Source organism: Candidatus Dormiibacterota bacterium (assembly GCA_036495095.1).
Classification (GTDB): Bacteria; Chloroflexota; Dormibacteria; order Aeolococcales; family Aeolococcaceae; genus CF-96.
This window is the reverse complement of sequence record DASXNK010000169.1, coordinates 1-48,485: the sequence shown is the minus strand read 5'-3', so window position 1 is coordinate 48,485 and position 48,485 is coordinate 1. Positions and strand designations below refer to the sequence as shown.

Annotated in this window: 49 protein-coding genes, 1 tRNA gene and 1 riboswitch; of the genes, 24 read left to right on the top strand and 26 right to left on the bottom strand. The window is 75.9% G+C overall.

What is annotated here, in order from left to right:
• Nucleotides 1-54 precede the first annotated feature (54 nt).
• From hypF to hypE, 7 genes are all read left to right on the top strand, one after another.
• Nucleotides 55-2,421, top strand: coding sequence for a carbamoyltransferase HypF (gene hypF, locus VGL20_17340; protein HEY2705450.1), 2,367 nt, complete (start codon nucleotides 55-57; stop codon nucleotides 2,419-2,421).
• Nucleotides 2,418-3,074, top strand: a complete 657-nt coding sequence (locus tag VGL20_17335) for an SIS domain-containing protein (GenBank protein HEY2705449.1) — start codon at nucleotides 2,418-2,420, stop codon at nucleotides 3,072-3,074. The genes hypF and VGL20_17335 overlap by 4 nt, the downstream gene beginning before the upstream one ends.
• Nucleotides 3,071-3,301: a HypC/HybG/HupF family hydrogenase formation chaperone gene (locus VGL20_17330; protein ID HEY2705448.1), complete on the top strand. Its 231-nt coding sequence runs from the start codon at nucleotides 3,071-3,073 to the stop codon at nucleotides 3,299-3,301. The genes VGL20_17335 and VGL20_17330 overlap by 4 nt, the downstream gene beginning before the upstream one ends.
• Nucleotides 3,298-3,972, top strand: a complete 675-nt coding sequence (locus VGL20_17325) for an SIS domain-containing protein (GenBank protein HEY2705447.1) — start codon at nucleotides 3,298-3,300, stop codon at nucleotides 3,970-3,972. The genes VGL20_17330 and VGL20_17325 overlap by 4 nt, the downstream gene beginning before the upstream one ends.
• Complete coding sequence (gene hypC / locus VGL20_17320; protein HEY2705446.1) at nucleotides 3,963-4,304, top strand: HypC/HybG/HupF family hydrogenase formation chaperone; 342 nt, start codon at nucleotides 3,963-3,965, stop codon at nucleotides 4,302-4,304. The genes VGL20_17325 and hypC overlap by 10 nt, the downstream gene beginning before the upstream one ends.
• Entirely contained in the window at nucleotides 4,291-5,442 is a 1,152-nt protein-coding gene (hypD, locus tag VGL20_17315; GenBank protein HEY2705445.1) for a hydrogenase formation protein HypD, read from the top strand. The genes hypC and hypD overlap by 14 nt, the downstream gene beginning before the upstream one ends.
• A gap of 107 nt (nucleotides 5,443-5,549) precedes the next feature.
• Nucleotides 5,550-6,593 carry a hydrogenase expression/formation protein HypE gene (gene hypE, locus VGL20_17310; protein ID HEY2705444.1) on the top strand — a complete coding sequence of 348 codons (1,044 nt, stop codon included), beginning with the start codon at nucleotides 5,550-5,552 and terminating at the stop codon, nucleotides 6,591-6,593.
• A 51-nt stretch (nucleotides 6,594-6,644) separates the two neighbouring features.
• Here the strand turns inward: hypE and VGL20_17305 are convergent, their stop codons facing one another.
• A complete protein-coding gene (locus VGL20_17305) occupies nucleotides 6,645-7,412 on the bottom strand; it encodes an SDR family NAD(P)-dependent oxidoreductase (protein ID HEY2705443.1) in 768 nt (255 codons plus the stop codon).
• Between the two features lie 134 nt (nucleotides 7,413-7,546).
• On the opposite strand from VGL20_17305, the gene VGL20_17300 reads away from it, so the two are divergent.
• Nucleotides 7,547-7,620, top strand: a tRNA-Val gene (locus tag VGL20_17300).
• Between the two features lie 141 nt (nucleotides 7,621-7,761).
• Nucleotides 7,762-8,505 (top strand): hypothetical protein, encoded by a 744-nt coding sequence (locus VGL20_17295; protein ID HEY2705442.1) that lies wholly within the window; start codon nucleotides 7,762-7,764, stop codon nucleotides 8,503-8,505.
• Here VGL20_17295 and VGL20_17290 read toward each other — a convergent pair.
• From VGL20_17290 to cobJ, 7 genes are read right to left on the bottom strand one after another with little or no spacing between them, the layout of a single operon-like run.
• On the bottom strand, nucleotides 8,486-9,031 hold the full coding sequence (locus VGL20_17290; protein HEY2705441.1) for a bifunctional adenosylcobinamide kinase/adenosylcobinamide-phosphate guanylyltransferase: 546 nt from the start codon (nucleotides 9,029-9,031) through the stop codon (nucleotides 8,486-8,488). The two genes, VGL20_17295 and VGL20_17290, sit on opposite strands and share 20 nt — an antisense overlap.
• Entirely contained in the window at nucleotides 9,028-10,563 is a 1,536-nt protein-coding gene (locus VGL20_17285; GenBank protein HEY2705440.1) for a cobyric acid synthase, read from the bottom strand. Before VGL20_17285 ends, VGL20_17290 begins: the two co-directional genes overlap by 4 nt.
• On the bottom strand, nucleotides 10,560-11,615 hold the full coding sequence (locus VGL20_17280) for an aminotransferase class I/II-fold pyridoxal phosphate-dependent enzyme (GenBank protein HEY2705439.1): 1,056 nt from the start codon (nucleotides 11,613-11,615) through the stop codon (nucleotides 10,560-10,562). Before VGL20_17280 ends, VGL20_17285 begins: the two co-directional genes overlap by 4 nt.
• Nucleotides 11,612-12,565, bottom strand: coding sequence for an adenosylcobinamide-phosphate synthase CbiB (gene cbiB / locus VGL20_17275; protein HEY2705438.1), 954 nt, complete (start codon nucleotides 12,563-12,565; stop codon nucleotides 11,612-11,614). Before cbiB ends, VGL20_17280 begins: the two co-directional genes overlap by 4 nt.
• The gene (cobS, locus tag VGL20_17270) at nucleotides 12,544-13,341 is read right to left on the bottom strand and encodes an adenosylcobinamide-GDP ribazoletransferase (protein ID HEY2705437.1); all 798 of its coding nucleotides are present in this window, start codon (nucleotides 13,339-13,341) and stop codon (nucleotides 12,544-12,546) included. The genes cbiB and cobS overlap by 22 nt, the downstream gene beginning before the upstream one ends.
• Entirely contained in the window at nucleotides 13,338-14,435 is a 1,098-nt protein-coding gene (gene cobT / locus VGL20_17265; GenBank protein ID HEY2705436.1) for a nicotinate-nucleotide--dimethylbenzimidazole phosphoribosyltransferase, read from the bottom strand. Before cobT ends, cobS begins: the two co-directional genes overlap by 4 nt.
• Complete coding sequence (cobJ, locus tag VGL20_17260) at nucleotides 14,432-15,202, bottom strand: precorrin-3B C(17)-methyltransferase (GenBank protein ID HEY2705435.1); 771 nt, start codon at nucleotides 15,200-15,202, stop codon at nucleotides 14,432-14,434. Before cobJ ends, cobT begins: the two co-directional genes overlap by 4 nt.
• Nucleotides 15,203-15,458: 256 nt before the next feature.
• Here cobJ and VGL20_17255 point away from each other — a divergent pair, with 256 nt between their 5' ends.
• Nucleotides 15,459-16,358 (top strand): sulfite exporter TauE/SafE family protein, encoded by a 900-nt coding sequence (locus tag VGL20_17255; GenBank protein ID HEY2705434.1) that lies wholly within the window; start codon nucleotides 15,459-15,461, stop codon nucleotides 16,356-16,358.
• Between the two features lie 27 nt (nucleotides 16,359-16,385).
• A complete protein-coding gene (locus VGL20_17250; protein ID HEY2705433.1) occupies nucleotides 16,386-17,438 on the top strand; it encodes an N-acetylmuramoyl-L-alanine amidase in 1,053 nt (350 codons plus the stop codon).
• Nucleotides 17,439-17,484: 46 nt separating this feature from the next.
• Here the strand turns inward: VGL20_17250 and VGL20_17245 are convergent, their stop codons facing one another.
• The 13 genes from VGL20_17245 to cobO all read right to left on the bottom strand — a co-directional run bounded on the left by VGL20_17245 (nucleotide 17,485) and on the right by cobO (nucleotide 33,588).
• Nucleotides 17,485-17,883: a DUF202 domain-containing protein gene (locus tag VGL20_17245; GenBank protein ID HEY2705432.1), complete on the bottom strand. Its 399-nt coding sequence runs from the start codon at nucleotides 17,881-17,883 to the stop codon at nucleotides 17,485-17,487.
• 32 nt (nucleotides 17,884-17,915) lie between these two features.
• The gene (locus VGL20_17240; GenBank protein HEY2705431.1) at nucleotides 17,916-18,344 is read right to left on the bottom strand and encodes a DUF202 domain-containing protein; all 429 of its coding nucleotides are present in this window, start codon (nucleotides 18,342-18,344) and stop codon (nucleotides 17,916-17,918) included.
• The gene (locus tag VGL20_17235; GenBank protein ID HEY2705430.1) at nucleotides 18,341-20,020 is read right to left on the bottom strand and encodes an ABC transporter substrate-binding protein; all 1,680 of its coding nucleotides are present in this window, start codon (nucleotides 20,018-20,020) and stop codon (nucleotides 18,341-18,343) included. The genes VGL20_17240 and VGL20_17235 overlap by 4 nt, the downstream gene beginning before the upstream one ends.
• Before the next feature lie 30 nt (nucleotides 20,021-20,050).
• Nucleotides 20,051-20,311 (bottom strand): hypothetical protein, encoded by a 261-nt coding sequence (locus VGL20_17230; GenBank protein ID HEY2705429.1) that lies wholly within the window; start codon nucleotides 20,309-20,311, stop codon nucleotides 20,051-20,053.
• Between the two features lie 150 nt (nucleotides 20,312-20,461).
• Complete coding sequence (locus VGL20_17225; GenBank protein HEY2705428.1) at nucleotides 20,462-21,220, bottom strand: class I SAM-dependent methyltransferase; 759 nt, start codon at nucleotides 21,218-21,220, stop codon at nucleotides 20,462-20,464.
• A gap of 11 nt (nucleotides 21,221-21,231) precedes the next feature.
• Complete coding sequence (gene cobM / locus VGL20_17220; protein ID HEY2705427.1) at nucleotides 21,232-23,088, bottom strand: precorrin-4 C(11)-methyltransferase; 1,857 nt, start codon at nucleotides 23,086-23,088, stop codon at nucleotides 21,232-21,234.
• Nucleotides 23,085-23,843 carry a precorrin-2 C(20)-methyltransferase gene (locus VGL20_17215; GenBank protein ID HEY2705426.1) on the bottom strand — a complete coding sequence of 253 codons (759 nt, stop codon included), beginning with the start codon at nucleotides 23,841-23,843 and terminating at the stop codon, nucleotides 23,085-23,087. The genes cobM and VGL20_17215 overlap by 4 nt, the downstream gene beginning before the upstream one ends.
• Nucleotides 23,840-25,108 (bottom strand): precorrin-6y C5,15-methyltransferase (decarboxylating) subunit CbiE, encoded by a 1,269-nt coding sequence (gene cbiE / locus VGL20_17210; GenBank protein HEY2705425.1) that lies wholly within the window; start codon nucleotides 25,106-25,108, stop codon nucleotides 23,840-23,842. Before cbiE ends, VGL20_17215 begins: the two co-directional genes overlap by 4 nt.
• Nucleotides 25,105-26,343 carry a cobalt-precorrin-5B (C(1))-methyltransferase gene (locus tag VGL20_17205; protein ID HEY2705424.1) on the bottom strand — a complete coding sequence of 413 codons (1,239 nt, stop codon included), beginning with the start codon at nucleotides 26,341-26,343 and terminating at the stop codon, nucleotides 25,105-25,107. The genes cbiE and VGL20_17205 overlap by 4 nt, the downstream gene beginning before the upstream one ends.
• Nucleotides 26,340-27,044, bottom strand: coding sequence for a precorrin-8X methylmutase (locus tag VGL20_17200; GenBank protein HEY2705423.1), 705 nt, complete (start codon nucleotides 27,042-27,044; stop codon nucleotides 26,340-26,342). The genes VGL20_17205 and VGL20_17200 overlap by 4 nt, the downstream gene beginning before the upstream one ends.
• A complete protein-coding gene (locus VGL20_17195; protein HEY2705422.1) occupies nucleotides 27,041-29,251 on the bottom strand; it encodes a cobyrinate a,c-diamide synthase in 2,211 nt (736 codons plus the stop codon). Before VGL20_17195 ends, VGL20_17200 begins: the two co-directional genes overlap by 4 nt.
• Entirely contained in the window at nucleotides 29,248-33,027 is a 3,780-nt protein-coding gene (gene cobN, locus VGL20_17190) for a cobaltochelatase subunit CobN (protein ID HEY2705421.1), read from the bottom strand. Before cobN ends, VGL20_17195 begins: the two co-directional genes overlap by 4 nt.
• A complete protein-coding gene (cobO, locus tag VGL20_17185) occupies nucleotides 33,028-33,588 on the bottom strand; it encodes a cob(I)yrinic acid a,c-diamide adenosyltransferase (protein ID HEY2705420.1) in 561 nt (186 codons plus the stop codon). It lies immediately after the preceding gene.
• Nucleotides 33,589-33,633: 45 nt separating this feature from the next.
• Nucleotides 33,634-33,722: riboswitch (cobalamin riboswitch) on the bottom strand.
• Nucleotides 33,723-33,834: 112 nt separating this feature from the next.
• Between cobO and VGL20_17180 the strand changes: the two genes are divergently transcribed.
• Nucleotides 33,835-34,917 (top strand): peptidase S8, encoded by a 1,083-nt coding sequence (locus VGL20_17180; GenBank protein HEY2705419.1) that lies wholly within the window; start codon nucleotides 33,835-33,837, stop codon nucleotides 34,915-34,917.
• 31 nt (nucleotides 34,918-34,948) lie between these two features.
• Here VGL20_17180 and gcvH read toward each other — a convergent pair whose 3' ends face one another.
• Both gcvH and gcvT read right to left on the bottom strand, forming a co-directional pair.
• On the bottom strand, nucleotides 34,949-35,335 hold the full coding sequence (gene gcvH, locus VGL20_17175) for a glycine cleavage system protein GcvH (protein ID HEY2705418.1): 387 nt from the start codon (nucleotides 35,333-35,335) through the stop codon (nucleotides 34,949-34,951).
• Between the two features lie 22 nt (nucleotides 35,336-35,357).
• Nucleotides 35,358-36,449, bottom strand: coding sequence for a glycine cleavage system aminomethyltransferase GcvT (gene gcvT / locus VGL20_17170; GenBank protein ID HEY2705417.1), 1,092 nt, complete (start codon nucleotides 36,447-36,449; stop codon nucleotides 35,358-35,360).
• Nucleotides 36,450-36,581: 132 nt separating this feature from the next.
• Here gcvT and VGL20_17165 point away from each other — a divergent pair, with 132 nt between their 5' ends.
• The 8 genes from VGL20_17165 to VGL20_17130 all read left to right on the top strand — a co-directional run bounded on the left by VGL20_17165 (nucleotide 36,582) and on the right by VGL20_17130 (nucleotide 43,595).
• Nucleotides 36,582-38,516 carry a peptide ABC transporter substrate-binding protein gene (locus VGL20_17165; protein HEY2705416.1) on the top strand — a complete coding sequence of 645 codons (1,935 nt, stop codon included), beginning with the start codon at nucleotides 36,582-36,584 and terminating at the stop codon, nucleotides 38,514-38,516.
• Complete coding sequence (locus VGL20_17160) at nucleotides 38,513-39,259, top strand: CPBP family intramembrane glutamic endopeptidase (protein ID HEY2705415.1); 747 nt, start codon at nucleotides 38,513-38,515, stop codon at nucleotides 39,257-39,259. The genes VGL20_17165 and VGL20_17160 overlap by 4 nt, the downstream gene beginning before the upstream one ends.
• Nucleotides 39,260-39,314: 55 nt before the next feature.
• On the top strand, nucleotides 39,315-39,845 hold the full coding sequence (locus tag VGL20_17155) for a YceI family protein (protein ID HEY2705414.1): 531 nt from the start codon (nucleotides 39,315-39,317) through the stop codon (nucleotides 39,843-39,845).
• Between the two features lie 62 nt (nucleotides 39,846-39,907).
• Entirely contained in the window at nucleotides 39,908-40,462 is a 555-nt protein-coding gene (locus VGL20_17150; protein ID HEY2705413.1) for an NUDIX domain-containing protein, read from the top strand.
• Nucleotides 40,459-41,025 carry a hypothetical protein gene (locus tag VGL20_17145; GenBank protein HEY2705412.1) on the top strand — a complete coding sequence of 189 codons (567 nt, stop codon included), beginning with the start codon at nucleotides 40,459-40,461 and terminating at the stop codon, nucleotides 41,023-41,025. The genes VGL20_17150 and VGL20_17145 overlap by 4 nt, the downstream gene beginning before the upstream one ends.
• Before the next feature lie 107 nt (nucleotides 41,026-41,132).
• Nucleotides 41,133-42,359, top strand: a complete 1,227-nt coding sequence (locus tag VGL20_17140; GenBank protein ID HEY2705411.1) for a HAMP domain-containing sensor histidine kinase — start codon at nucleotides 41,133-41,135, stop codon at nucleotides 42,357-42,359.
• A 27-nt stretch (nucleotides 42,360-42,386) separates the two neighbouring features.
• On the top strand, nucleotides 42,387-43,067 hold the full coding sequence (locus tag VGL20_17135) for a hypothetical protein (GenBank protein HEY2705410.1): 681 nt from the start codon (nucleotides 42,387-42,389) through the stop codon (nucleotides 43,065-43,067).
• Nucleotides 43,068-43,205: 138 nt separating this feature from the next.
• Nucleotides 43,206-43,595 carry a response regulator gene (locus VGL20_17130; protein ID HEY2705409.1) on the top strand — a complete coding sequence of 130 codons (390 nt, stop codon included), beginning with the start codon at nucleotides 43,206-43,208 and terminating at the stop codon, nucleotides 43,593-43,595.
• A gap of 12 nt (nucleotides 43,596-43,607) precedes the next feature.
• On the opposite strand, the gene VGL20_17125 is transcribed toward VGL20_17130, so the two are convergent.
• Nucleotides 43,608-44,042 (bottom strand): nuclear transport factor 2 family protein, encoded by a 435-nt coding sequence (locus VGL20_17125; protein HEY2705408.1) that lies wholly within the window; start codon nucleotides 44,040-44,042, stop codon nucleotides 43,608-43,610.
• 77 nt (nucleotides 44,043-44,119) lie between these two features.
• On the opposite strand from VGL20_17125, the gene VGL20_17120 reads away from it, so the two are divergent.
• Both VGL20_17120 and moaC read left to right on the top strand, forming a co-directional pair.
• Nucleotides 44,120-44,878, top strand: a complete 759-nt coding sequence (locus tag VGL20_17120) for a methyltransferase domain-containing protein (protein HEY2705407.1) — start codon at nucleotides 44,120-44,122, stop codon at nucleotides 44,876-44,878.
• Nucleotides 44,875-45,390, top strand: coding sequence for a cyclic pyranopterin monophosphate synthase MoaC (gene moaC / locus VGL20_17115; GenBank protein HEY2705406.1), 516 nt, complete (start codon nucleotides 44,875-44,877; stop codon nucleotides 45,388-45,390). The genes VGL20_17120 and moaC overlap by 4 nt, the downstream gene beginning before the upstream one ends.
• Here moaC and VGL20_17110 read toward each other — a convergent pair.
• Both VGL20_17110 and VGL20_17105 read right to left on the bottom strand, forming a co-directional pair.
• On the bottom strand, nucleotides 45,387-45,899 hold the full coding sequence (locus tag VGL20_17110) for a MogA/MoaB family molybdenum cofactor biosynthesis protein (GenBank protein HEY2705405.1): 513 nt from the start codon (nucleotides 45,897-45,899) through the stop codon (nucleotides 45,387-45,389). The two genes, moaC and VGL20_17110, sit on opposite strands and share 4 nt — an antisense overlap.
• A 24-nt stretch (nucleotides 45,900-45,923) precedes the next feature.
• On the bottom strand, nucleotides 45,924-46,232 hold the full coding sequence (locus VGL20_17105) for a hypothetical protein (GenBank protein HEY2705404.1): 309 nt from the start codon (nucleotides 46,230-46,232) through the stop codon (nucleotides 45,924-45,926).
• A 261-nt stretch (nucleotides 46,233-46,493) separates the two neighbouring features.
• Here VGL20_17105 and VGL20_17100 point away from each other — a divergent pair, with 261 nt between their 5' ends.
• Together VGL20_17100 and VGL20_17095 are read left to right on the top strand one after the other, a co-directional pair.
• A complete protein-coding gene (locus VGL20_17100; GenBank protein HEY2705403.1) occupies nucleotides 46,494-47,603 on the top strand; it encodes a phosphatase PAP2 family protein in 1,110 nt (369 codons plus the stop codon).
• Nucleotides 47,600-48,427 carry a hypothetical protein gene (locus tag VGL20_17095; GenBank protein HEY2705402.1) on the top strand — a complete coding sequence of 276 codons (828 nt, stop codon included), beginning with the start codon at nucleotides 47,600-47,602 and terminating at the stop codon, nucleotides 48,425-48,427. The genes VGL20_17100 and VGL20_17095 overlap by 4 nt, the downstream gene beginning before the upstream one ends.
• Nucleotides 48,428-48,485: the final 58 nt, after the last annotated feature.

Genomic DNA, 48,485 nt, shown 5'->3' with positions numbered 1-48,485 from the left:
CACGTCACCACCGGTGGCGTGTCCGCCCCCTCCTCCTGGGCCGAGGGGCGATCGATGCAGGCGGTGACGGCGCGGATCACGTCCCCGGTGTGCGGCGCTTCGGCGTGCGTGCGGCGACGCCTGCGCGTCCGCGGAGTGGTGCAGGGGGTCGGGTTCCGGCCCTTCGTGTGGGAGCTCGCCCACCGCCACCGGCTCGCCGGGACGGTGTGCAACACCTCGGGCGCCGTGCTCATCGAGGTCGAGGGCCCGCCCGCCGCCGTCGACGCCTTCGTCGACGAGCTGCGCACCCGGCCGCCCCGGCTGGCGCGCATCACCGCGGTCGAGAGCGCCGACCTCGACCTGCTCGGCGAGGACGGCTTCCGCATCGTCGAGAGCCGCGCCGTCGAGGGCGAGTACCAGCCGGTGTCCCCGGACGCCGCGACCTGCTCCGACTGCCTCGCCGAGATCCTCGACCCGGCCCAGCGGCGTCACCGCTACCCGTTCACCAACTGCACCGCGTGCGGGCCCCGCTTCACCATCATCGAGAGCCTGCCCTACGACCGGCCGCGCACCACGATGCGCCACTTCCCGATGTGCGCCGAGTGCCGCGCCGAGTACGACGACCCCGCCGACCGCCGCTTCCACGCCCAGCCGATCGCCTGCCCCCGCTGCGGTCCCCGGCTGTGGTTGACGGACGCCGCCGGGGTCGCCGTCGACGCTGATGCGCTGCGCCTCGCCGCGGCGGCGCTGGCCGGTGGCGAGGTGATCGCGCTCAAGGGCCTGGGCGGCTTCCAGCTCGCCTGCGACGCCACCGACGAGGGTGCGGTGGCGCGGCTGCGCGAGCGCAAGCACCGTCCCGCCAAGCCCTTCGCGGTGATGGTCGCCGACCTCGCGGTGGCCCGCGAGCTCTGCGAGGTGAGCGACACCGAGGCCGCCATCCTGGAGGGCACGGCGCGGCCGGTGCTGCTGCTGCGGCGCCGTCCCGGGGCCGGCGCGGTCGCCGGCGGGGTCGCCCCGGGGGTGTCCGAGCTGGGGCTGATGCTCCCCTACACCCCGCTCCACCACCTGCTGCTCGGCGACACCGGGCGTCCGCTGGTGATGACCAGTGGCAACCTCAGCGAGGAGCCGATCGCGAAGGACAACGACGAGGCGCTGGGCCGGCTCGCCGGTATCGCCGACCTCTTCCTCCTCCACGACCGCGACATCCACGCCCGCTACGACGACTCGGTCGCCCGCGTGGTCGCCGGCGAGGAGCGGCTGGTGCGCCGCGCCCGCGGCCACTGTCCCCTGCCGGCGCCGCTCGAGGAGCGCGAGATCGAGGTGCTCGCCCTCGGCGCTCACCTCAAGAACACGTTCTGCGTGCTCCGCGGCGGCGACGCCTTCGTCGGCCCCCACATCGGCGACCTCGACCACCCGCTGACCCTGCGCCACCACGAGGAGTCGCTGACCACCTGCCTGCGGCTCTTCGGGGCGCATCCCCAGGTGGTCGCGTGCGACCTGCATCCCGACTACGCCTCGACCACGCTGGCGGAGAGCCGGGCCGCGGAATGGGGCGTGGGCGAGCCGGTGAGGGTGCAGCACCACCACGCCCACATCGCCAGCGTGATGGCCGAGCACGGGCTCCGCGGACGGCTGCTGGGGGTCGCCTTCGACGGCGTCGGGCACGGCACCGACGGCGGCATCTGGGGCGGCGAGTTCCTGCTGTGTGACGAGGCTCACTTCGAGCGCGCCGGGCACCTGCTTGCAGTCCGGCAGCCCGGCGGCGACCTGTGCGCGCGCGAGGGCTGGCGGATGGCCGCCGCCTATCTCTGCGCCGCCGGGCTGGCGGGCGAGACACCGCCGGAGTGGTTCGGCGGCGAGGGCGCCCCGGACGCGCGGCGCTGGCGGCTGGTGGTGCGCGTCGCCGCCAGCCCCACCGCGGCGCCGCTGAGCACCAGCGCGGGGCGGCTCTTCGACGCCGTCGCCAGCCTGCTCGGGGTCGCCCACCACTCCAGCTTCGAGGCCGAGGCTGCGATGCGCCTCGAGTCCCTCGCGAGCGGCATCGACCCGAGGGACGCCGGGCGCTACCCTGTGGGGATGCAGGGCGAACCATTGCGCATCGACACCCTCGAGCTGATCCGGCGGCTGGTCGCCGACCGGCTCGCCGGTGTGCCGGTGGAGCTGCTCGCCGCCCGCTTCCACGAGACCCTGGCCGCGGCGGTGACCGCCGCCTGCCGCCGGCTCTCCACCGAGACCGGCCTGCGCCGGGTGGCGCTGAGCGGCGGCGTCTTCCAGAACGCGCTGCTGCTGGAGCGGGTCGACGCCCTCCTCCGCGACGCCGGGCTCGAGGTCTACAGCAACCGGTTCGTTCCGGCCAACGATGGGGGCATCAGCCTGGGCCAGGCGCTGGTGGCGGCGGCGCGGTCGCGCCGGGCGCCGGCGGCGGCGGTGGTGGCGGGATGATCGCCCAGCAGCGCCACGATGGGGAGCGCCCCGGCGGCCACGACGCCGCCCGGGCGATGGTGCGCGAGCGCTTCGCCCACAGCATGCGCGCCTCCGAGAGCTTCTTCGCGAGCCACGCCCCGGCGGTGGCCGCCTGCGCCTCGGCGATGGCCGACCGCTTCTTCGACGGCGGCACCCTGCTGATCTTCGGGAGCGGGCTGCGCGCCACCGACGCCCAGCACAACTCGGTCGAGTACGTCCACCCCGCCCTCCCCGGCTGCCGGGCCCTCCCCGCGCTCTCGCTCACCACCGACTCCGCCACCGTCACCGGCATCCTGCTCGGCGGCGACCGTGACTCGGTGTTCTCCCACCAGCTGGAGGTGCTCGGGGGCGCCGGAGACATCGCCCTCGCCTTCGCCGACCTGCCCGCCTCGCCGGCGGTGACCCGCGGGCTCGACGCGGCCCGTGCGAAGGGCATGCTCACCATCGCCCTGCTCGACGGCCCCGACGACGGCACCGTGGCCGCCGACCACGTCTTCGAGGTCGAGGAGCCCCACCCGCTGGTGGCCCAGGAGCTCCACCTGGCGACGTACCACATCCTCTGGGAGCTGGTGCACATCATCCTCAACCACCGGGGCATCGGCACCGCCCCGACCGCGGGAGGACGGTCGTGACCGAGCCCTGCCACGACGAGATCTGCATCACCTGCGCCGACGCCCTCTTCCCGGTGCTGGTGGACTGGGTGAGCGAGGACGGCACCACCGCGCGCGGCCTGGAGGCCGGCCGGCCGGCGGAGGTGTCGATCGAGCTCGTCGACGGCGTCGAGGTCGGCGACACCGTGCTGGTCCACGGCGGCGTGGCCCTGCAGATCGGCGAGAAGGCGGGAGCGCGGACGACATGAGCGACACCGGCCGCGACGCCTTCTCGCAGCTGCTCTACCCGATGCTGAGCCCCCAGCCGTCGGCGTCCGCCGCGGTCCTCGAGGAGCTGGCGGTGGCGCCGCGCGAGAAGTCGGCGGAGAGCAACCGGCTGCGCACGCGCATGCTCGCCGAGTCCGAGGACGAGATCGTCGTCTGCGCGGCGGCGATGGCGGCGCGGTTCGCCGCCGGGGGCAGGCTGCTGTGCTGCGGCAACGGGGGCAGCGCGACCGCCGCCGCCGACATGGTCGCGGAGTTCCTGCTCCCGCCGGTCGGGCACCGCCCGATCCCCGCCCTCTCGCTCACCAACGACGTCGCCGTGGTCACCGCGGTGGCCAACGACGTCAGCTTCGACGACGTCTTCCTCCGCCAGGTCATCGCCCTGGGCCGGCCCGGCGACGTGGTGGTGGGGGTGTCGACGAGCGGCAACTCCGAGAACATTCTGCGTGGGTCGCAGGAGGCGCACCGCCGCGGCATGCTCACCGTGGGCATCGCCGGCTACGACGGCGGCAGGATGGCTCGCGACGCCACGCTCGACCATTGCTTCGTGGTGCGAAGCAGCAGTGTCCACCGCATCCAGGAGGTGCAGACCACGCTGTACCACGTTCTCTGGGAGCTGGTGCAGCGATACATGGAGGAACCGGCATGTGCCTAGCCATTCCCGCGCGCCTCGTCGAGTATCTCGACGAGGACCGCATGTTCGGAAAGGTCGAGCTGGGCGGCGTGCAGCGGCGGGTCAACACACTCCTGCTGGTGGGTCCTGATGCCTGCGAGCCGGGTGACTACGTGCTCGTGCACGTCGGCTTCGCGCTCAGCAGGGTGAGCGAGGAGGAGGCGAAGGACCAGCTGAGGATCCTCGGCGAGATGGGCTCCGCCTACCAGGAGGAGCTGCAGGCGATCGGAGAATCGATGTCACTCGACCTGTCGGCACCGGACGGAACTGTTCTCACCGTGACACCGGAGGTCGCCGTCCATGAAGTTCGCTGACGAGTTCCGCGACGCCGACCTGGCGCGCGCGCTGGGCGCGAAGATCGCCGAGGAGTCCGGTGACAGGCACTGGAAGATCATGGAGGTGTGCGGCGGTCACACCCACACGATCTTCAAGTACGGCATCGAGGACCTGCTGCCGAGCAACGTCGAGCTGGTCCACGGGCCCGGCTGCCCGGTCTGCGTGATCCCGATGGGACGCCTCGACGACGGCATCGCCCTGGCCCGCAACCCCGAGGTGATCTTCACCTGCTTCGGCGACCTGATGCGCGTCCCCGGCGGCAACGGCAGCCTGCTCGACGCCAAGGCCGAGGGCGCCGACGTGCGCATGGTGTATTCGCCGCTCGACGCGCTGAAGATCGCCAGGGACAACCCCGATCGCAAGGTCGTGTTCTACGCGATCGGCTTCGAGACCACCGCGCCGTCGACCGCGCTCACCCTGCTGCACGCCAAGGCCGAGGGGGTGAAGAACTTCTCGGTCTTCTGCAACCACGTCACCATCATCCCGCCGATGAAGGCGATCCTCGATTCGCCGGACCTTCGGCTCGACGGCTTCCTCGGCCCCGGGCACGTCTCCTCGGTGGTCGGCATCCGCCCCTACGAGTTCGTCACCCAGACCTACAACAAGCCGGTCGTGGTGGTGGGCTTCGAGCCGCTCGACATCCTCCAGGGCGTGCACATGGTGATGCGCCAGATCCTCGAGGGTCGCTGCGAGGTCGAGAACCAGTACAAGCGCGTCGTCCACGACGACGGCAATGCGAAGTCGCTCGAGGTGCTCGGCAGGGTCTTCTCCATCCGCCCCCACTTCGAGTGGCGCGGTCTCGGGTTCATCAGCCAGAGCGCCCTGCAGCTTCGCGACGAGTTCGCCGAGTTCGACGCCGAGAAGATCTTCACCGTGCCGGGGGTGCGGGTGGCCGATCCCAAGGCGTGCCAGTGCGGCGAGGTCCTCAAGGGGGTGCTCAAGCCCTGGGAGTGCAAGGTGTTCGGCACCGCCTGCACCCCCGAGACCCCGATCGGCACCTGCATGGTGTCGAGCGAGGGCGCCTGCGCGGCCTACTACAACTTCGGTCGCTACTCGCGCTCCCGCGAGCGTGAGCGTGTGCTCGCCGGTGCCGCGGCCAACGGGGACCGCGGCTGATGGGCGAGGAGGAGGCGGCGCCACGTTCGGGGACGGGCGCCGCCATCCGCGCGGCGACGGCGCGCATCGCCGATCCGGAGCAACGCGTCCTGGCCCGGATCGCCGAGATGCGCAAGCGCAAGCCGTCGCTGCGCGAGTCCACGATCACCATGAGCCACGGCGCCGGCGGCAAGTCGAGTCACACGCTGGTGACCGCGCTGTTCGCCGACGTGCTCAGCAACCCGCTCCTCGACCAGCTCGGTGACAACGCCCAGCTGACCATCCCCGGGCTCGACGGCGCCCGGCTGGCGATGAGCACCGACTCCTTCGTGGTCAGCCCGCTGTTCTTCCCCGGGGGCGACATCGGCGAGCTGGCGGTGAACGGCACCGTCAACGACCTCGCCGTGGGCGGCGCTCAGCCGCTCTGCCTCTCGGCGGCGTTCATCCTCGAGGAGGGGCTCGACATCGGCCTGCTGCGCCGGGTGGTGGAGTCGATGCGGGCCGCCGCCGACCGCGCCGGGGTCTCGATCGTGACCGGCGACACCAAGGTGGTGCCCCGGGGCAAGGCCGACCAGCTCTTCATCACCACCACCGGGGTGGGGCTGGTCCGCGAGCCCCAGCGCCTCGGGTTCGGGCGGATCCGGCCCGGCGACGTGGTGCTGCTCAACGGCGCGATCGGCGACCACGGCAGCACCGTGATGCTGGCCCGCGGCGACGTCGACCTCGAGGCCGAGTCGCTGCACAGCGACACCCAGCCGCTCTGGAGGCTGGTCTCCACCCTTCTCGACGCCGGGGTCGACGTCCACTTCATGCGCGATGCCACCCGTGGCGGCGTCGCCACCGTGCTCAACGAGATCGCCCAGCAGGCGGGGCTCGCGGTGGCCATCGACGAGGACGACCTCCCCGTCCACGACCAGGTGCGGGGGGTCGCCGAGATCCTCGGCATCGAGCCGCTCTACATCGCCAACGAGGGGGTGCTGGTCGCCATCGTCGCCGCGGCCGACGCCGAGCGCGCGCTCGAGCTGATGCGGTCGCTCCCCGAGGGCGCGGAGGCGGCGCGGATCGGCGAGGTCCGCGAGGAGCCGGAGGGGATGGTGTTCATCCGCACCGGCTTCGGCGGCACCCGGGTCGTCGACATGCTCATCGGAGACCCGCTCCCGCGCATCTGCTGAGGCCGTCGCCGGAGGGTGCTTCTGCGCCTCGAGACCCGCGCCTGCTGAGCCTCAGCGCGGGGGCATCCGCATCGCGCCGTCGAGGCGGATGACCTCGCCGTTGAGCATCGCGTTGCCGACGATGCATTCCACCAGCGCGCCGTACTCCTCGGGCCGCCCCAGCCGGGAGGGGAAGGGCACCGCGGCGCCGAGGGCGTCGCGGACGTTCTGGGGGGCGCCGGCGAGCAGCGGGGTGTCGAAGGTGCCGGGAGCGATGGTGACGACGCGCACGCCGTCGCGGGAGAGGTCGCGGGCCAGGGGCAGGGTCATGCCCACGATGCCCCCCTTGCTCGCCGAGTAGGCCACCTGCCCGATCTGGCCGTCGTACGCGGCGATCGAGGAGGTCATCACCACGACGCCGCGCTCGCCGTCGTCGTTCGGCGGGTTGGCGACCATCCGCGCCGCCGCCAGCCGGACCGCGTTGAAGGTGCCGACCAGGTTGATCTCGAGGATGCGGGTGAAGTGCTGGAGCGGCATCGGGGTGCCGTCGCGGCCGACCACCTTGGCGGGCGGGCCGACCCCCGCGCAGCAGACCAGCACGCGGAGCTCGCCGAGCCCGGCGGCGGTGGCGACGGCGCCGGCCACCGCCTCGGCGTCGGTGACGTCGGCGGGGACGAAGCGGGCGCCGTGGGGCAGGGTCGCGGCGAGGTCGGCGCCGGCGCTGCCGGGCAGATCGAGGATGACCACGGTCGCCCCCGCACCGGCGAGCCGCTGGGCGGTGGCGGCGCCGAGCCCGGAGGCCCCCCCGGTGATCAGCGCGACGGAGCCGGTGACGTCCACAGCAGCGATCCTCCCCCGGGGTGAGCGGGTCACCCCTCCCCCGGCCGGTCGGGCCGCCGGCCGGTGTCACAGCGTACGCAAACGCCCTTCCGCCCCGCACTCGACGGTACAATCGCGCCTCGCCGGGGCGGCAGGGTCAGCTAGCTCAGTTGGTTAGAGCGCGCGGTTCACATCCGCGAGGTCGAGGGTTCGAGTCCCCCGCTGACCACTCTGTACCGTCGGTTGCACATCCTGGACCGTCACCCCCGGTGCGGAGACGCGGTCGACCGAGGCCGGCCAGCCGCGGTCGCGGAGATGTGCGGCGGCGCGGCGGGCCTGCTCGGCGGAGCCGCAGAGCAGCCCGAGCAGGGTGCCGCTGTGGGCGGCGCAGACGCCGGCGGCGCCGGTCCCGGCGGCCACGGCGAGGGCGGCGTCGAGGGCGGGATGGGGCAGCCTCCACTGGTTGCGGCGCGCCGAGGCGGTGGCCAGGGCGCCGACGGCGTCGAGGTCGCCCGCGGCCACCGCGGCGGCGAGCGCCTCCAGGGTGCCCGGGGGCAGCGGCGGGCCCGCTCCCGCCCGCTCGTGGAGAGCGACGGTGTCGACCGTCCCGCCGCCGTCGACCACGGCGACCCAGGCGGTCGGGGCGGGGCCGAGGTGCCGGAGCCGGCCGCCGTGGACGTGGTCGACCGCCCACAGGCCGGCGAGCGGGCTGGTGTCGCTGGGCTCCACCGCGGTGGCGAGGGTCATCAGGCGGGCGGGGTCGAGCCCGCACCCGGCGGCGGCGGCGGTGGCGCAGAGCACTCCGGCGACGTCGACCGTGCTCGAGCCCAGGCCCCGGCCGGCGGGCACCTCGGCACCGAGCCGCACCCGCGCCCCACCCCTCCACCCGCAGGCGTCGAGGGCCAGGCGCAGCGCCGCCCGGGCGCGGGGGCGATCGGGCTCGACCCGGAGCCCCGGCTCCTCGACCAGGACCACCTCGACGGTGCCGGCCCGCTCGACCGGGAGCGACACCAGCACCGGCCCCCGGCGGTCCACCCCCTGGAGCAGCTCGCCGCAGGTTGCGGGCACCCGCGCGACCGCCGACGCCAGGTCGCTCACCCGGGCCCGCCCCTGAGCCAGAGCGGCAGCCCGGCGACCACCAGCACCACCTCGTCGGCGATCGCGGCGAGCGCCTGGTTGGCGGCTCCGGCGCGGTCGCGGAAGGTGTTCCCCGCCTCGGTCTCGGGGTGGACGCCCAGCCCCACCTCGCTGCAGACCAGGCAGACGAGGTCGGCGGTGGTGGCGCGGCAGGCCGACGCGGAGCGGGTGGCGAAGGTGCGAGCGGCGGCGTCGCTCGCCGGCCGTGCCAGGGCGAGGGCGAGCTCGAAGCCGTCGAGGAGCAGGCCGCTGCGGCGGGCGCGTTCGCACACGGCGTTGACGATGTTCCCGCGGTTGTCGACCGAGGTGGTGGTCCAGGCGGCCGGCCGCCGCTTCCGGTGGGCGGCGATGCGGCCGTCGCCGGCGTCGTCGGTGAGCAGGGTGGCGACGTAGAGCACCTCGTCCCCGCAGGCCTCGGCGACCCGGGCCTCGGCATAGGCGCTCTTGCCGCTGCGGGCGCCACCGAGCACGAGCAGCAGCGGGGTGCGGGTCCGCTGCCTCATCTCGGCACTCCTCCTCCGATCACACCGTGGATGATCGCGTCGAGGCGGCCCATGTCGAGGGCCGCGCCGACGGCGTCGGCGAGGCGGTCGAGCTCGGCCTCGGGACCGGGGCCCGGCGGACCCGGCCGCCAGCGGCGTCCCCGCCGCCGGGCGACCGCGCTGAGCAGCGCCCGGCGCAGCCCCGGCTCGTCGAGGAGGCCGTGGAGGTGGGTGCCCACCACCCAGCCGTCGGGGCTGGTGGAGCCGTCCTCCCAGACGGCGCCGCCGGCCTCCGGCCAGAGCCGCAACGGCGCCCGCCGCGCCGGGGTGCGGCCGGTGTGGATCTCGTAGCCGCGCACCGGCAGCCCGGCGGCACCCGCCAGCAGACCGGGCAGCGGTCGCACCTCGCCGGCGACCCGGCGCACCACCTTGTCCGCGGACATCCGCGTCGCCGTGGGCAGCAGCCCGAAGCCGGCCGAGCTGCCGGGGGCGGCGTCGGCGCCGTCGGGGTCGTCGACGCCGCGGCCGAGCAGCTGCATCCCCCCGCAGATGCCGAGCACCGCGGTGCCGCGCCGCCGCGCCGCCCGCAGCGCGGTGTCGAGGCCGCGGGCGCGGGCCACCTCGAGGTCGGCGCGACTGGTCTTGGTGCCGGGCAGCACCACCAGGTCGGGGTCGCCGAGCCGGTCGCCGCGGTCGACCAGGCGGACGCCCACCCCGGGCTCGCGGAGCAGCGGGTCGCAGTCGTCGAAGTTGCTGATCCGGGGCAGGCCGACGAGGGCGACGTCGATCGCCGCCGCGGCGCCGCCGGACCCGTTCATCGCCGCCAGCCCCAGCGAGTCCTCCTGGGCCAGGCGCAGCCCCTCGACGTGCGGGATCACCCCGAGCAGGGGCAGCCGGGAGCGGCGCTCGAGGAAGGCGGCGCCGTTCTCGAAGAGATCCGGATCGCCGCGGAAGTTGTTCACCAGCAGGCCCGCCACCCGGCGGCGCTCGGCGGGGCGGAGCAGCGCGAGGGTGCCGAGGAGGGCCGCGAACACCCCGCCGCGGTCGATGTCGCCGGCGAGGAGCACCGGCGCCTCGGCGTGGGCGGCGACCCGCATGTTCACGATGTCGCGGTCGCGGAGGTTGACCTCGGCCGGGCTGCCCGCGCCCTCGATGACGACGACGTCGCACTCGGCGCGGAGGCGGTCGAGGGCCGCCGTGACCACCGGCCAGAGGCGCGGCTTGAGGGCGTGGTAGGCGGCGGCGTCCATCCGCCCCACCACCTCGCCGTCGACCACCAGCTGGGCGCTGCGGTCGCCCTCGGGCTTGAGCAGGATCGGATTCATCGCCCGGGTGACGTCGACCCCGCAGGCCAGGGCCTGGAGCGCCTGGGCGCGTCCCACCTCGCCGCCGTCGGCGGTGACCGCGGCGTTGAGGGCCATGTTCTGGGCCTTGAAGGGGCGCACCTCGAGGCCCTGGCGGCGGAGCAGCCGGCAGATCGCGGCCACCAGCAGGCTCTTGCCCACCCCCGAGGCGGTGCCCTGGATCATCAGCGTCCGGGCCCCCGGGCTCACCGCCGCACCGCCGCGCCGACGGCGGCGAGCACCCGCTCGAGCGCGGCGGGCGGAGGCACCGCCAGCCGCACCCAGCCGGGCAGCCGGAGGTCGGCGCAGTCGCGGGCCACCACCCCGGAGGCGGCGAGGACGGCGCAGAACCCGGCGGCGTCGCCGACCTCGGCGCAGACGTAGTTGGCGGCGGCGTCGGCCACGTGCAGCCCGCGGTCGCGCAGCGCGGCGGTGAGCGCGGCGCGGCCGCGGCGGACCGCCGCCAGGGTGGCGTCGCGGTGGCCCCGGTCGGCGAGCCCGGCGACGGCCGCGGCGATCGCCGGCGCCGACACGCACCACGGAGGGGCCAGCGCCCGCAGCGCCCGGGCCACCGCCGGCGGGGCGTCGGCGACCCCCACCCGGAGCCCGGCCAGGGCCAGCTCCTTGGTGAGCGAGCGCACCGTCACCGCCTCGCCGCCCGCGGTCGAGCTCGGGTCGTCGCAGAGGCCGATGAAGGCCTCGTCGACCAGCCAGGTCGCCCCCGGGGTGGCCGCCGCCAGCTCGGCGATCGCGGTCGCGGGGCTGAGCACCCCGGTGGGGTTCTGCGGCCGGGCGAGGATCCCCAGCACCGCGCCGGCGCGCCGGGCGGCGGCGGCGACGGCGCCGGTGTCGAGGGCGAAGCCGTCGCCGGGGTCGGCCTCCCAGGCCACCGTCCGGGCTCCGCAGGCGGCGGCGGCGCGCCGGTACTCGCCGAAGCAGGGGCCGACCACCAGCACGGTGTCCCCGGGACGGAGGTGGGCGAGGGCGGCGCGCAGCAGCAGGTCCGCGGCTCCCGGCCCGGCCACCACCCGCTCGGGGTCGACGCCGAGCAGCTCCGCCGCCGCCACCACCAGCGGGCCGGCGTCGGGGCTGGGGTAGCGGGTGGGGTCGGCGTCGCGGGCGGCCGCGAGCGCCGCCGGCGACGGCCCCAGCGGGGCGAGCGAGGCGCTGAGGTCGAGCAGACCCGCGGCCGCGGCGCCGCCATGGGGCACCCCCGCCACCGTGTCCAGCCAGGGGTGCGGTCTCCCCCCGGGGCGGGTCACCGCCGCCGCCCCGGACGCGGCGGCAGCGCGCAGACCGCCACCGCCCCCAGGGTGGCGGCGCGGACCACGGCCACCGCTCGCTCCACGTCGGCGGGGCGGCAGGGCCGGCCGCCGGGGTTGAGGCGGTGGTGACCCCGCTTCTCCAGGCGCACCCCCAGCGCCCCCGCCATCGCCGCCATCGGGTGGCCCGAGTTGGGGCTGGCGGTGGCGGCGCGGTCGCTCCACCAGCAGCCCAGCGCCGCCGCCGGCGATCCCTGAGCGGCGGGGGCGCCGGCGGCGATGAGCAGGGCGCTGAGCCGTGCCGGGACCAGGCCGAGCACGTCGTCGAGCCGGGCGGCGGCGCGACCGCCGAGGCGGTGGCGGTCGCGGTGGCCGACGGCGGCGTCGGCGGTGTTGGCGAAGCGGTGGAGGGCGGCGGCGGCGAGGCCGCCGAGGCGGGCGTAGAGCAGCGGCGCGACCACCGCGTCGGAGAGGTTCTCGGCGAGCGACTCGACCGCGGCGGAGGCGAGCAGGGGGATGTCCAGACCCTCGAGGTCGCGGCCCACCAGCCAGGGCAGGTGGTGCCGGGCGCCGGCCTCGTCGCCCGCCTCGAGCGCCGCCGCCACCCGGCGGGCGGCGTCGACGAGCGCGCCCAGGGCGAGCTGGGACGAGAGCGCCACCGCCTCCAGGGCGCCGCCGAGCAGGGCGCCGGCACGGGCGCTGGCGGCGCCGGCGAGCCCCCCCGCCGCCGCCGCGAGCACCCCTCCGCCGGCGGCCACCGCGACCCCCCGGAGCAGGGTGCCGGCGCCCGCCGCGGGCCCGTCCTCGGGCACCAGCAGGCTCACCCCGCGGCCCATCCACACCACCGGGTGGAGCGCCTCCGGAGGCTCGCCGAGGGCCGCGTCGACGGCCAGGGCGAGCCCCAGCACCCCCACCCCGCAGGGGCGGATCAGGGCCGCGCGCACAGGCACAGCAGCGCCACCGCCAGGCCCAGCTCGGCGACCGCGCCGTAGGCGTCGCCGGTCATCCCGCCCACCCGGTGCCGGACCAGCGCGGCCATCGCGGGGGCGACCAGCAGGGTCGTCGCCGCAGCGATCAGGCCGCGTCCCCCGAGCAGCAGGAACGCGGCCGCCGCGGTCACCGCCACCGCCACCACCGCCCCGACGGCGCGCCGGGGAACCGCGTAGGCGTATCCCAGCCCCTCGCTCCGAGCGGGGATCGAGATCGCCAGGGCCACCGCCGTGGCCGTCCTCGAGGCGGCCACCGCCACCACCAGGACCTGCAGCCGGGGGCCGCCGAGGGCACCGAGGGCGGCGTACTCGACGAGCACCACCAGCACCACCGCCGCCAGCCCGAAGCCGCCGGTGCGGCTGTCCCGCATGATCGCCAGCCGCTCCTCCGGGGTGTGCCCGCCGAAGAGCCCGTCGGCGCAGTCGGCGAGGCCGTCGAGGTGGATGCCGCCGCTGAGCACGGCGAGGGCGGCGAGGAGCAGCGCGGCGCGCGGCGCCGGGGGGAGCACGGGGGCGAGCGCGGCCTCCAGCCCCGCCAGCGCCCCGCCGAGCAGCAGCCCGGCCCCGGCGAAGCCGGCCAGGGTGGCGGCGGAGGGGGGCCGGTGGGCGAGCCGGGGCAGCGGCGCCACGGTGAGCAGGCCGAGCGCGGCCAGGGCGCCGGCGGCGACCGATCCCAGCCGGCCGGCGGCCGAGCGGCGGGGCACGATGCCGGGGCCGGCCGGCAGCTCGGCGGTCACGGCGCGGGCGCGGCCTCGGCGCCGGCCTCGGCGCCGGCGACGGCGGGCCCGCTCACCCCCGCCGAGGAGAAGGTGGCCATCTCCGCGCTCAGCGCCGCCGCCACCCGGACGAGATGGAGGGCGAGGGTGGCGCCGCTGCCCTCGCCGAGGCGGAGGTCGAGGTCGAGCAGGGGACGGAGGCCGAGGTGCTCGAGGGCGACGCCGTGGCCGCGCTCGGCGGAGCGGTGGCCGGCGACGCAGTAGGCGAGGGCGCCGGGGGCGATCAGGGCGGCGGCGAGGGCGGCGGCGGTGGCGGGGTGGCCGTCGAGGACGCAGAGCATCCGGCGCGAGGCGGCGCCGATCACCGCCCCGGCGATCGCGGCGAGCTCCAGCCCGCCCACCTCGGCGAGCACCCCGAGGCCGTCGGCAGGGTCGGCGCCGGCCCGCAGCACCGCCGCCGCCACCGCCTCGCGCTTGCGTGCCAGCCCGGCGTCGTCGACCCCGGTGCCCCGGCCCACCACCTCGGCGGCGGGCCGGCCGGTGATGGCGGCGACCACCGCGCTCGCCGCGGTGGTGTTGCCGATGCCCATGTCCCCCACCGCCAGCGCCTCGACCCCCTCGGCGGCGAGCCCCCACACCGCCTCGACCCCCGCCTCCAGCGCGGCGCGGGCCTCGTCCCGGCTCATCGCCGGGCTGTCGACGATGTCCCCGCTGCCCCGGCGCACCTTGCGGGCGAGCAGCCGGGGGTGGTCGGGGAGGTCGGCGGCGACGCCGGCGTCGAGCACCAGCACCCGGGCGCCGGCGGCGCGGGCGATGACGTTGATCGCCGCCCCGCCGGAGAGGAAGTTGCCCACCATCTGCGCGGTCACCTCCGCCGGGTAGGCGCTGACCCCGCGCCCGGTGACCCCGTGGTCGGCGGCGCAGATCAGCACCGCGCACTCCCCCAGGCGGACCGCGTCGCGGCCGCGGACGGCGGCGAGCAGGACGGCGAGCTCCTCGAGCCGGCCGAGGCTTCCGGGCGGCTTGGTGAGGTCGTCCTGGTGGCGGCGGGCGGCCTCCGCGGCGGCGGCGTCGGGGGCGGTGATGTCCCTCAGCGCGTCGTCGAGGGCGCTCACGACCGCTCCGCCTCGCGGCGGCGGCGGGGGCGCAGGGTGACGAGGTGCCGGCCCAGCCGGCGGGTGGAGGAGCAGCCGATCAGCACCAGGGTGTCCATGGAGGCCTCCTCGGCGACCAGGCTGCCGAGCTCGCCGATCTCCACCCGCTCGCCGGGACGGCAGGCGTCGTGGACCATGGCGGCCGGGGTGGCCGGGTCGCGATGGGCGCGGAGCACGTCGAGGGCGCGGCCGAGGGCGTGGGGCCGGGCCCGGCTGCGGGGGTTGTAGAGGGCGACGGCGAGGTCGCCGGCGCCGACCGCGCTCAGCCGCCGCTCGATCAGCTCCCAGGGGACGAGCAGGTCGGAGAGGCTGATGCAGGCGAAGTCGACCGCCAGCGGCGCCCCCAGCCGGGCGGCGGCGGCGAGGGCGGCGGTCACCCCGGGCACGATCTCCAGCTCGGGGGCGGTGCGCCCGTCCCAACCGAGCTCGTAGAGCGCCTCGAGGCAGAGCCCGGCCATCCCGTAGACGCCGGCGTCGCCGCTGCTCACCACCGCCACCGAGGCCCCGGCCTGGGCGCGCCGGGCGGCGTCGGCGGCGCGCTCGGCCTCGGCGCCGATCGGCCAGGGCTCGACCGGGACCCCGGGGAGCAGGGCGCTCACCCGGTCGCAGTACGGGGCGTAGGCGATGACCACGTCGGCGGCGGCGAGCGCCGGGCGGGCGCGCTCGCACAGGTAGCCGGCATCGCCGGGACCCAGCCCGACGATGGCGAGACGGCCGCTGGCGCTCATCCCAACTCTTCCCCTGGCGCGGAGGTGCCGCGAGCTGGTCCTGCACCGCTGGTTTTCCGGCTCCCGCCCCCGGGGTCGGGGGCGGCCACGGTAGCGCGACTGCGCCGGACTTCGACCGGCTTGACACGAACGGCGAGGGTCACGGGATCGTAGCGCGTCCGGGGGAGGGAAAAGATCACCCGGACCGGGGGATAGGCGTGCCCGCCCGCGGTCGGCCACAGTGGGGGGCGAGGATCTCGAGTCCCAGAGGGGGAACATGCACCTGTCCACGGTCCTGGTCGTCGAGCTCGTGGTCATCGGCCTGATCACCGGGGGGCTCGCCGGGATGCTCGGAGCGGGGGGTGGGTTCGTGACCGTGCCGCTGCTGGTGGCGATCGGCATGAACATCCACGTCGCGGTGTCGCTCAGCCTCGCCTACGTGGTCGTGGTGGCGGGGTCGGGGGTGCTTCGCCACCTTCGCCAGGGCACCATCGACCTGCCCCTCGGGCTCATCCTGATGGGACCGGGCATCGTCGCCGCCCAGCTGGGCAGCCAGCTCAGCCACCGGCTCCCCAGCCAGGCCCTGGAGCTGATGGTGGCACTGCTGCTGGTGTCGGTGCTGGTCTTCTTCAGCACCGTCCACGCCCCCTCCCACGAGACCGCGCCCGCCGCCGGCCTCCCCGCCGCCCCGGCGCCGGAGCCGCCCCCGTGGGCGCTGCGGCCGCTCCGGTTGGAGCGCGTCCGCAGCGTCCGCGGGCGGATCTACCGCTACACCGTCCGCATTCCCCGCGCGGCGCTGATCGGCGCCTCGGTGGGGCTGGTCTCCGGGCTCTTCGGAGTCGGCGGCGGGTTCATCCTGGTGCCCCTGCTGGTCGGGGTCGTCCACGCCCCGATGCAGGTGGCGGTGGGCAGCGACCTGGTGGCGATCATGGGCAACGGCGTCTCCGGCGCCATCGGTCACGTGATCGCCGGCGACATCCACGTCGGAACGATCCTGCGGCTGGGCCTCCCGCTGATCTGCGGGGGCGTGGTCGGCTCGCAGCTCGGCGCCCGGGCGGTGACCCTCCTCTCCCAGGGCCGGCTGCGGCTGCTCTTCAACGCCCTGCTGGTCTCGGCGACCCTCTACATGGGCAGCGCCGGGCTCGGATTCATCACCGCGGTGTCATCGAAGGGTTAGCGAGGACGCATATACTCGCTGGTGGCGATGAGCCACCGGGCCAAACGTTTTCTCCACGTCCTCGCCTGCGCCCCGGTCGCCGTCCTGATGACGGCCTCCCTCGCGCCGTCGACGCACGCCCGCGCCGCCACCGGCCCGGCGCCCTCGACCCGGCCCGCGGCCTACGTGGTGGCGCTCGACCCCGGCCACGGCGGCGTCCCCGACAACGACCATCCCGACCAGCTCTTCGACCCCGGCTCGGTGGCCCAGAACGGGTTGCTGGAGAAGGACTACGCCCTCGACACCGCCCGCCGCGTCCGCGCCCTCCTGGAGCGTGACCGGGTGCAGGTGGTGATGACCCGCGACCGCGACCGGTACCTCGACATCAGCCCGCGGATGGAGACGGCGATCGCCGCCCACGCCCAGCTGTTCGTCAGCATCCACGGCAACTCCTGGACGGATCCCACGGCCGCCGGCTCGGTGGTGCTCTATCCCAACGAGGACAGCCACCCCTTCGCCGACCGGATGATCGCCAGCCTGGAGAAACGGCTCAAGCCCTACGCGGTGCCCAACGACGGGGTCATCCTCCGCGACAACCTCTGGGTGCACGCGGTGATGCCGGCGGTGACGATCGAGCCGATGTACCTCAGCAACCCGCGCGAGGCCGACCTGCTGCAGCGTCCCGAGGTGCGCGACGCGATCGCCGCCGCGGTGCGCGACGCGGTCGAAGCCCAGGACCCCGCGGTGCTGACCCGCAGGCATCAGCTCGACGCCTGGGACGCGGCCCATCCGCAGGGGGCGCAGACCGCCGCCAGCCCCGGTCGCTCCCCGCTGGCGGCGGCGCTGGGGATCCCCCACGGCCGGCTGCTGGTGCTCGCCGGCCTGCTCGGGGTGCTCTGGCTGCTGCGCCACCGGCTGCGCCCGGCGACGCTCACGGCGGCTCGCGCGGTGATGGTCCCGCTGGCCCGGCTGCATCCGGTGCGGCGGATCGAGGAGACGCTCTTCCGGAGGCGCCGGCGACAGGCACGGCGGCGCCGCCTGCTCGAGCGCAGCCGCAAGGTGCCCCACCGCCGCTCGGTCTACGACGAGCTCTGGTTCTAGATCCAGATGCGGCCGGCCGCGCCACCGCCGAGATCGTCGATCTCGGTCAGGAACGAGCGACGTCGGCGACCAGGTAGACCGCCAGGGCCAGGCCGATGCCGCACATCAGCAGGGTGAGCAGCAGGTACGGCCACAGCGGCGCCTCGAAGCGGGCCGCCTCGATCTGCCGCCGGCCCTGGAGGAAGCGCACCACGCCGGCGGCGGCGGTGAGCAGGCCGGCGAGCACGAAGACCAGGCCGATCGCCGCGGAGAAGGCGGCGCTGAGCCGGGCGGAGCGGCCGTTCGACATCCGCAGCTCGCGGAGGAAGACGTCGAACCGCGAGACCCCGAAGCCGAGGGCGATGAGGGTGACCGCGGTCCGCGCCCAGGCGAGCAGGGTGCGCTCGTTGGCGAGGTGCTCGCGCGGTCGGGTCTCGTCGGATCGGAGCGGCTCCTGGTCGGCCATACCCGGCGGATTGTGGCCCCTGCCGGGGCCGGTCAGCGGGTGCGGAGCACGAGCAGCGTCATCAGCACGCCGGTCACCCCGGCGATCCCGATCAGGGTCGCATCCAGGAGCACCCGGGAGCGCAGCGCCGGCCCCTCGATGACCCGCCGCTGGAGCAGGAAGCGGGCGAAGGCGAGGTTGGCGAGGACCCCGCCGGCGACCACCAGCGCCAGCGCCGCGCCGCGGTTGTCGCCGGCGCCGGCGTCGGAGTGCCCGTGGGTGAGGGAGAGCAGCACGTCCAGCTTGTCGATGGACAGCCCGGCGGCGACCAGGGTCAGCGCCAGCCGCATCCAGGCGAGGAAGGTGCGAGAGTTGGCGAGGTGGTCGCGGGTGCGCACCCCCTCACCCCCTCCCCGGCCGGCGTCCGGGGGCACCGGGCCGGTGCCGAGGATGGCCGCCAGCCGCCGCCGGCCGGGGCTCATCGCAGCGCCACCGGGGGGCCGTCGCGGAGCAGCCGCGCGCCGCCGCCGGGCCGGAAGAAGGCGAGCTGCTCGGGGCCACCGCCGCCGGCGTCCCAGCCGAGCCGGAACAGCCCGAGGTCGTAGCCGGTGAAGGCGGTCTGCAGGGCGTGCTCGAGCCCCGCCGGCGAGGGGTCGGCCGCGGCCACGGAGGCGGCGCGGTCGACCAGCAGCCCGCTGTACCAGCCGCGGGTGCCCTCGATGCCGGGGGTGCGCAGCGGGAGCCGCCGGTGGAGCGCCTCGAGATACGCACGGGACGCCGGGTCGGCGGGGTCGAGCTCACCGGCGATCGACAGGGCGGTGCCGCGCAGGAGCGGCGCCGCCTCCGCGACGAAGGCGGCCGAGAGCAGGTCGGAGGACGCGACCACTCCCCGCGAGGGCAGCCAGCCGCCGCGGCTCACCGCCTCGACCACGGGGAGGGCACGGCGTGGCGAGGCGACGATCACGAGCGCGTCGGGGTGGCGCGCGCGCAGCTCGGCGGCGAGCCCGGCGGGGTCGGCGCCGGCGAGCGCGAGGCTGCGATGGGCGAGCCCGGCGGCGCCGAGGCCCCGCTCCACCGCGGCCGCCTCGACCGCCTGCTCGGGCCGCGGGCCGACCAGGACCAGCGCCCCGCCCGCCCCCCGGTCGCGGACCCGGCCGGCCAGGGCGGCACCCTCCGCCTCCTGGTCGACGCCGGTGCGCCAGAGGTAGGCCGAGGGGCCCTCGGAGCGGAGCGCTCCCACCAGCGGCAGGTGCAGGCGGGTCGCGACGGCGGCGACGGCGCCCAGGGTGCCGGCCCCGCCGCAGGGGGTGGCGAGGACGTGGACGCCCCGGGCCGCGAGCCGCTCGGCGGCCGCCCCGGCGCCGGCGGGGGCGATGTCGTCGAGCACCAGCCGCGGCGGGACCGCGCCGCCGGCGCTCGCCAGGGCCAGCTCGACGCCGAGGGCGCGGTTCTGGCAGGCACCGCCGTCGGGGCCGGAGAGATCGGCGACGACCCCGACGAGGAGCTCGCCGGGGCGGGGCGGCTCGATGCCGGTGGTCACCGGCCGGGCGGCGACCGGGCCCGGCGAGTCCACCACCGCCGTCAGCGTCCAGGACCCCGCGGCCAGGGTGACGGTGGCGGCGTGCCAGGGGCCGCCGGCGGGCTCGAGACGCAGCGACGCCGGCGCCGTGCCGCATCCTCCGCAGTCGAGGCTCAGGGTCACCCCGGTGACCCCGGCCGCGGGCCGGACGACCCCGTCCGCGTCGACGTCCTGCACCCCCACCACCACCCGGTTGGGGCCGGGGAGGCCGGGGGCGATCGCGATCGGCACCTGGTGCCCGCCGGCGGCGCTGACCAGCAGGGGCGGCCCGGCCGGCGCCGCGGCGACCGAGGGAGGGCCGGGCGGGGTGGCGACCCCGCCGAGGACGGCCGCCGAGACCAGCGCCACCAGGCCGACCGCCGCCTCCAGCGGCAGCAGCACCCGGGCGGTGCGCCACCAGTGGTTCGCGTCCGCCGGCGCGGGCCCGGGGATGTCGCCCTCCCGCCACTGCTCGCGGGCCCCGAGCGCGAGGGTGCCGAGGGCGAGGACGGTGAGGGCGGCGAGGAGCCCGGCACGCACCGGCAGCGGAAGCGCCTCGATCCCGCCGCCGCTGACGGCGGGATCAGCCAGGCTGAGCATCGGGCTCAGCGTACCCCCGCGGCCCGGGAGTCAGCCGGCCCAGGGATGCCTGCCCTCGGGCACCGGGCAGACCCCGTCGAGGCCGTCCAGCGAGCGGTGCTGCCGCCGTCCCTCGAGGCGGAGGGCCATCCGCTCGACGGTGTGGGCGTCGAGCGCGGCGAGCCTGGCCGGGTGGATGCGGAACCACGCCGCGACGGCGTCCCGCAGGGCCCGGGTGGTGAGGTCCCGGCGCTCCCTGGACGGCGCCGCGCTCGCCGCCCGCTCACGTTCCAACGGGATGGTGGTGGCCATGACAGATCGTTACTCCCTACTCCCGCCCCACGGGTGCCTGCGGCAGAGACCTCAATCCGGTCAATTGCGTCGCCGACGCACGACAGGAGAGAGGGCTCGGGCCGTCCCCCTATCCTGCACACCGCTCCCCACCCTGTAAAGAAACGGTGTTCAGTAGCGCTCGAGGACGAGGAAGTGGGAGAGGCCGAGGACGTCGACGGGGGTGCCCTCGGCTCCCTGGAGGGCGCGGCGCAGCACCCTCCCGGCGCCGCCGAGCCGGGCGACGATGTTGTCGTACCCGCCGAAGATGCGCCCGTGGTGGACCACCTGCACCGGCTGCCCGGCGAAGAGCCGGAGCAGCCCCCGGCGGGTGTACGCGCGCACGTGGGGGGCGAGGCGGTTGCGGAGCGGGTCGGGCAGGTAGTTGACCAGGGGCTTGTTGCCGAAGCGGTAGGTCCCCCGCCAGTAGACGCCGTGCTGCTCGACCGGGTACCAGCGGTTGGGGCAGAAGAGCACTACCCGGCCGCCGCGGCTCAGCACCCGCACCATCTCCGCCGCCGAGACCCGGTCGTCGGCCACGTGCTCGATGACCTCGTTGGTGAGCACCACGTCGAAGCTGGCGTCGGGGAAGGGCAGGTGCTCGTTGGCGCCGTTGACCACCAGCGGCGGGTCGAGCCTGGCCGCCGCCTCGACGGCCCGCTCGCGGTCGTACTCGAGCCCGACCACGACCCGGGCGAGGGGGCTCAGCCGCTCGACGTAGCGGCCCACGCCGCAGCCGATCTCGAGCACCCGGGCGCTCGCCAGCTCCGGCACCGCGTCGCGGATCATCGCCAGCCGGCGCTCCTGGCCGGCCCGCCAGACGTAGGACGGCTCGCCGCAGCGAGCCGCCTTCTCCATCGAGCGGCTCTCGGTCGGCGGCGCCTGGGACATCGGCGCGGAGTCTAGCCGGGCACGAGTGCCGCGATGGCGACGGTGACCCGGCCGCGCACCCGCTTGGCGAGTCGGAGGGCCCCGCCGGGGGCGCCGAGCAGCGCCGCCGCCTCGCTCACCGACGGGGTGCCCACCGCCAGGGCGACCACCGCCGAGGGGGTGGGCACCGCCACCGCGGCCAGCACCTCGGCGGGGTGACCGCGCAGCGGCCAGCCGCGCTCGGCGCAGAGCCGGCGGAGCGCGGGCTCGTCGCACTTGCGGTCGAGGGTGCCGACGCCGGCGACCGCCAGCGGGCTGAGCCCGGCCTCGGCGAGGGCGGCGTCGACCGCCCCGGCGAGCTCGTCGTCGCCGACCCCGGCCTCGCAGCCGACCCCGAGCACGGCGGTGGGCGGGCGCAGCACCAGCCACCCCGGCCCGGCCTCGACGGGACGGTCGCTGATCACGATCGCGGCCCGGGGTGCGGCGGCGCGGAGGGCGTCGAGGTCGGGATGGCGGCGCAGCGCGGCGGGCCAGTCGCCGGCCGCCTCCCAGGGCTCGCCGCACTCCTGGACGAGGCCGACCGGGTCGCCGTCGAGCAGGGCCGCGGTCACCGCGGCGAGCCCGCGCCGGTCCTCGGCGCGCCAGCCCCGGGCGGCGGCGACCGCGTCGGGCGCGGGCCAGGGCCGGCCGTCGCTCGCGGTCGTCACCACCGCCTCGGCCCCGAGGGCGGCGGCCACCTGCCGGGCGAGCCGGTTGCCACCCCGGGCGTGGGCGCCCGCCAGCGGCACCGCCCAGCGGCCGAGGTCGTCGACCGCCACCACCGCGGGGTCGCGCACCTTGTCGGCGAGGTGGGGCGCGATCAGCCGGACCGCCGCCCCGGTGGCCATCACCAGCACCACCGCCGCGTGGGTGGCCACCAGCCGGGCGACGACGCCGCGGGCGCCTCCGCTCTCCGCCCGGGCCCCGGGCACCGCCCCGGCCAGCCGCGCCGGCAGGTGGAGGCGGGCGCCGCCGACCGCTGCCGCCACCCGTGCCCCGACCGCGGCGCCGGCCGCGGTGAGCGCGTACACGGCGACCTCGCCGCCGCCCCCGGCGCCGTTCCCGGGCGAGCCCGAGGGGCGGAAGACGTGGGCGTGGTCGGGGCTGTAGAGGGAGGAGCGCAGCCGCGCCGAGGCGGGCCGGAAGGCCGGCCCCACCAGCACCAGCGCCTGGCGGCGGATGCCGAGCTCGCGCAGCCGGGCGGCGAGGTCGCCCACCGTACCCCAGCTCACCCGCTCGTCCGGCCAGGAGACCCGCTCCGCGATCACCGCGGGAGTCGAGTCCTCCACCCCGCCCTGCCGCAGCGCCGACGTCACCTCGGCGGCGTAGGCGGCGCTGAGCAGGATGCAGAGCGAGACCCCGGGCCGGGCGAGGGCGCGGAGGTCCTGGCCGGGGGGCATCGGGGTGCGGCCGCCGACCCGGCAGATCACCACCGCCTGGGCGACCCCGGGCACGGTGAGCTCGCAGCCGAGGGCCGCCGCTGCCGCCATCGGCGAGGGCACCCCGGGGATCACCTCCCAGGGCACCCCGGCCTGGTCGAGGCGGGCCAGCTGCTCGGCGATGGCGCCGTAGATGCCGGGGTCGCCGCTGTGCACCCGGGCCACCACCTCGCCCCGCCGCGCCGCCGCCACCAGCAGCTCGACGATCGGCTCGAGGGTCATCCCGCTGGTGCCCCGCACCACCGCCTCGGGGCGCACCGCCTCCAGCAGCCGCGGGTCGACGAGCGAGTCGGCGTAGACCACGGTGCCCGCCGCCTCGAGGACGCGACGGGCGCGCAGGGTGAGCAGGTCGGGGTCGCCGGGACCGGCGCCGACCACGTAGACGGTCCCGCCTCGGAGCGCGCGGCTCATCCGGCCCGCCCGGCGACGGGCCGGCGGAGGATCACCAGCGCCATGTAGTCGGCGCCGGCGCCGTCGAGGCTGTCGGCGTGGGTCTCGCCCTCCAGCCCCACCCGGCGCGCGTACCGCACCGACCAGCCCCGGGCGGGACCCTCGAGCAGCGTCCGCAGCCGGCCGATGGCGGCCCCCGCCTTGAGCAGCACCACGGTGTCGGACGCCGCCAGCGCCGCCTCGAGCTCGCCCTCGCGGAGCCGCGAGGCGGGGAGCACGGCGATGCGCTCGCCGCCCACCGCCAGGGGCCGCCCCTCGACCGCGGCGGCGGCGCACATCGCCGGCACCCCCGGGACCACCGCGAGCGCGGTGGCGGGGCGCGCCTCCAGCACCGCCGCGGCGGCGTGGGCGAAGGTGCTGTAGAGGGAGGGGTCGCCGTCGGTCACCATCCCCACGCTCCGGCCCTCGTCGAGGGCGGCGACCAGCGGCGCCACCCGCGCCCGCCAGCCGCGCTCCACCGCCTCCGGGTCCGCCGGCATGTCACTGATCAGCTCGAGCAGGCGGCCGGGCCCCGGGTGGCCGTCGAGCGCCCGGGCGGCCACCCCCCGGCCCCGGCTGCTGCGGGGCACGGCCACCACGTCGAGGCGCTGGAGCAGCGCCGCCGCCCGCAGGGTGAGCAGCCCGGGGTCGCCGGGCCCGGCGCCGATCCCGTAGAGGGTGCCGGGACGGGGGTGGTCGCCGAGCAGGCCGGCGGCGAGGCTGTCGAGCGAGCTCACCCCACGGTTTCCGCGGCTTCGCGGTGGCCGGGTGCGGCATCCGCGGGGTGGGAGGGGCGGGTCGCGCTCACCACGAAGACGGGGTCCTCGGCGCGCAGCCGCAGCCCCCGGCCGGCGGCGACGCCGCGGGCCACCGACAGCTGGCTGACCTCGGGCGACCAGTCGCCGAGGGCGGCGCGCGCGACCAGCACGGCGTCGAGGGTCGCGAAGGAGCCCACCACCCGGCCGCCGGGGCGGATCCGGGCGCGGACGGTGCCGAGGATCTCGCCGAGGCGGCCGCCGTGGCCGCCCACCACCACCCGGTCGGGCACGGGAAGGCCGCTCAGCGCCTCGGGGGCGGCACCCTCGACCACCTCGACCCGGCCGGGGGCGAGGTCGGCGGCGTTGGCGCGGAGGTGGACCAGCTGGTCGGGGTCGCGCTCGACGGCCCAGACCCGGGCCCCGGGGGCGAGGCCGGCCGCCTCGATCCCGATCGACCCGGAGCCGGCGCCGACGTCCCAGATCACCGCCGCGCCCGCCGGCCGGAGCCGGGCGAGCACCACCGCCCGCACCTCCGCGCGGGTGATCATCCCGCCGCTGTGGGCGAAGCGGCCCTCGGGGCGGCCGAACTCGACGGCGGGCGCCGCCGCCGTGGCGGGCCCGGCTCGGTCGAGCAGGAGCACGCTGTTGCCGTCCCAGCTGCCCGCGGCCACCGCCGACAGGGTGGTGTCGACCACCCGCTCCACCGGCCCGCCGAGGCGTTCGCCGACCACCGCCCGGCAGTCCTCCATCCCCGCCTCGAGCAGGGTGGCGGCGAGCCGCTGGGGGGAGTTGACGCCGTCGCAGTGGATCGCGGCGGGGCCGCCGGCGAGGGCGCCGGCGAGGGCGGTCGCGGGGTCGCGCCCGTGGGCGCTGAGCAGGCGGCAGCCGTGCCAGGGCAGCCGGGCGCGGGCGAACACCTCCTGCACCGCCGACACCGCGGGGATGATCGTCACCTCGGCCGCGCCGAGCTCGCGCACCAGGGTGGCGCCGATGCCGAAGAGCAGCGGGTCGCCGGTGGCGAGCACCACCGCCAGCTCCTCCGGCCGGCGCTGCCGCAGCCGGCCGACGCAGGCGCCGACGTCGCCGATCTCGACCCGCTCCTCGCCGTGGGCGGGGACCTCGTCGAGGTGCCGGCGCCCGCCGCAGAGCAGGGTGGCGGCGGCCACCAGCTCACGGCCGCGCTCGTCGAGGGCGACGATGCCGGCGACCGGCACCCCGACCACCACCACCGGCTGGGTGCTCATGACATCGTCCCTTTCTCTGGGCGCTCACCCGCCCGGTGGGGGGACTCGGATGGCAGCCCTCCCCCTGGCTGCTCGAGCCCGGCCTCGCCGGAGCCGAGCAGCTCCCCGCTGTCGGGGTCGAAGCACCAGGCCTCCACCGCCACCGCCCCGCCGGTGCGCTCGTGGCAGCGCCGCGCCGCGGTGGCGCAGAGCTCGTCGAAGAAGCCGCGCACCCCCGCCTCCAGCACCATCTCCTGGGCGTGGCGGGCGGTGTTGGCGCCGCGCACCCGAGCCGCCAGGGGCTCGCCGGCGCCGGCGCGCACCGCCAGGTCGGCGAGCAGCACCGGGTCGACGCCGCCGCCGGCGACATGGAGCTGGAACTGCCCCTGGGCGAGCTTGGCGAGCTTTCCGACCATCCCCGCCAGGGTGACGCGTCGGACCCCGAGCTCGCAGGCCCGGTCGAGGGCGTGGCCGGCGAACTCCCCCATCTCGACGAAGGCGATGTCGGGCAGCCCGGGGAGCCGGCCCTTCGCGTAGCGCTCGCTGCGCCCGCCGGTGCTGAGCACCAGGTGGTCGGCGCCGTTGGCCACCGCCACCCCCACCGCCTGGACCACGCTGGCCCGCCAGGAGGCGGTCGACCAGGCGTGGACCACCCCGGTGGTGCCGAGGATGGAGATGCCGCCGAGCACCCCGAGGCGCGGGTTCATGGTCTTCCGCGCCATCACCTCGCCGCCGGGGACCGCGATCGTCACCTCGAGCCCGCGCCCCCGGGCGGCGGCCGCGGCCACCGCCTCCGCCGCGGCCTCGCCGATCATCCGCCGGGGCACCGCGTTGATCGCCGGGCCACCCACCTCGAGACCGAGCCCGGGCAGGGTGACGGTGCCCACCCCCTCGCCGCCGCGCAGCGCCAGCCCGGGCTCGGCCGTCCAGGCCACGGTGGCGGTGACCCGGGCGCCGTGGGTGACGTCGGGGTCGTCGCCGGCGTCCTTCACCACCACCGCCGAGGCCCAGCCCTCGCCGGCGCGGGGGTCCTCGACCGCGAAGCTCTGCTCGAAGCCGGCGGGCAGGGCGATCCCCACCTCCGCCGCAGGCGCGCCGCCGACCAGGTGGAGGCAGGCGGCCCGGGTGGCGGCGGCGGCGCAGGCCCCGGTGGTGAAGCCGCTGCGCAGCCCGCGGCGGCGGCGGGGCGCGGGCGAGTAGCCCTCCTCGTCGGCGGCCGCGCTCCCCGGGCCGCCGGTCTCGCGCAGACCGGTCATGGCGCGGAGTGTCCCGCCCCGGACCGGGCGGCGGCCAGCGCGCAGAGGGCGTTGAGGGCGGCGGCGGCGGTCGCCGAGCCCCCACGGGTGCCCCGCACCACGATCGACGGCGCCGGCGCCCCGGCGAGGAGCAGCTCCTTGGCCTCGGCGGCGGCGACCAGCCCGCAGCAGCTCGCCACCACCGCGGCCGGCGGCGGGGCGCCGTCGGCGAGGGCGTCGAGCAGCGCCAGCAGGGCGGTGGGGGCGTTGCCGATCACCACCACCGCGCCGCCGATCTCGGCGGCGAGGGCGAGCAGGCCGCGGGCGCTGCGGCTGCTCCCCGCCGCCGCCGCCCGGGTCGCCGCTCCGACCAGGTCGGGGAGGGGGCGGCCGGCGGCCTCGACCGCGACCAGCGGCTCGATCCCCAGCCGCGCCAGCCACGCTCGGGCGCCGGCGGCGACCATGGCGACGTCGCAGATCACCGCCGCCCGGCAGCCCAGCGCCGCCGTCGCCGCCTCGACCGCCGCCACCGGCACCACCAGCTCGGCGAGCAGCCCGGGGTCGCCGGCGGCGTAGGCCATCCGCAGCGCCACCTGCTCGGCGGGAGGGGGCGGCAGCGCCACCGTGGCGGCGGCGCGCAGCCGGGCCATGCTCAGCGCCTCGATCTCGGCCGCGGGCAGCCCCAGCGCGGCCAGCGCCCGGCCCTCGCCGGGGACGGTCACCGAGCCCGCGCCCCGGCCAGCCCCGCGCCGCGGCGGTGCCGCTCCCCCGCGGCCACCAGCCGGGCGGCGGCGGCGGGGACGCCGCACAGGTGGAGGTGGATGTACGAGGCGAGCAGCGTCGGGGTGGCATGGCCCTCGGCTCCGCCGCCGCCGGCCACCGACCAGGCGGCGCTCGCCGGCTCCACCCCCGGGTCCGCGGCCGACCAGTGGAACTCGTGTCCGGTGACGGTGTCGCCGTCGCGGAAGAGGGGCGACGGCCGCAGCGCGGTGGCGGTGCGGTAGCCGAGCGCGCGCCCAGCCCCCATCCGGGTGCCGTAGGGGAGCACCCCGCACATCGGATGGCGCTCGCCGTCCTCGGTGGTGATCGCGGTGCCGAGGTACATGGCGCCGCCACACTCCGCGACCGCGGGCAGCCCGGCGCGCAGCGCCGCCGCCACCGACGCGCGCATCGGCACGTTGGCGGCGAGGGTGGTGGCGAACCGCTCCGGGAAGCCACCCGGCAGCCAGAGGGCGTCGCACTCGGGGAGGGCGGTGTCGCCGAGGGGCGAGAAGGGCACCAGCTCGGCGCCCCGGGCGGCGAGCAGCTCGAGGGCGTCGGCGTAGTGGAAGGTGAAGGCGCCGTCACGGGCCACCGCCACCCGGGCGCGGGCCGGCGCCACCGGCGGCGCGAAGGGGTCGTGGTCGGGATCGCCGACCGGGCCGCGGCCGGCGCCGGCGAGCCGGAGCAGGGTGTCGAGGTCGAGCGCGTGCTCGACGGTGGCGCCGAGCCGCTCCGCCCAGCGGGGCGGGTGGGGGCGCTCCTGGGGGGGCACCAGCCCGAGATAGCGCTCCGGCAGGGTCAGCTCGTCGTCGCGGGGGATGCAGCCGAGCACGGGGATGCCGGTGGCGGACTCGACCGCCTCGGTCGCGGTCCGGGCGTGGCGCTCCGAGCCCACCCGGTTCAGCACCACCGCCTCGATGCGCACCCGGGGGTCGAAGCGGGCGAACCCGAGCGCCACCGCGCCCACCGAGCGGGCCGCCCGGGCGGCGTCGACCACCAGCACCACCACCCCGTCGACGAGCCGGGCCACCTCGGCGGTGCTGCCGGCGTCGCCGCCGTCGAGACGGCCGTCGAAGAGGCCGAGCACCCCCTCGACCACGGCCACGTCCGCCCCCGCGGCGGCCCGGGCGGCGAGGGCGGGGAGGCTGCGGGGGTCGCAGAGCACCGAGTCGAGGTTGCGCGAGACCCGCCCGGCGACGGCGTTGTGGTGGAGCGGGTCGATGTAGTCGGGGCCGACCTTGAACGGCTGGACGCGCAGCCCGCGGGCGCGGAACGCCGCCATCAGCCCCAGGGCCAGGGTGCTCTTGCCGGTGCCGCTGGCGCATCCCGCGACCACGATCGGCCGGGGCAGACGGGCTCCCCCCGGGCGCAGCGGGGTCGCGGTCACCGCCGCGGCCGTGCCCGCCGCCCGCCCGCCCCGGGCCCGGGCGCGCAGGTAGGCGACCACCGCGGGGTGGAGGCCGAGGTGCTCCGCCACGGCCACCCGCATGCCCAGCCGCGCCGCGGTGGCGACGGCCTCGCGGCGGATGCGCCGGGCGATCAGCCCCTGGTTGAGCAGGTACGGCGCCACCACCGCGCTGGTCACGCCCCCCCGGTGCAGCGCCTCGAGGGCGGCGGCGACGCCGGGCGGGGCGAGCGAGGCGAAGGCGTGCGCCACCGGGCGGCCGTCGGCGGCGTGGAGGCGGGCGGCCACCAGCCGGTCGAGCCGGCGGTTGGCGTGCGCCGAGCCGGTGCCGCGTCCCACCACCAGCACCGCCTCGGCGCGGCCGCCGAGCTCGGTGTCGGCGGCGCGCACCCGCTCGCCGAGGGCGGCGAGCAGCGCCGGCGCGGGGCGGAGCAGCGGGGCGCAGCGCCAGCGCACCCGGGGGTGGAGCAGCCGGGCGCCCCGGATCACCACCGCCATGTCCTCGCCGGCATGGCCGGCGGGGAAGAGCAGGAGCGGCACCAGCCGCACCTCTGCGCCGCCGAGCCGGAGCGCGTCCGCGGCGGCGGCGGCGAGGCTGGCGAAGACCGGCTCGAGCTCCGCCGCCGGGTACTCGATGACCCCGCAGCGGACCGGTGCGCCGGCGCTCGCGGCCACCGCCCGGGTGAGCGCCCGCAGCTCGTCGCGACCGGCCTCGTCGCGGGTGCCGTGGGCGACCAGCACCACCGGCGCCGGCGGGCTCACGTCGGCACCGCCGCGGCCGGGGTCATCCCCGCCTCGAGCTGGGCGTCGACCTCGGTGGCCACCGCCCGCAGCCGGCGCAGGCGCTCGTCGTCGGCGTCGTCCCAGAGCCCGCGCGCCGCCGCCTCCAGGAGCTTCTCGGCCATCGCCTTCAGCGCCCAGGGGTTGCTCCGGCGCACGAACTCCTGCGAGACCTCGCCGAGCACGTACTCGTCGGCGACCTGCGCGTACATCCAGCCCTCGACGATGCCTGCGGTGGCGTCGTAGCCGTAGAGGTAGTCGACGGTGGCAGCCATCTCGAAGGCGCCCTTGTAGCCGTGCCGGCGCATCGCCGCCAGCCACTTCGGGTTGACCACCCGGGCGCGGAACACCCTCCGCGCCTCCTCGGCGAGGTCGCGCACCCGGGCGCGGGCGGGGTCGGCGCTGTCGCCGAAGTAGGCGCGCGGCGCGGTGCCGGTGAGCGCGCGCACGCAGGCGATCATGCCGCCGTGGTACTGGAGGTAGTCGTCGCTGTCGAAGATGTCGTGCTCGCGGTTGTCCTGGTTCTTGATCGCCACCGCGATGCTGCTGAAGCAGCTGCGGAACTGCTCCTCGGCGGAGACCCCGTAGCGTCCGCGGGTGTAGGCGTGGGCGCCCCAGGCGGTGTACACCGCGGCGATGTCGGCGTCGCTCTGCCAGTTCCCGGAGTCGAGCAGGGGCAGCACCCCCGCCCCGTAGGCGCCGGGACGGCTGCCGAAGATGCGGTAGCGGGCGCGCTCGGCGGCGGTGGCGGGGTCGAGGCCGGCGGCGACGAGCCGCCCGGTCTGGTCGCGGACCCGGGCGGCGATCGGGTTGACGGAGCCGTCCTCGTCGAGCGCGCTGACCATCTCCACCGCCTCGTCGAAGAGGTGGACGAGGTTGGGGAAGGCGTCGCGGAAGAACCCGCTCACCCGCAGCACCACGTCGACCCGCGGCCGTCCCAGCTCGTCGGGGGAGATCGGCTCCAGCCCGCAGACCCGGCGGTTCTCGCGGGTCCAGCGCGGCCGCACCCCGAGCAGCCTGAGGGCCTGGGCGATGTCGTCGCCGCCGGTGCGCATCGCCGAGGTGCCCCAGACCACGATGCCCACGCTGCGCGGCGCCGCGCCGGTCTCGGCGAGGTGCCGCTCGACCACCGCCTCGGCGAGCCGGCTGCCCACCCGCCACGAGGTCTCGGTGGGCAGCGACTTGGGGTCGACCGAGTAGAAGTTGCGGCCGGTGGGGAGCACGTGGGTCATTCCCCGGGTGGGGGCGCCGCTCGGCCCCGCCGGCACGTAGCCGCCGCGCAGCCCGTGGAGCAGGTTGTCGATCTCGTCGGTGGTGCGCCGCAGCGCCGGCCACAGCACCGTCGCGAGCTGCTCCAGCGCCGCCTGGGCGCCGCCGGACGGCACCGTGGCGGCGAGCAGGGCGGGGATCACCGCGGCGTCGAAGTCGGCGGTGGCGAGCTCGGCGATCAGGGCTCGCGCGAGCCCGCGCACCGCCTCCACCACGTCGCCCGCAACCCGCGCTGTTCCTGTCACGTACGGCAGCAACGCGGGAGTGACGGGTGTGCTCACCGCCGCACCGCGGTCGGCGAGCAGGGCGTCGAGGTCGAGGCCGCAGGCGGCGGCGAGCGAGTCCTCCAGCCCGGGCACGCCGCCGTCGGTCACGCTCGAGCAGGCGAGCAGCATGTCGAGCAGCGCCTCGCCATCCGGGGGCGCGCCGAGCACGTGCAGGCCGTTGCGGATCTGCGCGTCCTTGATCTCGCAGAGGTAGCCGTCCATGCGCAGCAGGAAGGCGTCGAAGTCGTCGGGGGCGGCGGCCTGGGCGAGGTCGGCGTCGAGGTGGGCGCGGCGCACCTCCTCCCAGATCCGCTCCTGGATGAGGGGGAGGCGGTCGGGGTCGAGCGCCTGGGCCTGGTAGTACTCGTCCATCAGCTGCTCGACGGCGACGATCGGACCGTAGGCGTCGGCGGTGCTCACCGGCGGGATGAGGTGGTCGACCACCACCGCGTGGGCGCGCCGCTTCGCCTGGGTGCCCTCGCCGGGATCGTTGACCACGAACGGGTAGAAGAGCGGCAGGTCGGCGATGCAGAGGTCGGGGAAGCAGGCGGCGGAGAGTCCCAGCGCCTTGCCCGGCAGCCACTCCATGGTGCCGTGCTTGCCGAGGTGCACCACCGCGGCGGCGCCGAAGCCGTCGCCGAGCCAGCGGTGGAAGCCGAGGTAGTGGTGCGAGGGCGCCAGGTCGGGGCTGTGGTAGATCGCCGCCGGGTCCTCGCCGAAGCCGCGCGGCGGCTGGATGCAGACCAGCACGTTGCCGAAGCGCAGGCCGGCGAAGGCGAGCCCGCCGTCGTGGGCGTAGAGGCGGCCGGGGGGCTCGCCCCAGCTGCGCCGCATCTCCTCGCGGGCCGCCGCCGGCACGGTGTCGAACCAGCTCAGGTAGGCCTCGGCGGAGAGGTGCCCGGGCGCCGCCGCCAGCTGGTCGGCGGTGAGGTACTCGCGGTCGTAGCCGCCGCCGGCGAGCAGCCGGTGCATCAGCGCGTCGCCGTCGTCGGGGAGCTCCCCGTCGCCGAGGTCGTAGCCGTCGTCGCGCAGCGCGCGGAGCAGGCGCACCGCCGAGGCGGGGGTGTCGAGGCCCACCGCGTTGCCCACCCGCGCGTTCCTGGTGGGGTAGCTGCTCAGCACCACGGCGAGGCGCACCTCGGCGCGGGGCAGGCGGCGCAGCCCCGCCAGCCGGGCGGTGAGCCTGGCGCAGCGGCGCACCCGCTCCAGGTCGGGGACGTAGCGGGTCACCCCGCCGACGCTCTCCTTGAAGGAGACCGGCACCGACACGATGCGGCCGTCGAACTCGGGCAGGGCGACGTTCATGACCACGTCGACGGGGCTGAGGCCGGCGTCGCTGCGCTCCCAGCGCTCCCGCGAGCCGGTGGCGGCGATCGCCTGCACCACCGGCACGCCGAGCCTCCGCAGCGCCGTGACCGACCACTCCGCGGCCACCTGGGGGCCGGTCACGGCAAGCTCGCCCATGGCGAAGGAGAGGGTGCTGATCAGCGCGTCGCAGAGCCGGCGGCCGCCGGCGTCGCGGAGGTGGGCGAACGCGGCCGGCTCCCCGGCGTCCGTGCGCAGCGAGTAGCAGAACACCGGCAGCGCCCGGCACCCGGCCTCCTCGATGGCGTCGGACAGGGCGTCGACCACGGCGAGGTTGCCGGTCATCCAGTGGGCCCGGTAGAAGATCAGCCCGACCACCGGGCGGTCGTCGGCGGGGTCGAGGTGGGCACGCCACCAGGCCTCGGCGGCGGCGGGGTCCTCGGGCGCGCGGGGATGGTGGCGGCCGTCCCAGGGCACCGGCCGGGGCGGCTCGCAGCCCACCTCGGTGCCGCAGGTGGCGTCGCTGAGCAGCCGCACCAGCTGGGCGACGTTGGCCTCACCGCCGTGGACCAGGTAGGCGAACCCGCTGCCCGCCACCTCGGCGTCCAGGGTGGTCAGGGCGCTGAGCTCGGCGTCGGGGGTGAGGTCGCCGGGCCAGGCCACCAGGGCGACGCCGTGGGCGGCGCAGGCGGTGGCGATGGCGTCGACCGCCTCGGGGATGGCGCGGCGGCCACCGAGCAGCCGGAGGGCGACGCAGCCGGCGCCGGGCAGCAGCGGCTCCAGCCGGGTGCGCACCTCCTCGGCGGTCCAGCCGGCGCAGCTCAGCCCCACCGCCCCCGCGCACCCCTCGGGCAGCCGCCGCCGCGCCGCCGCCAGGGCGATGAGCTCGGTGTCGGCGGTGGTGACGAGGACGATCACCTAGAACTCGATGCCGCGCTGCGCGGGGATGCCGGCGCCGCGGTAGTGGTGCTTCACCTCGCGCATCTCGGTGACGCAGTCGGCCAGGTCGACCACCTCGGGCGGGGCGTTGCGCCCGGTCAGCACCAGGTGCACGTCCCGGGGTTTCTCGCGCATCAGCCGCAGCACCTCCTCGAGGGGGACGAGGCCGGCGGTGATCGAGCCGAGGATCTCGTCGAGGACCACCACCCGGTAGGCGCCGCCGCGCACCGCCTCGTCGGCGATCGCCCACGCGTTGCGGCCCGCCTCGGCGTGCTCCTCGTCGCTGACCTGGGGGTCGCGGAGGCTGTCGATGGTGAAGCCGCGACCCTCGGCGGCGATCTCCACGCCCGGCACCCACTCGGTGAAGGCGGTGCGCTCGCCGGTCCTCCAGCTGCCCTTGATGAACTGCACGATGCGCACCGGCATGCGGTTGCCGGCGGCGCGCAGCGCCAGCCCCATGGCGGCGGTGGACTTGCCCTTCCCGTTGCCGGTGAAGACCAGGATGATGCCGCGGCGGTTCTTCTTGAGCTCGGGGTCCAACTCTTCCTCGAAGCGCGGAGGTCCGCGAGTTGGCCCTGCACCGGCGGTTTTCTGGCTTCCGCACTTGTCTCGAGACCCGGGGTCTCGGGGGCGGCCACAGTAGCGCGACTGCGCCGGACTCCGACCGGCTTGCCCGCGCGGCGAGGGGCGCACCCGATCCTACCGGAGCACGTCCCCGGTGCGCCTCCGTCGGCGCGTTCGAATTGACTGGCCGATTCGATCGCCGTGATCCGCTACCCTCCCGGCATGAGGGTGAGGAGGGGACCGGAGGTCGCCGTCATGCTGGCGGTCACCGCGCTGCTCGCCGTGCCCGGCGGCGCCGGCGCGCCCCCGGCGCCGCTCGCGGCGGTGGCCCGGCCGATGATCGTGATCGTGCCCGGCCACCCCGGCGTGCCGGGGACGCCAGGGATCCGCGGCTACGGTCCCGCCGAGCTGCGCTCCGCATATGGCCTCGACGGCACCGCGGGCCAGGGACGGCTGGTCGCCCTCGTCGACGCCTTCGACGACCCCAGCGCCGAGTCCGACCTGGCCGTCTACCGGTCGCAGTTCGGGCTGCCCCCGTGCACCACCGCCAACGGCTGCTTCCGCAAGCTCGACGCCCGCGGCGGCAGCCGCTCCCCGCGGCCCGACATCGCCTGGTCGCGCGAGATCTCGCTCGACCTCGACATGCTCTCGGCGGCCTGCCCGGACTGCCGGATCGCCCTGGTCGAGGCCGACGGCGCCGGCATCCCGGAGCTCGGTGCGGCCGTGAACACCGCCGCCTCGCTCCCCCAGGTCGCCGCCATCGGCAACAGCTACGGGGTCGCCGAGAGCGCGATGGAGACCCAGTGGGACGGCTTCTACCACCACCCCGGCATCGCGGTGACCGCGGCCTCGGGCGACGGCGGGTACGGCACCGGCTACCCGGCGGCCTCGCCCCACGTCACCGCGGTCGGGGGCACCACCCTGCGACGCGACGCCAGCTCCCGGGGCTGGTCGGAGGCGCCGTGGACCGGCGCCAGCAGCGGCTGCAGCCGCTTCGAGCCGAAGCCCTCCTGGCAGCACGACCCGGGCTGCGCCCGGCGCACCATCGCCGACGTCTCGGCGGTCGCCGATCCCGCCACCGGCGTCGCCATGTACGACAGCTACCAGGGTCCCGGCTGGGTGCTGGCGGGCGGCACCAGCGCCGCCACCGCCTTCATCGCCGGCGTGTACGCCCTCGCGGGCAACACCGTGGCCGTGGTCGGGGGCTCCTATCCGTACGCCCACACCGACCGGCTGAACCCGGTCGCCGGCGGCTACACCCCGCCCGCGGGCCTGGGCACGCCGGCGGGCACGGGGGCGTTCTGACCTCCGTCGCACGCTGCGCCCAGGGTCGAGGCTAGTGCGCCTCGGCCTCGGTCAGCCTCGCGTACTCGGCACCGTCGAGCAGCTTCGCACCGTCCTCGTCGACGTCCTCCAGGCGCATCAGCCAGCCCCCGCCGTAGGGGTCCTGGTTGACCCGCTCGGGGGCGTCGCCGAGGGCGTCGTTGACCTCGGCGACGCGACCTCCCACCGGCGAGTAGAGGTCGCTCGCGGCCTTCACCGACTCGACCACGCCGAACCGGTCGCCGGGCTTCAGGGTGGTGCCCAGCTCGGGCAGCTCGAGGAAGATGACGTCGCCGAGCTGGGCCTGGGCGAAGTCGGTGACGCCCACGCGGGCGCCGCCGTCGACAGTCTCCACCCACTCGTGGGTCGCGGTGAACCGGAAGGCGCTCAGGTCGGGCACGGCGATCGGCTCCTCGTTCGCTTCAGCGTTTGTAGAAGGCAGGGGGGACCACGGCGGCGCTCGCCACCGTCCCGCGGATGTCGACGTCGAGACGCTCGCGGCCGGCGGCGTCGGGCTCGACCAGCGCGGTGGCGATGCCGGAGCCGAGGGTGAAGGAGTAGCTGCCGCTGCTGACCTCGCCCACCTGCCGGCCGGCGTCGAGGACGGGCTGGCCGTGGCGGGCGATGCTCCGGCCCTCGAGGCGCAGCCCCACGGTGCGCCGCGGCGGACCCTGCTCGGCGATGCGCCGGAGCGCGTCGGAGCCGCAGAAGTCGCCCTTGGCGAGCTTGACCGTCCAGCCCAGCCCGGCGCTGAAGGGGTCGACGGTCTCGTCCATGTCCTGGCCGTAGAGGCGCAGCCCGGCCTCGAGCCGCAGGGTGTCGCGGGCGCCGAGGCCCGCGGGCAGCAGGCCGAGGTCGCGGCCGGCGTCGAGGAGCGCGTCCCAGAGCTCGCCGGCGTGGGTGGCGTCGATGTAGATCTCGACCCCGTCCTCGCCGGTGTACCCGGTGCGCGACACCACCGAGGTGTCGCTGTCGATGCCGGCGACCCGGCTGCCGGTGGAGTGGAAGGGCCGCAGCGAGGCCACCTCCGCCTCGCAGAGCGGAGCTACGATGTCGAGGGCGCGCGGACCCTGCACCGCGATCAGCGCGAGCTCGTCGCTGAGGTCGGCGAGCTCGGTGTCGGGGCCGAGGTGGTCGCGCATCCAGGCCACGTCCTTGTGGCGGGTGCCGGCGTTGACCACCACCATGAATCCCCGGTCGCGGAGCTCGCGGTAGACGATGACGTCGTCGACGATGCCCCCCTCCTCGGTGCACATCACCCCGTAGAGGGCGGCGCCCGGCGCCAGCCGCGACACGTCGTTGGCGACCAGGCGCTGCACCGACGCCTCGGCCCCGGGGCCGGTGATCAGCACCTCGCCCATGTGGGAGATGTCGAAGACGCCGGCGCGCCCGCGGACGGCGAGGTGCTCGTCGCGGATCCCGCCGTACTGCAGCGGCATCTCGTAGCCACCGAACTCGACCATGCGCGCTCCCAGGGCGACATGGCGGTCGAAGAGGGCGGTGCGCTGCGCCATGGCCGCTGGTTATAGCAGCACCTGCCGGTGGCTACACTCGGCGCCAGGGGAAGGGCTGCCGGCGACGAGGCGGCCGATGGCTGGGGGGAGGCCCGCCGATCATCCAGCGCCTCCGCGCTGAGAGGAGGAGACATGGGGTCCGCGCTCAGGCTGCTGCTGGCGGCGCTGTTGCTGCTGGCGGCCTGTGGCGGAGGCGCACCCTCGGCGACCTCGCCCACCGGCGACGCCAGGGACCCCGCCAACCAGGGCGGCACGATGACCGTCGGCGTGGTCCAGGAGCCCACCTCCTTCCTCGCCGCCGGGATCGTCGACAGCATGCTCTTCTCGGTCGCCGTCGACGCCCCGATCGCCGAGGGCCTGCTCTGGTACCGGCCGCTGGAGGAGACCGCGAACGCGCGCAGCCTCGCCGACTTCTGGCGCCCGATGCTCGCCACCGAGGTGCCCACCACCGCCAACGGCGACGTGCGCACCTCGGGTTGCCCGGCGGTCGGCGCCGGCGGCGCCCGGATGGTCCCGGCGATGTGCGTCACCTGGAAGCTCCGCAACGACGTGCTCTGGCACGACGGCAGCCGCTTCGGCGCCCACGACGTCTGCGCCACCATCCAGTTCTTCTGGCTCCGCTACCGGGACCGGAACCCCACCGCGGTGCTCAGCACCGCCGGTCCCGACCAGGTCGTCGACTGCCGCGAGGACACCGCCACCCAGGCGACGCTCAGCTTCAAGACCCAGTACGGGGCCTACCTGTCGCTGGGCTCGGGGGTCTACGGGATCATGCCGGCGACGCAGCTGGAGAACGCGTTCCGGGGCAACACCGACCTCGAGAAGACGCCGCAGACCGTCGACCTGACCAGGGGGACGGGCGCGCCCGACGCCTACCGCGGCACCGACACCCTCGACCGGATCATCGTCGGCACCGGGCCCTACGTCCTCGAGAGGTACGAGCCCGCCAGGTCGATCACCCTGGTGCGCAACCGCCGCTACTGGGACCGCAGGCATCAGCCCCACCTCGACCGGGTGATCTTCAAGTTCGTCTCCGACGTGAAGTCGCAGCTCGACCAGGCCCGCGCCGGCGAGATCGACTTCGGCATGGACTACCGGCTCGCCCTCCTCCGCGACCTCCAGGACGCCGTCAGGCAGGGGAGGCTGGCGGTGCAGACGATCCCCGAGTCCGGGGCGGAGAAGATCGACGTCAACATGTGCGCCGCGGCCCGGGGGCTGTGCGGGCCGCAGGCACGGGTCAACCCGGTGACCGCGGACCTGCGGGTGCGCCAGGCGATGCTGCGGGCGATCGACCGGGAGCAGATCGTCAGGACCATCGCCCAGGGTCAGACGGTGGTGCCGCAGGACTCGTGGATCTACCTCGGCGAGGAGTTCATCCGCGACCCGTCGATCCCGACCACGGGGTACGACCCGGCGGCGGCCCGGCGCCTCCTCGACGAGGCCGGCTACCGGCTCAGCCCCGCCTGCCACGACGGCCGCGGCCGCGCCGACGCGGCCGGTCACTGCATCGACCTCGACTTCGTCACCACCTCCGGCAACACCGCCCGGCAGCAGGCCCAGGTGGCGGTGCAGTCCGACCTCGAGAAGGTGGGCATCTTCACCAACCTCAGCACCCTGAAGGCGGGCCGGCTCTTCGGCTCCTTCAGCGACGGCAGTGTGCTCTACAGCCACCAGTTCGACCTGGCGATGTACGGCTACACCGGCTCGCCCGAGCCCGACGGCTGGTACTCCGTGTACCACTCCGACTGCCGCGGCGCCTGCCCCGCCGAGAGCCAGGTGCCCTCGGCCGCGAACCGCGGTCAGGGCCAGGACGCCACCGGTGAGGACAACCCCGAGGTCGACCGCGGCTTCGACGAGGGGCGGTCCAGCGTCGACCTGGCGCGGCGGGCGCTCGCCTACCGGCAGGTGGAGCGCCAGCTCGCCCACGACCTCCCCGAGCTGCCGCTGTACCAGCAGGTGGTGGTGAACAGCCACACCGTGCGCCTCCACGGGCTGCAGCGGAACGACCGGGTGTGGACCTTCAACATGTACGACTGGTACTGCACCGGTGGGCGGTGCCAGGGGTGAGCGGCACCGGCGTCGAGAGCCGGCCGGAGGCGGGTGCGGACGCGGGGCGCGAGCTCAGTCCGTGGGACTGGACCGACGTGCTGCTCAGCCTCCCCATCGCCGTCGTGCTGGTCGGGGCGATCACCCTCGGTCTCGCCGCTGTGACCCTCCCGCTGCTGCCGCAGCACGACCCGGAGCTGCGCACCGCGATCAGCAGGTTCCTGTCCAGCCTCTCGCTGTACGCGGGCGTGGTCGGCGCGGTGCTGCTGCTGGTGACCGGGCGCCGCCGGGCGCCGCTGAGCACCCTGGGGTGGCGGCCGGTGTCGACCCGCTGGCTGCTCCTCGCCCTCCCCCTCGCGCTGGCGGCGTACGTGCTGGTGGTGCTCGCCGGAGTGGTCGGCAGCCAGCTCTTCCCCCAGGCCCACAACGGCCAGCCGCAGGCGGTCCGCGACGCCTTCGGCCACTACCGGCTGCTCGCCGTGGTCGCGGTCTCGGTGATCGCCCCGGTGGCCGAGGAGACCTTCTTCCGCGGGTTCCTCTACGGATGGCTGCGCCGCCGGGTGCCGCTCTGGGCGGCGGTGACGCTGAGCGCGCTGGTGTTCTCCGCCGCCCACGCCGAGCTGGCGCTGCTGATCCCGATCTTCGTGCTCGGCTGCCTCCTCGCACTGGTCTACGAGCGCAGCGGAAGCCTGCTTCCCGGCATGATCATCCACGCCGTCTTCAACGTGATCGGCGTGTCTCTCATCTTCGCGTCCGGGCGCTGACCGTTGCCACTAAGGACGACCTGCCGCTAGTGGGGACCGCGTAGCATTCCGCCCCATGGCTATCACCCTCGGACCCGGCGACGGGAGCATCAAGGTCTACACCAAGCGCGAGGGCATGGCGGCCCGGGTGGGGCACGACCTCACCCTGGAGCCCACCTCGTGGAGCGCCGAGGTCAATCTCGACCCCGACGACATCACACGGTCGAGCGTCACCGCAACCGTGGACGGCCATTCCCTCGAGGTCGTCGAGGGACACGGTGGGGCGACCCCGCTCAGCGACAAGGACCGCGCCGACATCAAGAAGAACATCGCCCAGAAGATCCTCCCCAACGGGAGCATCAGCTTCACGTCGACCTCGATCGAGAGCTCGGGGGACGGGAGGTTCACGGTCAGCGGCGATCTCACCATCAACGGGACCACCCGGCCGGTGCGCATCGAGCTCGGCCAGGACGGTGACCGGGTCTCTGGCCGGCTGAGCCTCCGCCAGACCGACTTCGGCATCAAGCCGTTCAGCGCGATGCTCGGCGCCCTCAAGGTCGCCGACGCCATCGAGGTGGCCGTCGAGGCCAGGCTGCCCACCGGCTGACCGGCGCGATCCCACCATCGGCGCCGACCGGGCGGCGCGTGCACGGGCAGATAATGGCGCTCATGCCGGAACCGACCAGCCAGCCGCGGCCGGCGTCGAGCGCCCTCGCCGCACGCTTCTGCCCGCGCTGCGCAACCGAGCTGGCGGAGCGCGAGGTCGAGGGGAAGCTGCTCCCGGCCTGCGGCGCCTGCGACTTCATCGCGTTCCGGGACCCCAAGGTGGTGGCGGTGGCGGTGCTCAGCGACGGGCCGGAGGCGCTCTGGCTGATCCGGCGCGGCATCGAGCCGCGGCGCGGGGAGTGGGCGCTGCCGGGCGGATACGTCGACTACGACGAGCACCCCCGCGCCGCCGCCGCCCGCGAGTGCCACGAGGAGATCGGCTGCGAGGTGGAGATCGACCGGCTGGTCGGCGTCCACCACGCCAACCTGGTCACCGCCGGGGTGGTGATCGTCGCCTACGCCGGCCGCATCGTCGCGGGTACCCCCCGGGCCTGCCCGGAGGAGGTGCTGGAGGTCCGGCGCTTCGCCGTCGCCGCCCTCCCCCCGCTCGCCTTCGCCACCCACGGCGCGATCGTCGGGGAGTGGCAGCGCGGCGCCGAGGTCGCCCCCGCTCCGTGAGCGCTGCGCGGCGCTGCTCCCTCGCCCTCGCCCTGCTCGGCATCGGGCTGCTCGCGCTCGTGCTCAGCCCGGCGGCGCGCCCCTCCTCCGGTCCCGGGGTGGCCCATGCGGCGGTGGCGCGCACCGAGGTGGTCGCCGAGAAGACCACCAGGACCCACACCACCCACACCCACTCGACCACCAGCGATCGGTTCGCCTGCCCCAGCCGCCTGATCGAGATCTTCCCGATCGACTGCGGGGCGCCCACCGACACCCCCCGGGCGGGGCCCACGTTCAGCTTCACCAACTCCGCGGGACAGGTGAGCATCCCTCCCACCGCGACCCCGCGGCCGGCGCCCACCGCCACCGCCACCCCGCTCGACACCCCATTCCCGGCGGACATCCCGAACGGCGACACGGGGGCCTCGACGGTCACCTCGACGAGCGGCTCGGCGACGCTCCCCGCCAGCGGCGGGGGCGGGGGCGGCTCGGGCCGGGGCGTGGGGATCCCGCTGGTGGCCGGGCTGGTGGTCCTGGTGCTGCTCGGCGGCAGCGCCGGGATGGCGGTGCTGCGGCTGCGCTGAGCCGCCCGGGTGTGGCGGTCGCCGTGATCGGCTCGTGACCGCTCCTCCATCGAAGCCTCGGCGGGGCCGCCGTACCGTCCCCCCGGCATGCTCCAGGACCCTCGGCCGTGAGCCCGCTCCTCGCCCCGCACCCCGCCGGGACCGCTCCGGTGCCCTCCACGGGGGGCGACGCCCTCCTCGAGATCCCCGACAGGCGTCCCACGGCGTGGGCGCCTCCCGCCGCCGCGGACACGCTCGTGCCCGGTCTCTGGGCCCGGGTGCGCGCCCCACTGCCGCTCGGTGGGATGTGCCGCGAGGCCCCCTGCGCGCTGCTCGGGGCGATCCTCCTCCTCGGCATCTTCCTGCTCGACGGCCGGTTCGCCTCGCGGGGGACGGTCATGTCCCTGGCGGTGCTGCCGGTGCTCGCCGCCACCCGGCTGCTGCCCCGCCGCCTGCTGCTGCCGCTGGTGGCGCTGGGGGTCGCCCTCGACCTGGCCGGTCCGGCCGTCCACGGCGAGACCCCGCTCACCGCGACCGTCCAGGCCTCCGTGCTGCTGGCGATCTCCGCGGTCGGTCGCGGCGCCACCGTCTCCTGGCTGCGCCTCTCCGACAGCGAGCGCCGCGGCCGCGACCTCGCCACCGAGCACCGCCGAACCATGGAGCTGGAGGAGTCGAAGTCGGACTTCCTGCGGCTCGCCTCCCACGAGGTGCGGGCCCCCCTCACCGTGCTGCTCGGCTACATCGGGCTGCTCGAGGACGGGATGTTCGGAGAGCTCTCGGCGGCGGCGCGCAGCCAGGTGCTGCCGGTGCTGCGCACCAAGGTCGACGAGCTGGTGGGGCTGTCCGAGGCGATGCTCCAGGCGGCGCGCCTCGACGACGGCCGGCTCGAGCTCGACGACCAGCTGGTCGACGTCCGCGACCTCGTCCGCCAGGCGGGGGCGCGGGTCGAGCCGATGCTCGGTCCCCGCCACCGGCTCGGGGTCGAGTGCCCGCCGGCGCCGGTGCAGGTGCGCGGCGACAGCCTCCGGCTGCTCACCGTCCTGTTCAATCTTCTTGCCAATGCGGTCAAATACTCACCGGACGGCGGAGAGGTGCGCTGCACGGTGCGCAGCGGTCAGGGGGTGGCGGTGGTCACGGTCAGCGACCAGGGCATCGGCATCCACGCCGAGGACCTGCCCCGGCTCTTCACCCGGTTCACGCGGGTGGGGCGCGGCACCGACTCCGAGATCCCCGGCACCGGGCTGGGGCTGTACATCGCGCGCCAGCTCGCTCGCAAGCACGGCGGGGACATCATCGTCGCCTCGAAGCGCGGGGTGGGCAGCTCGTTCACGGTGACCCTGCCCCTGGCCGGCTGATCCGGCGCTCCGCTACCCTGGCCCGCCGTGAGCAGCCGGTGCGGCCGACGGCGGGCCTGCAGGCAGGGCGAGAGGGGGGTCCGTGCCGCCTGCGCGATCATCGTCCTGCTGCTGCTGGCCCTCGTCGCCGGCACCGGGGTGGTGAGCTGGCAGGCGACCGCCGCCCCCGACCTCGGCGCCGCGCCGCGCGGCCCCGACGACGGCCACACCCGCCTGGAGATCGCCACCGCGATGGGGCACCGGGCGGCGGCGGGGCTGCTGCTCAGCCCCCACACCGAGGTGACGCTCAGCGAGCACGACCTCACCACCGTCCTCCGGTCGAGCAACCCCGCCCCCCAGCAGTTCCAGAATCCCGAGGCGCGGGTGCGCGACGGGCTGGTGGTGATCGACGTCCGCACCACCCTCGGGCTGGTGAGCATCACCGCGGTGGGCCGGGTGGCGCTGAGCCTGGTGTGCCCCGCCGACGGCACCCCCGACATCGGCGCCGACGTGCGCGACATGACCGCCGGGCGGATGCCGCTGCCCGGCTGGGCGGTGTCGCAGATCCGCGACCGGATCAGCCGGGACGTCGACCTCCACGCCCTGCTCGCCGATGCCCAGCTGGACCCGATCCGCCCCTACCTCGACTCGGTGAAGGTCACCGGCGACGGCGTCGCCCTCGGCTTCCACCGTCCCGGGCTGCTCCAGCCCGCCAACGCCTGCGGGTAGCAGGGGGAGGCCCCCGACACGGGACATCCGCGGCATCCCACCGTCCGGCAACGGACGGGTCACGGGGAGTCGAGGGACCCGCCCGGAGGCTGCGGGGCGTGGTACCACTTGCACCGACACCGCAACTGGAGGCCCTCCGTGCTCCGCCGCCGCATCCTCATCGTGGACGACGACCCCCGCCTCCTTCACGTCGTCTCGATGTACCTGACCATCGAGGGCTACGAGGTGGACGCCGAGCTCGACGGGGCCGAGGGCCTGCGCAGCCTCGAGCGCGCCCGTCCCGACCTGGTGATCCTCGACATCATGATGCCCGGTATCGACGGCCTCGAGGTCTGCCGGCGGATCAAGAGCGACCCGCGGACGCGCTCCATCCCGGTCCTGATGTTCACCGCGCTGAGCGGCGACGACGACGTCGAGAGCGGTCGCGCCGCCGGCGCCGACCGGTTCATCAACAAGCCGTTCAGCCTCGTCGGCCTGGCCACGGTGATCCGCTCGTACCTCGCCGAGGGATCGACCCTCCCGGTCTGACCCGGCGGCGGCTCATCCGGCCGGGCCGGTATCGATCCTCCAGTCGCCGTTCACCTTCTTGAGCCGGATGTCCTTGTTGACCCCGGTGAACTTGACGGTGACGGTGGCGGTGTCGCCGCTGACGGTGACCCCGGAGAGCACGGCGCTGCGATAGATCGCCTTCTCGTCGTCCTTGAGGGTGGCCGCCTCCTGCTTGAAGGCGGTGGCGCAGTCGCTGGTCTTGGTCTGGGCCTTGACCCGGTCGACGAAGACCTTGGCGGCGTCGGGGGTGAGCAGGCCGCAGGCGGCGGTGCCGTTGTCGTCGAGCACCGCCTGGATGTAGTTGCGCACCGAGTCCTTGATCTTGTCGCTGTCGGAGGCGCCGCAGCCGCTCAGGCAGGTCGAGGCGGCGACGGTGGCGAGGGCGAGCGCCCAGCGGCGCGGGCGCGGACGGGGAATCGGGAGCATCGGCGGGGATGTTCCCACCTGCCGCGGTGCTCGTGCATCAACCGGCGCGATCACCGCCGTGTGAGACCATCCCGGACATGCCCAGCAGAGAGTGGGACGCCGCCACCTACGACCGGGTCTCCGAACCCCAGCTGCGCTGGGGCGTGGCCGTGCTCGAGCGCCTCGAGCTGGCCGGGGACGAGCGCGTCCTCGACGCCGGCTGCGGCAGCGGCCGGGTCACCGAGCGGCTGCTCGAGCGCCTGCCCGAGGGCACCGTGGTCGCGCTCGACGGCTCCGAGGCGATGCTCGCCGAGGCGGCACGGCGGCTGGCGCCCCACGGCTCCCGGGTGGAGCTGGTCCACGCCGACCTGGGCCGCCCGCTGCCCCTGACCACGCCGGTGGACGCGATCCTCTCCACCGCCGTCTTCCACTGGGTGGCCGACCACGACGCCCTCTTCCGCCACCTCGCCGCGGTGCTGCGGCCCGGCGGCCGGCTGGTGGCGCAGTGCGGTGGCGCCGGCAACGTCGCCTCGGTGCTGCGCGCCGCCCGCGCGGCCGGTGACGGCTGCGAGGGGCAGCAGCACTTCGCCACCGCCGAGGCCACCCGGCAGCGCCTCGAGGCGGCCGGCTTCGTCGAGGTCGAGGCCTGGCTCCACGAGGAGCCGACCGCCTTCGCGGCGGGCGAGGAGCTCACCACCTTCCTGCGCACCGTCATCCTCGGCGCCCACCTGGAGCGGATGCCCCCGGAGCGGCACGGCGCCTTCGTCGACGCGGTCGCCGCCAGCCTGGGCCCGAACCCGGTGGTCGACTACGTCCGGCTCAACATCCTCGCCACCCGGGGGGACGCCCCGGGATGAGCGAGCCGCGCCTCAGCCACCTCGACGACCACGCCATCGCGCGCATGGTCGACGTCTCCGCCAAGGCGGAGAGCGAGCGGGTGGCGGTGGCCGAGGGCCGGGTGCGCTGCGACGCCGCCACCCTGCGCCTGGTCGAGACCGGGCTGGCGGCCAAGGGCGACGTCCTCGGCGTGGCCCGGGTCGCCGGGGTGCTGGCGGCCAAGCGCACCGCCGAGCTCATCCCCCTCTGCCACCCCCTGCCGCTGACCCACGTCGACGTCGACCTGGTCTGTGACGCCTCCCTCCCCGGGGTGCGCATCCGCGCCACCGCGCGGACCGTGGGCCGCACCGGCGTGGAGATGGAGGCGCTCACCGCCGTCGCCGTCGCCGGGCTCACGGTCATCGACATGATCAAGAGCACCGACCGCTGGGCCGCCCTCGAGGGCGTGGGCATGGTGGCCAAGCAGGGCGGGCGGAGCGGCAGCGTGGCCCGGCCGCCGGAGCGGGACCTCGAGCGGCCGGCCGGCGACTAGCCGTTCTTCTTCGGGGCCTGGTGGCAGGGGCGTTCGCCGGCGAGCAGCCGCAGCGCGTGGGGGAGCGCCTCCCAGACCGCGTCGAGGCACTCGGCCACCGCCCTCGGGCTGCCGGGGAGGCAGAGCACCAGGCAGCTCCCGCGGACGCCGACCAGCTGCCGGGAGAGCATCGCGTGGGGCGTCGACGCCAGCCCGCGCAGCCGCATCGCCTCCGCCATCCCCGGCACCTCGTAGTCGAGCAGGGGTCCGACGCTCTGGGGGGTGACGTCGCGGGGGCCCACCCCGGTGCCCCCGGTGATCACCAGCAGACCGGCGGTGGCGGTGGCCTCGACCACCGCGGTGCGGATCGCGTCCGGCTCGTCGGGGACGATGGCCCGGCTCACCAGGGTCGCGGGCAGCCCCTCGAGGCGGGTGGTGATGACGTCGCCGCTGGTGTCGGCCCGCTCGCCGCGCGCACCGGCGTCGCTCACGGTGAGCACGGCGGCAGGGACCGGGACTGCGGCGGGCATGTCCGCCGAGCCTACAGGAGGAGACTAGGCCGCGGGCTCGGCGACCCGGGTGGAGGGGTGCGGGCTCTGGGGGCCACGGTCGCCGCCGTCGAAGTCGTCGCCCCGCTCGGTGGCCTTGCGCGCCAGCAGCCGTCCCTGGATCTCGTAGAGCCGGTCCATGAGGTGGACGATGGTCACCCGGCTGCGGAGCTCCTGGCGCACCTCGGGGGGCAGGACGGCGGTGAGCTGCATCAGCCGCGCCTCGTAGGACGGCGGAACGCGCTTGCGGTCCGTCAGATGCAGCTCCTCGAGGTCGGCGATCAGGCCATCGATGAGGCGGATGGGCTCGGCCATCCGTCGACGCTCGGCATCGCTCCTCCAGCGGTGCCGGATTCCCGCCAGGATCTGCTCGTTCGTCTCTCGCAGCACACTCATTCCCGTTCTTCCATACGTCACGGGCCAGCTGAAGGTTGCGTCCCTTCCCTTGTCCCCCTCGAATCCGCCCCTTCGGAGGGGATGGTCACGGTCCGGACCATCTACTAGCGCTACGCTAGCGGTGCGACGACCGGACGGGTATACCCCTTCCGGGGGAGACACGGATTTCGGGAGTGTGGGATGCGGCCCCAGCGGGACGGGCAGTGCGCGCCGGTCGAGGGCCCGTCCGGCGCGTCCGAGTGGGCCGAGCCGCCACCTCCGGCGGGCTTCCCGGGGGGGCTCGGCGCCGCCGCGGCGGGCCGGGTGTTCCGCGCCGCCCGCTCGGTGAACGCGGTCATCGCCGCGCCTCCGGAGCGGCGCAGCGTCCACGCCTTCCGGCAGCGTCCGCTGGTGTACGGGGCGATGGCCGCCTACGCGGTCGCCTCGATCGGGCTGATGGCCACCCGCCAGGTCGGGCTCACCTCCGAGCACGCGCTGCTCCTCGTGCTGGTGGGGTTCGCGGTGCTCGGCCGGGCCCGCCCGTTCGTCTGGGACTGGCTGCCGTTCCTCTTCGTCGCGGTGATGTTCGAGGACCTCACCGGGGTCGGCGCCAAGATCGCCGGCAGCGTCCACGTGCTCGCCCCCATCGTCCTCGAGAAGAGCCTGTTCGGCGGCGTGGTCTGGACCTGGTGGCTGCAGCAGCACATCGGCGTCGGCGAGTTCGGGCGGTTCCTCGGCGTGGTGCTCGCCGGCGAGTATCTCTTCCACTTCGCCGCGCCGCTGGTGGCCGGCCTGTGGCTCTGGATCTGGCACCGCGACCGCTTCGGAACCTTCGTCGGCGCCTACGTCATGGTGATGGCGGCCGGCTTCCTCGTCTACCTCCTCTATCCCGAGATGCCGCCCTGGCTGGCGGCGCAGAACGGCGACCTCCCCCCGGTGCACCGCATCGTGGTCGAGACCCTGGAGAAGCTGGGCAGCTTCGGCACCCTCTACGCCGGTGCCGACCCCGAGCCCAACGCCGCGATGCCCTCGCTCCACGTCTCGGTGCCGATGGTCATCGCCTGCGCCATCGTCGCCGTCCGCGGGGTGCGCCGGCCCTCGTCCTGGCTGTGGATGCTCTACCCGGCGACGATCTCCTTCGGGGTCATCTACCTCGGCGAGCACTACGTCGCCGACGTGGTCGTCGGCATCGCCCTCGGGGTGGTCTGCTACGCCGCCGCCGAGCTCGGCTACCAGAGCGGCCGCGGCCGTGGCCGCCGCCCGCTGACCGTGCCCGTGGGGGCGCCGCACCACCAGGGGGGGCTGCGGTGAACCTCGCCGGCATCCTCGAGTGGTCGGCGCGGCTGGCCGGCTGCGACGCGGTGCCCGCCGACTCGCAGGTGTACGTCGAGGCGCCCGGGGACGTCCGCCGGGTGCTGTTCGGCATCGACATCAGCGTCGGCGAGCTCGTCTACGCGCGCGACGCCGGCTACGACGCGGTGATCGCCCACCATCCCGCCGGCGACCATGCCCGCATGGACTTCGGCAGGGTGGTGCTCCGCCAGGTCGAGCAGATGGCCGCCGAGGGCATCCCCCGCGAGGTCGCGGAGGCGGCGATCGCGGAGCGGCTGGGCCCGTCGCACCGCGCCGCCCACATGAGCAACCACGACGCCGTGGTCGGCACCGCCCGGCTGATCGGCCTGCCCTTCTGCAACGTCCACCTCGCCTGCGACATCATCGGCCGCGAGGCGATCGTCGAGATGCTGCGCCGCCGCAACGGCGCCGGCAGCCCGGTGGGCGAGGTCCTGGGTTGGTTCGACGAGTTCCCGGAGATGGAGGCGGCGCTGACCCGCCCCGAGCAGTGGGTGGGTGGACCGGAGTCGCCGCTGGGACGGTGGACGGTGGCGATGGCGGGCGGCACCAACGGCGGCTACCACGTGTTCCGCGAGTACTGGCGGCACGGGGTGGACACCGTGTTCGCGATGCACTGCGCCGAGGGCGACGTCCAGAGGCTGCGCGCCGAGGCCGAGCCGGGCAAGAGCCTGGTGGTCACCGGCCACATGGCAACCGACAGCATCGGCATCAACCGGGTCATCGCCGGTCTCGAGGAGATGGGCATCGAGGTCACGCGCACCAGCGGCATCGTGGCTCCCTGAGTGGGCGGCCGCCGGCTGGTCGCCGTCCTCCTCCTCGCCCTCCTGCTGCTGGCGGCGT

Bases quoted from the DNA above. Each gene is read 5' to 3' on its own strand.
- VGL20_17325 (HEY2705447.1), top strand. From the start codon at position 3,298: ATGAGCGACACCGGCCGCGACGCCTTCTCGCAGCTGCTCTACCCGATG.
- VGL20_17240 (HEY2705431.1), bottom strand. From the start codon at position 18,344: ATGAGCCCCGGCCGGCGGCGGCTGGCGGCCATCCTCGGCACCGGCCCG.
- cobM (HEY2705427.1), bottom strand. From the start codon at position 23,088: ATGAGCCGCGCGCTCCGAGGCGGGACCGTCTACGTGGTCGGCGCCGGT.
- VGL20_17230 (HEY2705429.1), bottom strand. From the start codon at position 20,311: ATGGCCACCACCATCCCGTTGGAACGTGAGCGGGCGGCGAGCGCGGCG.
- VGL20_17120 (HEY2705407.1), top strand. From the start codon at position 44,120: ATGCCCAGCAGAGAGTGGGACGCCGCCACCTACGACCGGGTCTCCGAA.
- VGL20_17100 (HEY2705403.1), top strand. From the start codon at position 46,494: ATGCGGCCCCAGCGGGACGGGCAGTGCGCGCCGGTCGAGGGCCCGTCC.
- cobJ (HEY2705435.1), bottom strand. From the start codon at position 15,202: ATGAGCGCCAGCGGCCGTCTCGCCATCGTCGGGCTGGGTCCCGGCGAT.
- hypD (HEY2705445.1), top strand. From the start codon at position 4,291: ATGAAGTTCGCTGACGAGTTCCGCGACGCCGACCTGGCGCGCGCGCTG.
- VGL20_17255 (HEY2705434.1), top strand. From the start codon at position 15,459: ATGCACCTGTCCACGGTCCTGGTCGTCGAGCTCGTGGTCATCGGCCTG.
- VGL20_17180 (HEY2705419.1), top strand. From the start codon at position 33,835: ATGAGGGTGAGGAGGGGACCGGAGGTCGCCGTCATGCTGGCGGTCACC.
- VGL20_17110 (HEY2705405.1), bottom strand. From the start codon at position 45,899: ATGCCCGCCGCAGTCCCGGTCCCTGCCGCCGTGCTCACCGTGAGCGAC.
- VGL20_17235 (HEY2705430.1), bottom strand. From the start codon at position 20,020: ATGCTCAGCCTGGCTGATCCCGCCGTCAGCGGCGGCGGGATCGAGGCG.
- VGL20_17165 (HEY2705416.1), top strand. From the start codon at position 36,582: ATGGGGTCCGCGCTCAGGCTGCTGCTGGCGGCGCTGTTGCTGCTGGCG.
- hypE (HEY2705444.1), top strand. From the start codon at position 5,550: ATGCGCAAGCGCAAGCCGTCGCTGCGCGAGTCCACGATCACCATGAGC.
- gcvT (HEY2705417.1), bottom strand. From the start codon at position 36,449: ATGGCGCAGCGCACCGCCCTCTTCGACCGCCATGTCGCCCTGGGAGCG.
- VGL20_17225 (HEY2705428.1), bottom strand. From the start codon at position 21,220: ATGTCCCAGGCGCCGCCGACCGAGAGCCGCTCGATGGAGAAGGCGGCT.
- hypF (HEY2705450.1), top strand. From the start codon at position 55: ATGCAGGCGGTGACGGCGCGGATCACGTCCCCGGTGTGCGGCGCTTCG.
- VGL20_17155 (HEY2705414.1), top strand. From the start codon at position 39,315: ATGGCTATCACCCTCGGACCCGGCGACGGGAGCATCAAGGTCTACACC.
- moaC (HEY2705406.1), top strand. From the start codon at position 44,875: ATGAGCGAGCCGCGCCTCAGCCACCTCGACGACCACGCCATCGCGCGC.
- VGL20_17125 (HEY2705408.1), bottom strand. From the start codon at position 44,042: ATGCTCCCGATTCCCCGTCCGCGCCCGCGCCGCTGGGCGCTCGCCCTC.
- VGL20_17335 (HEY2705449.1), top strand. From the start codon at position 2,418: ATGATCGCCCAGCAGCGCCACGATGGGGAGCGCCCCGGCGGCCACGAC.
- hypC (HEY2705446.1), top strand. From the start codon at position 3,963: ATGTGCCTAGCCATTCCCGCGCGCCTCGTCGAGTATCTCGACGAGGAC.
- VGL20_17290 (HEY2705441.1), bottom strand. From the start codon at position 9,031: ATGAGGCAGCGGACCCGCACCCCGCTGCTGCTCGTGCTCGGTGGCGCC.
- VGL20_17105 (HEY2705404.1), bottom strand. From the start codon at position 46,232: ATGGCCGAGCCCATCCGCCTCATCGATGGCCTGATCGCCGACCTCGAG.
- VGL20_17205 (HEY2705424.1), bottom strand. From the start codon at position 26,343: ATGACCGGTCTGCGCGAGACCGGCGGCCCGGGGAGCGCGGCCGCCGAC.
- VGL20_17250 (HEY2705433.1), top strand. From the start codon at position 16,386: ATGAGCCACCGGGCCAAACGTTTTCTCCACGTCCTCGCCTGCGCCCCG.
- VGL20_17245 (HEY2705432.1), bottom strand. From the start codon at position 17,883: ATGGCCGACCAGGAGCCGCTCCGATCCGACGAGACCCGACCGCGCGAG.
- VGL20_17150 (HEY2705413.1), top strand. From the start codon at position 39,908: ATGCCGGAACCGACCAGCCAGCCGCGGCCGGCGTCGAGCGCCCTCGCC.
- cbiE (HEY2705425.1), bottom strand. From the start codon at position 25,108: ATGAGCACCCAGCCGGTGGTGGTGGTCGGGGTGCCGGTCGCCGGCATC.